Raw genomic sequence first — 56,655 nt, 5'->3', positions numbered from 1 at the left:
TGCCCATCCCAATGCTCGATCAGCGCCGTGCACGACTCCACCCAGTCGCCGCAATTGAGGTATTCCACCTCGCCCACCTTGCGAATCTCGGCATGATGAATATGCCCGCACACCACGCCATGGAAACCGCGCTTGACGCATTCGTGGGCGATGGCTTCCTCAAAGTCACTGATGAAGCTGACTGCCGTCTTGACCTTGTGTTTCAGGTACGCCGACAGCGACCAGTAGCCATAGCCGTAACGCGCCCGCCAGTGGTTGAGCCAGCGGTTCAACGTGAGGGTGAATTCGTAGGCCGAATCACCCAGGAAGGCCAGCCAGCGGTGATAACGGGTAATGACGTCGAACTGGTCGCCATGGATCACCAGCAGGCGACGGCCATCGGCGGTGACGTGCTCGGCCTGGTCCACCAGCTGGATATTGCCCAGCACCAGCTTGGAATAGCGGCGCAGGAACTCATCGTGGTTACCGGTGACGTAGATCACTTCGGTCCCCCGCTTGCTCATGGTCAACAGGCGACGGATGACGTTGGTGTGGGCCTGGGGCCAATACATGCCGCCGCGCAGTTTCCAGCCATCGATGATGTCGCCCACCAGGTAAATGCGATCGGCCTGGTAGCCCTTGAGGAAACGTGACAGGTGCTCGGCCTGGCAATCGCGGGTGCCCAGGTGTACGTCGGAGATCCACAGGGTGCGCACGCGCTGCTTGCCGTTGGACTTGGGGAACTGGGCGCTGGTCATTGGGCAGGCCTCCGTCAGGGTTTGCACAAGCTTGCTGACATGCCATGAAATGACCATGACACTCATGCAACAATGCTGTGACAACCGACCGTAGCCGCAGCCGGCAGGCTGCGCTGGCCCCTGTCTACACTGGAGATCTTCAGCGTGGAGCACGGCCAGCGCCGCCTTCGGCAGCGGCTACAGGAATAGGGATATCCCATGAATCATCGCTCTGCCCTTCTGGCGCTGCATTTCGGCGCCTTGTTTTTCGGTCTGGCCGGGGTGTTCGGGAAGTTGGCCAATGCCAGTGCGGTGGTCATCGTGCTGGGGCGAGCCGCGTTTGCGGTGGCGGCGCTGATGGTATTCCTGGGCCTGGCCCGGCGCTGGCAACGGTTGCAGGCCTCGGACTGGGGGCGTCTGCTGGGCGCCGGGGTGCTGCTGACGGCTCACTGGGTCACCTTCTTCATAGCGGTGAAAATGGCCGGGGTCGCCGTGGCCACCCTGGGTTTCGCCAGCTTTCCGGCGTTCACCGTGCTGCTTGAAGGGCTGGTGTTCCGCGAGCGTATCCGCCGCAACGAGATCCTGCTGGTGGTGTTGGTCAGCATCGGCCTGGTGCTGGTCACGCCCACCTTCGACCCGGCGAGCCAGGCCACCGGCGGCCTGCTATGGGCGATTTTCTCGGGGCTGACGTTTGCAGTGCTGTCGCTGGTCAATCGGGCCAGTGGCAATCGCGTGCCGCCGGTACAGGCGGCCCTGTGTCAGAACGCCGTGGTTGCCCTGTGCCTGCTGCCCGTGGCCTGGCCGCAGCTGCCGGCGGTCAGTGCCATGGACTGGCTGTGGATTGGCCTGTTGGGGGTGTTCTGCACGGGCCTGGCGCACAGCCTGTTCGTGGCCAGCCTTGCGGTGATCAAGGCGCGTACGGCGGCCGTGGTGTTTGCCCTGGAGCCGGTCTACGGGATTGCTTTTGCCTGGGCGATCTTCAGTGAAACGCCGACGCTGCGGATGTTGCTAGGTGGGTTGTTGATACTCGCCGCCATCATCCTGTCCACCCGCAAACCCGTAGCCGCTGCCGAAGGCTGCGCTGGCCCTGTGGCGCACTGAAGATGTGCAGTGTACTGAGGGGCCCGCGCAGCCTGGCGGCAGTGGCTACAGGGCCCAGGTGATGAGGATGACCATTTCCAGCAGCTCCAGCAGCGCGCCGGCGGTGTCGCCGGTGGTGCCGCCCAGGCGGCGGATCATCTGGCGGCGCAGGTAGTAGAAGGTCAGCAGCGTGGCGGCCAGCACCATCAGCGCTTCGCTGGCGGCCAGCATGACGCAGGCCACCGCACTGAGCAGCAATACGCCGCGCCCGGCCGCGCGCGGCAAATGATCGGCCAGCGCCTGGCCGAGGCCACCTGCACGCACATACGGGGTGCACAGGAACAACCCCAGCAACGACGCCCGGCCCAGCAAGGGCGCGATCAGCAGCACCTGGGCATGGCCGCTCTGCACCACCGCCAGCAGCGCACAGAACTTGAGCAGCAACACCAGCACCAGGGTGACCACGGCAATCGGCCCGCTACGCGGGTCCTTCATGATTTCCAGGGTGCGGGCGCGGTCACCGAAGCCGCCCAGCCAGGCATCGGCGCTGTCCGCCAGGCCGTCCAGGTGCAGGCCGCCGCTGAGCAGTACCCAAGCCGCCAGCAACAAGGCGGCATGCAGCAGTTCCGGGCTGCCAGCCAGCAGCAGGTTCAACACCCACAGCAGCGCGCCGAACAGCAGGCCCACCAGCGGGTAGCACAGCAGCGAGCGCACCATGGCCTGGGGCGGCGGCATGCCCGCCAGGCGCACGGGCAGACTGCTGAGGAATTGCAGGGCAATCCAGAACGGCAGCATGGCTCAGGCTCCTTCGTGCAGTTGACCGTCGGCCGCCACCGTCAGGGAGAACAGGCTGCCATTGCCCGCCTCCACCGACAGCAGCTGTTCACGCGGTAAACCCCGCGCACGCGCCAACAGCAGGCGCATCACGCCGCCGTGGCTGATTACCAGCAAACGCTCCCCCGCATGGGCTGCGTGCAAACGTTCGATGGCGGCCAGCACCCGGGCGCTGAAATCCAGTACGGGTTCGCCGTTAGGCGGGGTAAAGCCGTACGGGTCGGACCAGAACAGGCCTAGCCCGCGCTCGTCGGTCTTCATCAGCTCGGAGGCGCTCTGCCCTTCCCAGTCGCCGAAATGCAGTTCCTGCAGGTCCGGCGCCAGGCTCAACGGCAGGTGCAGGCTGGCCGCCAATTGCTCGGCGAACAGTCGGCAGCGCTGCAGTGGCGAGCTGATGATGCGGTCCCACGGGCCGCCTCCGACCACGGCATCGCGCATCTGCTGCCAACCGTGCTCGGTCAATGCATCGTCGAGGCTGCCGCGCAGGCCGCCACCCAATTCGGTTTCGCCGTGGCGCAACAGGTCCAGCGTCAGGCTCATTCGGCGCGATCCGCCACGGCCGCTTCGGCGAACGTCGCCATCTGCCCGTGCAGGTCACAGGCCAGGCGCAGCAACGGCACGGCCAGCGCCGCCCCGCTGGCTTCGCCCAGACGCAGGCCCAGGTCCAGCAGCGGTTGCGCGTCCAGCGCCGCCAACACATGGCGATGGCCCGGCTCGGCGCCCTTGTGGCCGAACAGCAGCCAATCGCGGCACGAAGGGTTCAGACGCGTGGCGACCAAGGCGGCGACGGTGCAGATGTAGCCGTCGACCAGCACCGCGATGCCGGCCTGGGCAGCGGCCAGATAGGCACCCACCAGCGCCACCACTTCGAAACCGCCGAAGCACAGCAGACGTTCCAACGGATCGGCCGCGAGGCCGGCATGGGTCTGCAACGCACGCTGAATGACCTGCGCCTTATGGCTCACGCCAGCCGCATCCAGGCCCGTGCCCGGGCCGGCCAGGTCGGTGATCGGGCAGTCCAGCAAGGCGCAGGCCAGGGCCGCTGCCGAGCTGGTGTTGCCGATGCCCATCTCGCCACCGATGAACAGTTGCGTGCCGGCGGCCAGCGCACGCTGCACGCTGTCGCGGCCCACTTGCAGGGCCTGCTCGCCCTGGGCGCGGGTCATCGCCGGCTCCACGGCAAAGTTGCGCGTGCCGGCGCCAACGCGCTCGTGACGCACGCCCGGCAGGTTGTCCACGGCACTGGCGGTGCCCAGGTCGACCACTTCCAGCTGCGCGCCCAACTGCCGCGCCAGCACGCTGATAGCCGCCCCGCCGTTGACGAAGTTGAGCAGCATCTGCCAGGTGACTTCCTGGGGATATGGCGACACGCCCTCGGCGACGATGCCGTGGTCACCGGCGAAGATGCTGATCCAGACCTTGTCCACCGCAGGCTTGAGGCGTTTCTGCAGACCGGCCAGCTGTACCGCCACGTCTTCCAGCGGGCCCAGGGAGCCGGCCGGCTTGGTCAGTTGGCGTTGGCGTTCCTGGGCCTGTTGCAGCACCAGGGTGTCGATGGGCTGGCACGGTTGCAGCCACCAGGAATTGCTCATGCGTCGGATCCTTTCAGGGTAAGGGGCAGGCCGGCCACGGTCAGCGTCACGCGCTGGCATCGTTCGGCCAGGGCCTGGTGCAACAAGCCCGCCTCGTCGACATAGCGACGGGTCAGTTCGCCCAGGGGCACCACGCCCAGGCCGGTCTCGTTGCTGACAAAAATGATTTCACCCGGCAGGTCGGCCAGGCAGTGCAACAGCGCCTCGCGCTCCAGCGCCAGGCGTGCGGGGTCTTCCTGCATCAGCAGGTTGGTCAGCCACAGGGTCAGGCAGTCCACCAGCAGGCAGCGATCGGCGGCGGCCTGTTCGCGCAGCACGCGCGCCAGTTCCAGTGGCTCTTCCACCAGGCCCCAGTGGGCCGGGCGGCGCTGACGGTGCAGTTGCACCCGTTCGTTCATTTCGCCGTCCAGCGGCTGGCTGGTGGCGATGTAGGTCACGGCCAGGCCGCTGTCGCTGGCACGCTGTTCGGCCAGGCGGCTCTTGCCCGAGCGGGCACCGCCCAGAATCAGTTGCAGCATGGGGCGGTGTCCTTTTGCAGCCCGCACAGTTGGCGCAGGCGATCGGTGTTCAGGTGCTTTTCGACCAGGTCGGCCAGGCGCTCGATGTCGACTTCGCGCAGGGCGTGGTAATCCACGTCCTGCACGTCTTCAAGACCGGCCCAGCGCAGCAGGGCGCTGCTGGACGTGGGGGCTTCGAACAGCCCGTGCAGATAAGTGCCCATCACCTGCCCGTCAGCGCTGATGGCGCCATCGGTGCGGCCGTCGTCCAGATGCACCAGCGGCTGCTGCAGCGCCGGGCCGCGGGTGACCCCGGCGTGAATTTCATAGCCCACCACGTCGGCCTCTTCCAGGCTCAGCCGGCCTTGAACATTGCGCAGCTGCTTTTCGCTTTCCAGGGTGGTTTCGAAATCCAGCAGGCCCAGGCCTGGGCTTGAACCGGCAGGCCCTTCCAGGCCGAGCGGGTCATGCACCTGCTTGCCAAGCATCTGCAGGCCGCCGCAGATGCCCACCAGCTTGCCCCCGTAGCGCAGGTGACGGCCGATGGCGGCTTCCCAGCCCTGGGCCCGCAGGTAGGCCAGGTCGCTGCGCACGCTCTTGGAGCCCGGCAGGATGATCAGGTCGGCCGGCGGGATGCTGTCGCCCGGGCCGATGAATTGCAGGTCTACCTGGGGGTGCAGGCGCAAGGGGTCGAAGTCGGTGTGGTTGCTGATGCGCGGCAGCACCGGCACGATCACTTTCAGCACCTGCGCGGCCTTGTCGGCCTGGCGACGGTCCAGGCCGTCCTCGGCTTCCAGGTGCAGGTCGAGCACGTAGGGCAGCACGCCGATCACCGGTTTGCCGGTGCGTGCTTCCAACCAGTCCAGACCCGGTTGCAGCAAGGCCAGGTCACCGCGAAAACGGTTGATGATGAACCCCTGCACCCGCGCCTGTTCGCTGGGCGACAGCAATTCCAGGGTGCCCACCAGGTGGGCAAAGACGCCACCGCGATTGATGTCGGCGATCAGCAGCACCGGGCAATCCACCGCCTCGGCGAAGCCCATGTTGGCGATGTCGCCGGCACGCAGGTTGATCTCGGCCGGCGAACCCGCGCCCTCCACCATCACCACCGGGTACTGCTCGCTCAAGCGCTTATGCGAAGCCAGCACGGCCTGCATGGCGATGGCCTTGTAGTCGTGATAGGCCACGGCGTTCATGGTGGTGACCGCGCGGCCGTGGATGATCACCTGGGCGCCGGTGTCGCTGTTGGGCTTGAGCAGCACCGGGTTCATGTCGGTGTGCGGCGCCAGGTACGCAGCCTGGGCCTGCACGGCCTGGGCGCGGCCAATTTCGCCGCCGTCGGCGGTGACGGCGCTGTTGAGCGCCATGTTCTGCGGCTTGAATGGCACCACGGCCACGCCCTGGCGGGTCAGCCAGCGGCACAGGGCGGTCACCAGGGTGCTCTTGCCGGCATCGGACGTGGTGCCTTGCACCATCACTGTACTCACGCGGTCTCCTTGGTGAAGGCCTGGAGCGCCTGCTCCAGGCGCAACCAGTCGGGTTCTTCCGGCGGCAGGCCGAAGCGCACGCTGCTGGTGTTGACGAACAGGCGCACCAGAATGCCGCGCTGGCCGAGGAATTCGTGCAACGCGGCGGCCTTGTCGGTGACCAGCCACTGGAACAACGCGCAGCCGCCGTGGGGCGCCAGTTCGAAGCGTGCCAGCAGGTTGGCCAGGCGCAGGCTGCTCAGCTCGCTGCGCGCGATCATCTGCTGATGGCCATCGGTGTCGAGCAGGCACGCCTGGCCGAGGATGCGCGTGGGCCCGCTCACAGCCCAGGGGCCCACTTGCTCGGCCAGCAATTGCAGGAAGCGCGGCTGCGCCAGCACGAAGCCCAGGCGCACGCCGGCCAGGCCGAAGAACTTGCCGAACGAGCGCAGCACGATCAGGCCTGGACGCTCCACGTGGGGCGCCAGGCTCTGCGCCGGGGTGTTGTCCATGAAGGCTTCGTCCACCACCAGCCAGCCGCCGCGCTGGGCCAGGCGCGCGTGCCATTCCAGCAGGCGCTCGGGGGGCAGCAGGCGGCCGGTGGGGTTGTTGGGGTTGACCACCACCAGCACGTCGAGGCTGTCGAGGAAGAAGTCCACCTCACTTTCGCTGACCTCGCGCACCAGGTGTCCGGCGCGGCGCCAGGCCTCGGCGTGCTCGGCGTAACAGGGCGACAGCACGCCGATCTTGCCGCCACGGCGCAGGCGCGGCAGCAACTGGATGGCGCACTGCGAGCCCGGCACCGGCAGCACCTGATTGACGCCGTAGTAGGCGCAGGCGGCCGCTTCCAGGCCGTCATCGGTTTCCGGCAGGCGCGCCCAGGCACGCTCGGGGATCGGCGGGATCGGCCAAGGCCAGGGCGCCAGGCCCGTGGACAGATCCAGCCAGTCGGCCAGGGGAATATCGTAGTGCTGCGCCGCCTTGCGCAGCCGTCCGCCATGCTCAAGCATAGAATTGCCCTCCCACGCACAGAATCAGCAGCCACAGCCACACGCCGCGCTGCACCAGTTGCCAGCCGCGATCGATGGACTCGGCATCGGCGGCAGGGCCTTCGCCCAGGGTCGGGCGTTCGTGCAGCTCCCCATGATAGATCGCCGGGCCGCCCAGCTCGACGCCCAGGGCGCCGGCACCGGCGGCCATCACCGGCCCGGCGTTGGGGCTGTCCCACTTCGGCGCCTGTTGGCGCCAGCAGCGCAGGGCCAGGCGGGTCTTGCCCAACAGCGCATAGGTCAGGGCCACCAGCCGTGCTGGAATATAGTTGAGCACGTCATCGATGCGCGCTGCCGCCCAGCCGAAACGTTCGAAGCGTTCGTTGCGGTAACCCCACATGGCGTCCAGGGTGTTGCTCAGGCGGTACAGCACAACGCCCGGCGCACCGGCCACGACAAACCAGAACAGCGCGGCGAACACCGCGTCGCTGCCGTTTTCCAGCACCGATTCGGTGGCAGCGCGCGCCACCGCAGTGCTGTCCAGTTCGCTGGTCTGGCGGCTGACCAGATAACCCACGCGGGTGCGCGCGGTGTCCAGGTCATCGCTGCGCAGCGCCTGGGCCACCGGCGCCACGTGCTCGCCCAGGCTGCGCAGGCCCAAGGCACAGTACAGCGCCAGGATCTCGACCACGGTGCCCAGGTACGGCAGCCACGACAGCAGCGTGGCCACCAGGGTCAGCGGGATCACGGCCAGGAACCAGGCCGTTACCCCATGGCTGCGCCAGCCCCGGCCGCCGCTGTTGAAGCGGCGTTCCAGGCGGTCGGCCAGGCGCCCGAAGGCCACCAGCGGGTGACGGCTTTTGGGCTCGCCCAGCAAGGCGTCCAGCGCCACCCCGGCGACGGTGACCAAGGCCACGCTCATGGTTTCACTCCCCAATGGTTTTCATACAGCATGTCGCTGAGCGGCTTTTCCTCGGCCCAGCCTTCCATCACCAGCATGGGCGACGGGTAGAACTCGCTGACCGGGCCCAGGCACAGCACGGCCATGGGCTTGGCGCCGGCGGGCAGGCCCAGCAGGTCGGCCAGGGCCTGGGGGTCGAACAGTGACACCCAGCCCATGCCCAGGCCTTCGGCGCGGGCGGCCAGCCACAGGTTCTGGATAGCGCAGGACAGCGACGCCAGGTCCATTTCCGGCAGGGTGCGACGACCGAAAATATGCCGCTCGCGGTCGTCCATCAGCGCCGCCACCAGCACCTCGGCGCAATCGTTGATGCCCTCGACCTTGAGTTTCATGAACTCGTCCGAACGCTCGCCCAACGCCTCGGCGGTGCTCACCCGCTCCTCTTCCACCAGCGCCTGAATGCGCCCACGCAGGGCGCGGTCACTGATGCGGATGAAGCGCCAGGGTTGCATCAGCCCGACGCTGGGCGCCTGGTGCGCGGCGTGCAGCAACCGGGTCAGCAACTGGGGGGCAACTTCGCCGCCGGCGAAATGGCGCATGTCGCGGCGTTCACCGATGGCTCGGTAGATGGCCGCGCGCTCGGCGGGGGTGTAGGCGTTGTCGTTCATCAAATGTGCGAGGCCCCTTTGGGGCAGAACAGGGCAGCGATGGCCGCCGGGTTGGACGGGAAATAGAAGTGCACGTACGAGGCGGTCAGGCGGCCAATACGGTAGACCGCTTCAGCGCCGCGGCCGCCGTTTGGGCTGGTGCCACGGGCAATCGGGGTCAGCTCGGTGCTGGTCAGCGAGTGATGGTAGGTATGCCCGCGCAGGGTGCCTTCCGGCAGTTCCACGGCTTGCAGGGCCAGGGCCGCCAGGCGTTTCTGCATCACCGCTTCACCGGGCAGCAGGCCGAGCAGATCGGCGCGCAGGCCGTCCACGTCAGTGAGGGCATCAAGCAGATACAGCATGCCGCCGCATTCGGCCAGCAGGGGCTTGTCAGCCGCATGATGGGCACGGATAGCGGCCAGCATCGGCGCATTGCCCGCCAACGCCTGATGGTGCAGTTCGGGGTAGCCGCCGGGCAGGTACAGGCTGTCGCAGGCCGGCAGTTGCTGATCATGGATGGGCGAGAAGAAGCTCAGCTCGGCGCCCATGGCACGCAGCAGGTCCAGGCTGGCGCCGTAGGTGAAGGCGAACGCTTCGTCGCGGGCCACGGCGATGCGCACGCCGGCCAGCAGCGGCTCGGCAGGCACAGGGGTCGGTACCTCGAAGGTCACCGGCGGCGGCAGGGCCACTTCGCAGCTGTCGGCCAACGCTGCAGCGGCAGCGTCCAGGCGCATGTCCAGGTCGTTGAGTTCGCTGGCCTGCACCAGGCCCAGGTGGCGGCTGGGCAGCTCGATGCCGGTTTCGCGGGACAGCGCGCCGTACCAGCGCAGGCCTTCAGTGAGGCTGCCTTCAAGCAGTTGCGCATGGCGCAAGGTGCCAACGCGGTTGGCCAGCACGCCGGCGAACGGCAGGTCGGGCTGGTAGCGCGCCAGGCCCAGGGCCAGGGCGCCGAAGGTCTGGGCCATGGCGGTGCCGTCGATCACGCCCAGCACCGGCACGCCGAAATGCCGCGCCAGGTCGGCGCTGCTCGGGGTGCCGTCGAACAGACCCATCACGCCCTCGATCAGGATCAGGTCAGCCTCCCCCGCTGCTTCCCACAGTAGCCGGCGGCTCTCTTCGGCGCCGACCATCCACAGGTCCAGCTGGTACACCGGTGCGCCGCTGGCCCGTTCCAGAATCATGGGGTCGAGAAAGTCCGGGCCGCACTTGAACACCCGCACCTTGCGCCCCTGGTTGCGGTGCAGGCGTGCAAGCGCCGCGGTGACGGTGGTCTTGCCCTGACCGGAGGCGGGTGCCGCAATCAGCACCGCCGGGCAGTGACGCGGCTGGGTCATAGTTCGATGCCCTTCTGGGCACGGATGCCGGCCTGGAACGCGTGCTTGACCATGCCCATTTCGGTGACGGTGTCGGCCAGTTCGATCAGTTCGTCCTTGGCGCCACGGCCAGTGACTACCACGTGCTGCATCGGCGGGCGCGCCTGCAGGTCGGCCATGACCTGATCCAGGTCGAGGTAGCCGTGCTTGAGGGCGATGTTCAGCTCGTCGAGCACCACCAGGCCGATGGATTCGTCGCGCAGCAACTCACGCGACACCGCCCAGGCGGCTTCGGCCGCGGCGATGTCGCGCTGGCGGTCCTGGGTTTCCCAGGTGAAGCCCTCGCCCATCACGTGGTAGCGCACCTGCTCGGGGAAGCGGCGGAAGAACAGTTCTTCGCCGGTGGCATTGCGGCCCTTGATGAACTGCACCACGCCGCACTGCATGCCGTGGCCCATGGCGCGGGCCAGCATGCCGAAGGCCGAACTGCTTTTGCCCTTGCCGTTGCCGCCCAACACCAGCAGCAACCCGCACTCGTTGGGGGAGTTGGCGATACGCTCGTCGATCACTGCCTTTTTGCGCAGCATGCGCGCCAAATGGCGTTCTTCACGTTCCTGGGATTCACTCATCGCAGCTCTCCGCTACACCTGCACACAGGCGACATCGACGAAAAGCCGCGGCCCGAACGGGCGCAGCACAGACTCGTCAATGCCGCTCTCACCCGCGCGACAGAACAAAATGGACGGCAAGCGCCAGGGCTTGCCAAGAGGGGTTCCAGGCCGGTCTCCGGGCTCATGAGCGGGGCATGCACACCCTGGCCACGCGCCTTCCCGAACCCAATCAGGCTCAGTGGCGCCATGCGCGGCCTTGACTCATTTACCGTTGCGGGGGCAGCGCCGGGCTCGCACGCCTGCGGCGCCTCACCGGCTTCCCTGTTTCACCTGGCCAGCCCACGGGCTGCCAGGCACCTGGAACACGCCGCGAAGGTTAGAGGGTTGGGGGTGGGAGGTCAATTAAAGGTGGGGCAGGCCAGCCCCCGCACATCGCGTAGCCGCAACTATTTTTGTGGGAGTGGGCTCTGCCCACGAAAAGTACACCGCGGTGCATCAGGAAGTTCGGGTGGGCCTTTTCGCGGGTAGAACCCGCTCCCACACTGCCGCCAGGCAGCGGCTACATTGAACCACCGGCCCAGCCCGGGCCTCTACAGCAGACAAGCCCAGCCTTCAGCGAGCACACGAACATGCACAAGACCCGCCTGGCCCTGATCATCCTCGCCTCTGCCAGCCTGCTGGCCTGCGGCGAGCATTCCAAGCTCAACGTCACCGACGGCATGGGCCCGCACCCGCAATTGCCAGCCCCCAACAAGACCCTGATCCCCACGGTGAACATCGCCGACGCCATCGGCTGGCCAGCCGGGGAAAAACCGCAGGCAGCCAAGGGCACTCAGGTAGCCGCCTTCGCCGATGGCCTGGACCACCCGCGCTGGCTGTATGTGCTGCCCAACGGCGACGTGCTGGTGGCCGAAACCAACGCCCCGCCCAAGCCTGATGACAGCAAGGGCATCAAGGGCTGGGTGATGAAGAAGGTCATGGGCAAGGCCGGCGCCGGTGTGCCCAGCCCGAACCGCATCACCCTGCTGCGCGATACCAACGGCGACGGGGTGGCAGACAGCCGCAGTGTGTTTATCGCCAACCTCAACTCGCCGTTCGGCATGACCCTGGTGGGCAACGACCTGTACGTGGCCGACACCGATGCCCTGCTGCGCTTTCATTACGAGACGGGCGCCACCAGCATCAGCGAGGCGGGCACCAAGGTCACCGACCTGCCGGGCGGCACGCTTAACCACCATTGGACCAAGAATGTCATCGCCAGCCCCTCGGGCAACAAGCTGTACGTGACCGTAGGCTCCAACAGCAACGTCGGCGAAAACGGCCTGGACAAGGAAGAAGGTCGCGCGGCGATCTGGGAAGTGGACCGCGCCAGCGGCCAGCACCGCATATTCGCCAGCGGCCTGCGCAACCCCAACGGCATGGCATTCGAGCCGCAAACCGGGCAGCTATGGACCTCGGTGAACGAGCGTGACGAGATAGGCAGCGACCTGGTGCCTGACTACATCACTTCAGTGAAGGACGGCGGCTTCTACGGCTGGCCCTTCAGCTACTACGGCCAGCACATCGACAACCGTGTGACGCCGCAGAACCCGGCCCTGGTGGCCAAGGCCATTGCCCCCGACTACGCCGTGGGGCCGCACACCGCGTCCATCGGCTTTACCTTCGCCAGCGCCAGCGGCGGGCTGGCGGCGCCGTTCAATCATGGCGCTTATGTGAGCCAGCATGGTTCGTGGAACCGCAAGCCACACAGTGGCTACAAGGTGATCTTCGTGCCGTTTGTGGACGGCAAGCCCAGCGGCCAGCCGGTCGATGTGCTGACCGGTTTCCTGAATGACAAGGAAGAGGCCATGGGGCGGCCGGTGGGCGTGACCGAGGATCACAAGGGCGGGGTGTTGGTGGCGGACGATGTGGGTAATACCGTGTGGCGGGTAACGGCCGCGAAGTGATCCCCGACCCTCGCGACCAGATATTGCGCCTGCCCCTGTAGCCGCTGCCGCCAGGCTGCGCTGGCCTGTGTGAACACTGCAAATGTGCAGTGAGGCACAGGGCCAGCGCAGCCTTCGGCAGCGGCTACGGGTTATGCGCCAGACTGGAAGGCTGCAGCACGCGCTTGGCATTCAGGTAGGCATGCTGCCAATACGGTTTGTTCAGGTAATCCAGCTTCACCGTACCCCCCGTCGCCGGGGCGTGCACGAAGCGGCCCTCGCCCACATAGATACCCGCATGGCTGACCTGGGAACCGCCGCCGGTGGCGAAGAAGATCAGGTCACCGGACTGCAAGGCATCCTGACTGACGTCCGGGGCGCGCATGGTGATCATTTCCCGCGTCGAGCGCGGCAAGCTGATACCCGCTGCATCACGGTACACATAGGCGATCAGGCCACTGCAATCAAAACCCGAATCCGGTGTGTTGCCACCCCAGCGATACGGCGTGCCCACCAGGCCGATGGCACGCATCAACACGTCATCGGCCAGCGGCGACATTGGCTGCTGGGGGGCTGCAACAAAAGGCTTATACACCGGCGCGGGCGCAGGCGGTGGGGTGCGGCTGGCGCAGGCGGTGAGGAGGCCTGCAACCATTAATAGCGCAAAACGAGCCATAGGCGACATAAACAGAACCATCCTGATTCAACTGCCGTGAAAGATTAGCTTTCAATCTCAAAAACGCGCAACGGCGGCACACTTTTCAGTGCGCCGCCGCTGCGGGTACCGCCCAGACTGCTTACTTGCGCGAGATCGTAGTGGTCGGCGCCATGGCCAAGGCACGCTTGGCTTCAATAAAGGTCTTGCTCCAGTACGCGTCATCGAGGCTGTCGATGCGCACGCCGCCGCTACGGTGGCTGCTGGAATGGATGAACTGGTCATCGCCCAGGTAGATGCCGGCGTGGCTGACGCGACCACGACCGCGGGTGCTGAAGAACAGCAGGTCACCGGGCTTGAGGTTGTTGCGCGCTACCAGCGGGGCTTTCACGTTGATCATGTCACGCGTGGAACGCGGCAGGGTCATGCCGGCCTCTTCGCGGAACAGGTAACCAATGAAGCCGCTGCAGTCGAAGCCCGACTCAGTCGAACCACCGGTGCGGTAGCGGGTGCCAATCAGCGATTTGCCACGTTCCAGGATGCTGTCGGCCAGCATCGGCATCTGGTAAGGCTTGCTGCTTGAGGAGGAGAAGTCGGCCAGTTCCTTTTCGGTATCCAGCTCTTCTTCCTGAAAATTGAGGGTTACAGCTTTCGCTTGCGCCTGGGACTGGGGAGTCACCGGGTTGAGTGCCTGCTGCTGCGATACTGGCGTATGAGCCGCGCAGCCAAAAAGCAGGGTCACGAGTGCGAGGGGCACGAGGGGTGCGAAGCGCTTTAGCATGGGCACGACCGTGTCTGTAGAAATTAAGAAGACGCGACTATGCCCGCTATCAAATCCATTTGCAAATTCAATCGAAAAAAATGTGACTCACCAGTTCTGGCATGACTTCTAACGCCCTACTCTCAAAAAACACGTCCATGCTGGCAGATAGCCCACTTCGCAAGGGGTTGATCTCAATGGCAAACCCACCAGCGGCGCGGGTTTCAGCGATGGGGGCGTGAATGTAGGGAAAGCTCGCCGTGGTGCCAATCACCAGCACCAGGTCGAACCCCAGCGCCAGTTGCTGATACAGTGCGTCAATCGCCCCCTGCGGCAACATTTCCTCAAAAAGCACCACAGAAGGCCGCATAACGCCATTACAGGCGTTACAGCGCGGCGGCAGTGGCTGACCAAGCACGGCGCCAAGATCGTCGCTGACAGCGCCACAGGCGCGACAAAACAGTGGCGCCAATTGCCCGTGAATTTCGATCAACCGTTCGTCGGGACTTCCTGCCTGACGGTGATAACCGTCAATATTTTGTGTGAGCACCCAGCACTCGGGCTTGGCTTTTTGCAATTGCGCGATGGCATAGTGCGCCGCATTGGGCTGCGCGCCCAGGCATGCTTCACCCAACTGCGCCAGGTACTTCCAGCACAGCGCCGGGTCGCGTTCGAGCATGGGGCCCGACAGGGCTTTTTCGATGGGCAGGCCCTCGCTGGTGACGCCGTTGTACAGGCCACCCAGGCCGCGATACGTCGGCAAACCGGAATCGGCAGACAGGCCCGCCCCGGTAATCACCAGGATGCGCCGGGCATCGCGCAGGGCAGCGCCGGCGCGGGCCAGCAGCTGCGGGTCTACCAACCCAGGGTTTCCTTGAGGAAGGGAATGGTCAGCTTGCGCTGGGCTTGCAGCGAAGCCTGGTCCAGGCGTTCCAGCAGGTCGAACAACGCGCTCATGCTGCGGGTGCCACGGGTGAGAATGAAGTGCCCGACCTCATCGGTCAGGTGCAGGCCCCTGCGTGACGCACGCAGCTGCAGGGCGCGCAGTTTGTCTTCGTCCGACAGCGGGCGCATCTGGAAGATCAGCGCCATGGTCAGCCGCGACTTGAGGTCGGGCAGCTTCACCGCCAGCTCGCGCGGCGAGTGGGAAGCGGCGATCAGCAACCGGCGACCACTGTCACGCAAGCGGTTGAACAGGTGGAACATGGCCTCTTCCCAGTCAGGCTTGCCGGCGATGACCTGCAGGTCGTCCAGGCACACCAGCTCGTACTGCTCCAGGTAATCGAGGATTTCCACGCCACGGTCGAGCAATTGTGCCAGCGGCAGGTACACCGCCGGTTCGCCCATCTGCTCAAAGCGCAGGCACGCGGCCTGCAGCAGGTGGGTACGACCCACGCCCTGCTTGCCCCACAGGTAGATCAGGCTTTCGGTCCAGCCGGCGTCGGCTTCGCACAGGCGCTCGACGTAGCCGAGTGCAGCGGCATTGGCGCCTGGATAGTAATTGATGAAGGTAGCGTCATCACGCAGACGCACACCTAAGGGCAGCTGAATCGGTTTCATGCTGGCTGACGGTTCTGGCGAACCGCAGGGGGCCTCTGTGTGAAGTTAGCAAAGTTTATACCCGTGACGCCGGGCGCACAATGCAACAGACCACAAGCAAAATCAAAGGTTTGCGATCATTTTCGTACCCACCGGCGAACCGGTGGGTGCGCAGGGCCATTACAGGTCGGGGTCTTCCTGGCCGCCGTAGATGTCCGATTCCTTATACAGATCATGGGCATGGCGCAGCAGCACCATGATCACCGCGGCCACCGGCAGGGCCAACAGCACGCCGGCAAAGCCGAACAACTCGCCGCCCGCCAGGATGGCAAAGATCACCGCCACGGGGTGCAGACCGATGCGATCGCCCACCAACATCGGCGTCAGCACCATGCCTTCCAGCAGTTGACCAACCAAAAACACCGCACCAATGCCCATCAACGGATAGATGTCGCCACCGAACTGGAACAGGCCGGTAATCATCGCCGCACTGATGCCGATGATGAAGCCCATGTACGGCACGATGGCCGCCAGGCCCGCGATCAGGCCGATCAACAGGCCCAGTTCGACGCCCACCAGCATCAGGCCGGCGGCGTAGATGATGCCCAGCGCCAGCATCACCAGCAGCTGACCGCGCACGAACGCACCTAGCACCTCATGACACTCCTTGGCCAGGGCGACGATCTTGCCCTCGCGATGGCGCGGCAACAGGCTGCGTATCTTGGCCATCATCAGGTCCCAGTCACGCAGCAGGTAGAAGCCCACCACGGGGATCAGCACCAGGTTGGTCAACCAGCCGATCAGCGCCAGGCTGGACGCCGTGGCCTGGCTCAGCACGATGCCGACGATGTCGCTGGTCTGGCCCATGTGCTCGGTGATGGCGGCCTTGATCTTGTCGAACTTCCAGAAGCCGTCTGCCAGGCCCAGTTTGGTCTGCACATAAGGCAAGGCGACGTGCTGCAACCAGTCCAGCACCTGCGGCGCCAGTTCGTACAGGCGCACGAACTGCTTGGCCAGCAAGGGCACCAGCACCAGCAGCGCAATCATGAACACCAGGGTGAACAGCGAGAACACCACGATCACGCCCCACGTGCGCGACAGGCCGACCTTTTCCAGGCGGTCCACCAGCGGGTCGGCCATGTAGGCCAGCACAATGGCCACCAGGAACGGCGAGAGGATGGGGTGCAGGAAATACACGAACAGGCACAGCAGCAACACAGCCCCTGCCCAGACCCAGCGACGCATGTCAGTCATCAAACCACCCAAGCTTATATAGAAAGAAGAAAACCACCTGTAGCCGCCGAAGGCTGCGCTGGCACTGCGCCTCGCTGAAAATCTCCAGCGCATTCAGGAGCCAGCGCAGCCTGGCGGCAGCGGCTACAGGTGTTTACCAGCGGAATCGCAGGCCGCTGGCGGGTTGCGGTGCGGGGGCTGGCGCAGCGCCCGGCGGCAGCGGCTGGGTAGCCACCACGGGCGCCGCTTCCGGCGGCATTTCGCTGAGCTTGCCCAGGGCCAGTTGCGCGCGCAGTTGGTCGCTGCTACCGCTGACCTGGTACACCACCTTGTCGCCATCGACGGATTTCAGCTTGGCATTGAACGGCTCCAGCAGACGGCCCAGGGCTGCGTAATGCTCCAAGGTCATGCCTTCGACCTGCAACGTGCTGTCGCTGGCGGCACCCCCGCCGCCGGACTTGACCACATAACGCGGGGCCAGGCGCTGGCTGACCGCCAGCAACACGGCATCGGCCAATGCGGCGGGATCATCGCCTTCCGCCTTGCCCTGCTCCGGACGGTCGCCCAAGTACAGGCGCCATTGGGCGGTCCACTTGCCGCCTTCCTGTTTCGCGTGCACCGCCAGCAGGCCGTCGGCGCCGTAGCGCTCGGACGCAGCGCGCAGCGGCGTGGCGTCACTGCCGTCCAGGGTCTTGGCGGTGCCCAGGGTCTGCTCACCCAGGTCAGCCAATGGCAGGCGCAGTGGCAGGCCGCGATGCAACGCGGCGCGGCGCAGGGGTTCGGCGGTGGGCTGGCCGTCGCCGACCAGGTTGGCACCGTCGCTGCCCTCGTTCAGCCACCAGGCCAGCACGCTGGGGCGGTTGTTGCCCCAGGTTGGCAGGCCGGCCTGGCGCAGCAGGGTGTCGGTGCTGGCAGGGTCGAAGTCCACGCGCAGGCTTTCCGGCGGGCCGGCTTCGTAGCCGTATTGGCTGATGATCTGTTGCGGGTCCTTGCGCACGGCGGCCAGCCCCGAGGCGTTGAAGGCCTTGGGGTCGCCGGTCAGGCGCAGCACCAGGGTCTCCAGGGCGCGCTGGGTGGCGGCGTCGCGCTCCTCGGGGGTCTGGCCACCCACGGTTTCGCGAACCTGGTACAGGTTTTTGACGGTTTCGGCATGGGCCGCCAGGGCACACACCGAAAGGCAGCCAGCTAGCAGATAATTACGCAGACGCATGAAAGATTCCCGACGGGCAATAAGCGGACTGAGGCTTGTGACCACAGTTTCGACCAAAACATTCCAGCCGCCCATTGAAGTTTTCGTAATGCGCCTACTATAGCGCTCTGCACGCGATTATGGATGTCACGCACCTGTAGCAGCTGCCGAAGGCGGCGTCCCACCCTGATACCGGGTCGCGGTCGGACGCCGCCTTCGGCAGCCGCTACAAGAATCGCGATTAATTTTGGGCCTGCCCGTCGGCCTGAGGATGGCCGCACAGGGGCAAGCCTGATAAAATCGCGCGCCTTCGCAGACCAACGACGGTTGGCCGATTGGAAATACCCGGCAACGGTATTTCCGGGCAGCCCATCGCTTGCGGTCGATTTTTCGAATCCCTCCCTCTAAAGGCCTGGATCATGAGCAAGCAACCCTCCCTGAGCTACAAGGACGCCGGTGTAGACATCGACGCCGGTGAAGCATTGGTCGAACGCATCAAGAGCGTCGCCAAGCGTACTGCGCGTCCTGAAGTCATGGGCGGCCTGGGCGGTTTTGGCGCCCTCTGTGAAATCCCGGCCGGCTACAAGCAGCCTGTCCTGGTCTCGGGCACCGACGGCGTGGGCACCAAGCTGCGCCTGGCCCTGAACCTGAACAAGCACGACAGCATCGGCATCGACCTGGTGGCCATGTGCGTCAACGACCTGGTGGTCTGCGGCGCAGAACCGCTGTTCTTCCTGGACTACTACGCCACCGGCAAGCTGAACGTGGACACCGCCGCCCAGGTAGTGACCGGTATCGGCGCTGGCTGCGAACTGTCGGGTTGCTCGCTGGTAGGCGGCGAAACCGCTGAAATGCCTGGCATGTACGAAGGCGAAGACTACGACCTGGCCGGCTTCTGCGTGGGCGTGGTCGAGAAGGCCGAGATCATCGACGGCTCGAAAGTGGCCACTGGCGACGCCCTGCTGGCCCTGCCATCGTCCGGCCCGCACTCCAACGGCTATTCGCTGATCCGCAAGATCATCGAAGTGTCGGGTGCCGACATCGAGAACACCCAGCTGGACGGCCAGCCGCTGACCGACCTGCTGATGGCCCCGACCCGCATCTACGTCAAGCCGTTGCTCAAGCTGATCAAGGACACGGGCGCCGTCAAGGCCATGGCCCACATCACCGGTGGCGGCCTGCTGGACAACATCCCGCGCGTACTGCCAAAAGGCGCCCAGGCCGTGGTTGACGTCGCCAGCTGGCAGCGTCCGGCCGTGTTCGACTGGCTGCAAGAGAAAGGCAACGTCGACGAGCACGAAATGCACCGCGTGTTGAACTGCGGCGTGGGCATGGTCATCTGCGTGGCCCAGGAACACGTTGACGTGGCCCTGCAAACCCTGCGTGACGCTGGCGAGCAGCCATGGGTCATCGGCCAGATCGGCGTAGCCGCCGAAGGCGCCCCACAGGTTGAGCTGAAGAACGTCAAGGCACACTGATGCACGACCAGACGCCCGCACGCTGTAACGTTGTGGTGCTGTTGTCCGGCACCGGCAGCAATCTGCAGGCCCTGATCGATAGCGTGAACCAGGGGGCCGGTGAAAACCCGGCCCGCATCCGCGCGGTGATCTCCAACCGCGCCGATGCCTACGGCCTGGAACGCGCCCGCCACGCCGGTATCGACACCGCCGTGCTGGACCACAAGGCGTTCGAAGGCCGCGAAGCCTTCGACGCCGCGCTGGTCGAACTGATCGACGGTTTCAGCCCTGATCTGGTGGTGCTGGCCGGCTTCATGCGAATCCTGAGCCCAGGCTTCGTGCGCCACTATCAAGGGCGCCTGCTCAATATCCACCCTTCCCTGTTGCCCAAGTACAAAGGCCTGCACACCCATCAGCGCGCTATCGAGGCCGGTGATGACGAGCACGGCTGCAGTGTTCATTTTGTCACCGAGGAACTCGATGGCGGGCCACTGGTCGTACAGGCAGCAATACCGGTACAGTTGGACGATACGCCGGTCACCCTGGCGCAACGGGTCCACGCCCAGGAACACCAGATTTACCCGTTGGCCGTGCGCTGGTTCGCCGAAGGGCGCTTGCGTCTTGACGCGCACGGCGCATTATTGGACGGCCAGCCCCTTGGGGCCAGCGGTCACTTGATTCGACCCTAGGAGATTTTATGCGTCGTGCCCTGCTGTTCTGCGCCGCGTTGCTGGCTTTGCCGGTACACGCTGCCGAACTCAAGCCTTTCACCGCCAGCTACACCGCCGACTGGAAGCAGCTGCCCATGAGCGGCACCGCCTCGCGCAGCCTGGAAAAGGGTGCCAATGACACCTGGACCCTGAGCTTCAAGGCCTCGATGATGATTGCCAGCCTCACCGAGGAAAGCACCCTCACCGTCGACAAGGACGCCTTGCTGCCCAAGACCTACCACTTCGAACGTGGCGGCCTGGGCAAGCCGAAGAAGACCGACCTGGACTTCGACTGGTCGCAGAAAATGGTCACCGGCACCGACCGTGGCGACGCCGTCAAGGTGCCGCTCAACCGTGGCATGCTCGACAAGTCGACTTACCAGTTGGCCCTGCAGCGTGACGTGGCCGCCGGCAAGAAAAGCATGAGCTACCAGGTGGTGGACGGCGGCGACGTCGACACCTACGACTTCCGCGTGCTGGGCACCGAAAAAGTCGAAACCAAGGCCGGCCAGGTCGAGGCCACCAAGGTTGAGCGCGTGCGCGACCCGACGCAGAACAAACGCACCACCGTGCTGTGGTTCGCCAAGGACTGGGACTACCTGCTGGTTCGCTTGCAACAGGTCGAGACTGACGGCAAGGAATACAACATCATGCTGCAGGATGGCACCGTTGACGGTCGTTCCGTAAAAGGCAGCTGATGCCTCGTGGGAGCGGGCTCTGCCCGCGAAGCAGGCACCGCGGTGTGCTTTTCGCGGGCAGAGCCCGCTCCCACGATCCCAGGCCCCAACAAAAAGCCCCGCTGTCTCACGACAGCGGGGCTTTTTGTTGGGGCTCAGGCAATCAGGCGTTTTCGCCGGCCTTGGCCTTTTCAGCAGCAGCCTTGATCAGCGCCTGCAGTTCACCATTGGCGAACATTTCGGTGATGATGTCGCTACCGCCAACCAGCTCACCCGCTACCCACAGTTGCGGGAAAGTCGGCCAGTTGGCGTATTTTGGCAGGTTGGCGCGGATTTCCGGGTTCTGCAGGATATCCACGTACGCAAACTTTTCACCGCACTGCATCACGCACTGCGACGCTTTCGACGAGAAGCCACACTGCGGGGCGTTCGGCGAGCCTTTCATGTAAAGCAGAATGGTGTTGTTGGCAATCTGCTCTTTAATCGTTTCGATGATATCCATGGAGCACCTCGGCTTAGCTTTCCGACTCATAGGTCGACACGGTGACGCATTGTAACGGAAACCCGAGCGCTACGCTCGGCCTTGCGCCAAACGTCTCGTAGCCGCAGCCGCCAGGCTGCGCTGGACCTAATGTGCGCTGTAGATCTGCAGTGGGCATGGGGCCAGCGCAGCCTGGCGGCAGCGGCTACAGGGCACAGACTTGTACCGGGAAGCCGTTGAGGGCGGCATTGCCCGACAGGCTGTCCAGCAGGCGCTCATCGGTCAGGTCATTGGCGCTGACACCCGGCAGCGCCTGGGCGATCTCCATGTGCACGCCTTGCCGCCCATGACCGAACCCATGGGGCAGGCTGACCACGCCCGGCATCATCTCCACACTGCCCTGCACTTCCACCTCGACCCCGCCCACCCTGGAGCTGACGTGCACGCGCTGGCCATCCACCAGACCGCGCCGAGCCAGGTCGTCGGGGTGCATCAGCAATTGATGCCGCGCTTTGCCCTTCACCAGCCGGTGATAGTTGTGCATCCACGAATTGTTGCTGCGTACATGCCGGCGCCCCACCATCAGCAATTCATCGGCATCAGGCACGGGCTGGGCGGCAAAGCGCCGCAAATCATCCATCAGCAACGTGGGCGCCGCCTGGATGCGCTGGGTGGGGCTTTTGAGCCGCGCGGCCAGGTTGGGCTGCAGCGGCCCTAGGTCGATGCCATGGGGATGTTCGGCCAAGGCTGCCAGGGACAAGCCCCACGGGCCGGCTTGCAAGCCACGATCGATCATCAGGGCAGGCGGCACGGTGGGCTTCAGCTCCTTTTCAGCACACGCCGCAAAGGCCTGGGCCAGGCCCACGAAGATCTCCCAGTCATGCAACGCCCCCTCGGGCTTGGGCAGGATCGCGCGGTTGAAACGGCTGACATTGCGCACTGCAAACAAATTGAAGGTGGTGTCGTAATGATCGTTTTCCAGCGCCGAGGTCGACGGCAGGATCAGGTCGGCGTAGCGCGTGGTTTCGTTGATGTACAGGTCAATGCTGAGCATGAACTCCAGCCCACCCAGCGCCTGCTCCAATTGCCTGCCGTTGGGCGTCGACAGCACCGGGTTGCCGGCCACTGTGATCAGCGCCCGCACCTGCCCCTCGCCCGGGGTGAGCATCTCCTCGGCCAGGGCCGACACGGGCAGCTCGCCGCCGTACTCCGGCAAACCGGACACCCGACTTTGCCAGGCATTGAAATGACCGCCGCCGGTGGTGGCCACCAGGTCAACGGCGGGCGTGGTGCACAGGGCGCCGCCCACCCGATCGAGGTTACCGGTCACCAGGTTGATCAACTGCACCAGCCAGTGGCACACAGTGCCGAAGGCCTGGGTAGACACCCCCATGCGCCCGTAGCACACCGCCTTGTCCGCCGCGGCAAAATCCCGTGCCAACTGGCGAATGGCCGTGGCCGCAATGCCGCACCGCCCGCTCATGGCCTCGGCAGTAAAGCCGGCAATGGCCGCACGCACCTGATCCAACCCGTCCACCGGCAAATGGCTGGCGCGCCCCAGCCCTTCCTCGAACAAGGTATTGAGCACGCCCAGCAGCAGCGCGGCATCGCCGCCCGGGCGGATGAACAGGTGTTGGTCGGCCATGGCCGCAGTTTCGGTGCGTCGCGGGTCGATCACCACCAGCTTGCCGCCGCACGCCTGCAGCGCCTTCAGGCGCTTTTCCACGTCAGGCACGGTCATGATGCTGCCGTTGGACGCCAGGGGGTTACCGCCCCAGGATCAGCATGAAGTCAGTGTGATCGATATCCGGGATGGGCAGCAGCAGGCCATGGCCGTACATCAGGAAGCTGGACAGGTGGTGGGGCAACTGGTCCACCGAGGTGGCCGAGAAGCGGTTGCGCGTCTTGAGCAGGCCCAGAAAGTAGTTGGCATGGGTCATCAGCCCATAGTTGTGCACGCTGGGGTTGCCCTGGTAGATCGCTACCGCGCTCTGCCCGTGGCGCTGCTGGATCGCCCACAAACGCGCCGCCACGGTGTCAAAGGCCTGCTGCCAGCTGATGGGCTGCCATTGATCGCCGCTGCGCAGCATGGGCTGGCGCAGGCGGTCGGGATCGTTCTGGATGTCCTGCAGGGCCACGGCCTTGGGGCAGATATGGCCGCGGCTGAAGCTGTCCTGGGGGTCGCCCTTGATGGAGGTGATGCTCAGGCGCCCGTCGTCATCAGCCTGGGTTTCGATGTTCAGGCCGCAGATGGCCTCGCACAGGTGGCACGCGCGGTGGTGCAATGTCTTGGTCATGACCGGTCTCGTCCAGACAGCGAACACTGACTATGGAACGAGAGTGCTCACTGCACCAGCACGCTTGGCGCCCTGAATCGGCCGGCATCAGGGCCACCGATGGTGGTCAGCGCACCGGCAGGCCGGGCACCGGGGCCTGCATCTGGATTTCCAGCACGGTCTCCACCTCTTCCTGGGCGATGGGCACCCCGGTCAGCTCACCGATCAGCTTCCAATGCTCATCGAGCCCGCTGCTGATGGTGGCCATGCGATCGATCATGCGCCGACCGGCGGTGGCCGTGGTCTCGTCATCGCTGCGCAGCAACTCGAACGACATCGAGGTCATCGAAGCCGTCAGGTGCGTCAGCGTGCGGGCCGTAAGGCCCAGCAGCTCGAGCAGTTGTTGTTCTCTGGAATCCATTCACCCTCTCCGCGTATCGTGCAGGATACCGTCTTGTACCCAAGGCCAACAGTGTACGAAATGGCTGCGGTGACAGCCAGCGGCATGCAAAAACCTGAGACAGGCTTAACGCTAGACAATTCCGGGGCCAATTGCCAAAAGATCCGACGCAGGTGTACAAAGCAGGGCCGGGGCGCTGAAAAACAGCCTTGGTCGACACGCACTGAAACACTGTCCGTGATCGGAATATGAAACACATATTGGCGAGACGCGACATTTAATTATAAGATCGCGTCTTCCCTAATTTCGTCGCCGCGTGCGGCTTTCGCCGCAGGCCTCTCTCGTTTTTTCAAAAGCTGGTCACGAGTGCTGCGGTACGTTGCAAAAAGGTAGTCAATGATGAGCGCAAGGCACTTTCTCTCCCTGATGGATTGCACGCCCGAAGAGCTTCTCAGCGTCATCCGTCGAGGCATCGAGCTCAAGGACCTGCGTAACCGCGGCGTGCTGTTCGAGCCCCTGAAGAACCGGGTACTGGGCATGATTTTCGAGAAATCCTCGACCCGTACCCGCCTGTCGTTCGAGGCCGGCATGATCCAGCTCGGTGGCCAGGCCATTTTCCTGTCCCCGCGCGACACCCAACTGGGCCGTGGCGAGCCGATCGGCGACTGCGCCATCGTCATGTCGAGCATGCTCGACGCGGTGATGATCCGTACCTACGCCCACAGCACCCTGACCGAATTCGCCGCCAACTCGCGCGTGCCGGTGATCAACGGCCTGTCCGATGACCTGCACCCCTGCCAGTTGCTGGCCGACATGCAGACCTATCTTGAGCATCGTGGCAGCATCCAGGGCAAGACCGTGGCCTGGATCGGCGACGGCAACAACATGTGCAACAGCTATATAGAAGCGGCCATCCAGTTCGACTTCCAGCTGCGCGTGGCCTGCCCTGAAGGCTTTGAACCCAACCCGCAGTTCCTGGCCCAGGCCGGTGACCGCGTGCAAGTGGTTCGCGACCCGAAAGAAGCCGTGGCCGGCGCGCACCTGGTCAGCACCGACGTCTGGACCTCCATGGGCCAGGAAGAAGAGACCGCACGCCGCCTGAAGCTGTTCGCCCCCTACCAGGTAACCCGCGAGCTGCTGGACCTGGCCGCCGATGACGTGCTGTTCATGCACTGCCTGCCCGCCCACCGCGGCGAGGAAATCAGCATGGACCTGCTGGATGACAAGCGCGCCGTGGCGTGGGACCAGGCGGAAAACCGCCTGCACGCGCAGAAAGCACTGCTGGAATTCCTGGTGGCCCCGGCCTACCGCCCGGCATGAGCAACCCGCTGCTGACGCTCCACCACCTGGCCTGCGGTTATCAGGGCCAGGCGGTGGTGCACAACCTTGACCTGCAGCTGCAGGCCGGCGAAATCGGTTGCCTGCTGGGCGCCTCGGGCTGTGGCAAAACCACCACCCTGCGCGCCATTGCCGGCTTCGAGGCGGTGCACGAGGGCGAAATTCGCCTGGCCGGCGATGTCATCTCCAAGGCTGGCTACACCCTGGCCCCGGAGAAACGTCGCATCGGTATGGTGTTCCAGGACTACGCCCTGTTTCCGCACCTGACCGCGGCTGAGAACGTCGCCTTCGGCATTCGTCAGCACCCGCGCCAGGCGCAGGTGGTGGACGACATGCTGGCGCTGGTGAACCTGGCCGGGCTGGGCAAGCGCTACCCCCACGAACTGTCCGGAGGACAGCAACAACGCGTGGCACTGGCCCGCGCGCTGGCCCCCGAACCGCAGTTGCTGTTGCTGGACGAGCCGTTTTCCAACCTCGATGTGGAACTGCGCCGCCGCCTGAGCCAGGAAGTGCGCGACATCCTCAAAACCCGCGGCACCAGCGCCATTCTGGTCACCCATGACCAGGAAGAAGCCTTTTCCGTCAGCGACAAGGTCGGGGTTTTTCAGAAAGGTCGCCTGGAGCAATGGGATACGCCCTACAACCTTTACCACCGTCCGCAGACGCCGTTCGTGGCCAGCTTCATTGGCCAGGGCTTCTTCCTGCGTGGCGTGGTGAAGGATGCCGGGGCGGTGCACACCGAACTGGGCGAATTGCGTGGCGAGCACGGCTATGCAGGGCTTGGCGGCAGCGCCGTGGATGTGCTGTTGCGGCCGGACAATTTCATCCATGCCCCGGATAGCCCGATCCAGGCGTGCGTGACCAGCAAGCGTTTTCAGGGTGCCGCCACCCTGTATCAATTGCAGTTGGGCAGCGGCCAGCAGGTGGAGGCGCTACTGCCTAGCCATCTGGCCTGCGAGCCTGGCCAGCACATCGGCATTCGCCTGCGCACCGACCATTTGGTGTTGTTCGCCGCCGCCTGAAGTCAGGCGCGGCCGATATCGGCGAAGGTGCCGCGGGTGTGTTCGGCCAGCAGCGCTGGCGCCAGTTCCACTTCCAGACCACGACGCCCGGCACTGACGAACATGGTCGCCAACGGCTGCGCTGACTGATCGATGAAGGTACGCAGGCGTTTCTTCTGCCCCAGCGGGCTGATGCCGCCCAGCAAGTAACCGGTAGAGCGCTGCGCGGCAGCCGGGTCAGCCATTTCGCACTTCTTCACCCCTGCCGCATGGGCCAGGCCCTTGAGGTCCAGGGTGCCGGCCACCGGCACCACCGCTACCAGCAACTCACCTTTCTCGCTGCTGGCCAGCAGCGTCTTGAACACCTGCACGGGGTTAAGTCCCAGTTTTTCTGCGGCTTCCAGGCCGTAGGACGCAGCCTTGGGATCGTGTTCGTAGCTGTGCACGTGGTGTTCGGCACGGGCTTTTTTCAGTAGGTCCAACGCCGGGGTCATGTGGGCTCCTGGGGCGGGGGAAAATGTGCGAGGTAATGTAACAGCCCGCCACTCCCTGCACATCTGTCGACGGATACCAAAGGCTAAAACCCCGGTGTGTCAGGCCATGGCACGTTGCAACAAACTGTGGGAGCGGGTTCTACCCGCGAAGCGCCGCGCGGGCGGCGCTCGATCTCGAGAACGCTGCACACATCAAGACAAGCCCTGTAGCCGCTGCCGCCAGGCTGCGCTGGCCCTTGTGACCACTAACGATCTCCAGCGAGGCGCAGGGCCAGCGCAGCCTGGCGGCAGCGGCTACGGGCCTGCGGTGGGGCTCAGAGGCGCATGTCGATGATTTTATGGGGGGCTTGAGATCGAGCGCCGCCCGCGCGGCGCATCGCGGCCAAGGCCGGCTCCTACATCTGTTTCGGGCCAGTTATGCCTGTGGCATCACCTGATTCGCCTTGTTTGCATGGCAGCAGATTTGCGTTGCCAGCACCGCTGCGCGGCCTCCAGTCAGTTTCTGAATCATGGTTCATTTTCGACCTTTGACATAATCGTTTCTTGTCTATATTTTTTCGTTTCTGAATATCGCAAACCCTAGACCAGTTTGCGCACGCAACACATCCACCGGTATGGGGTTTTACCGGCGGGTGCACAACTCGAGCGCCCTCAGGGCGCCGTACAACAACAAAAAAGGTGTCAATGATGACGACTGCTCAGCAACAACCTGCGTTGTCCGGCCAGTGCATGGCCGAGTTCCTGGGAACTGCACTCCTGATCTTCTTCGGCACCGGCTGTGTGGCGGCGCTCAAGGTAGCGGGGGCCAGCTTCGGCCTGTGGGAAATCAGCATCATCTGGGGGGTGGGCGTCAGCATGGCGATCTACCTGACCGCCGGGGTGTCCGGTGCGCATCTGAGCCCGGCCGTGAGCATCGCCCTGTGCGTGTTCGCCGGCTTCGAAAAACGCAAACTGCCGTTCTACATCCTCGCCCAGGTCGCCGGTGCATTCTGCGGCGCAGCCCTGGTGTACACGCTGTACAGCAACCTGTTCTTCGATTACGAACAAGCCCACCACATGATCCGCGGCAGCCAGGAAAGCCTGGAACTGGCCTCGGTGTTCTCCACCTACCCGCACCCTTCGCTGTCCACCGCCCAGGCGTTCCTGGTGGAAATGGTGATCACCGCGATCCTGATGGGCGTGATCATGGCCCTGGGCGATGACCAGAACGGCCTGCCCCGCGGCCCGCTGGCGCCGCTGCTGATCGGCCTGCTGATTGCCGTGATCGGCAGCTCCATGGGCCCGCTGACCGGTTTTGCGATGAACCCGGCGCGTGATTTCGGGCCCAAACTGATGACATTCTTTGCCGGATGGGGCGAAATAGCCTTTACCGGTGGGCGTGACATTCCGTATTTCCTGGTGCCGATCTTCGCCCCGATCCTGGGTGCCTGCCTCGGCGCGGCCATGTATCGCGGCCTGCTGGCCCGCCATCTGCCCGCCGCCGCACCCGCCATCGAAGCGGCCACCGACAACACCGGGAGCAAGGTACAGGCGTCCTAGACCAGCGCCGCGTCGACCTTGAAATGCACTCCCGACATTTACTTTTCTAGAAAGGCCACCGCCATGACAGACCTTCAGAACAAGAACTACATCATCGCCCTGGACCAGGGCACCACCAGTTCGCGCGCCATCATTTTTGACCGCGACGCAAACGTTGTCTGTTCTTCGCAAAGCGAATTCACCCAGCATTACCCGCAGCCGGGCTGGGTCGAACACGACCCCATGGACATCTTCGCCACCCAGAGCGCGGTGATGGTCCAGGCCCTGGCCAAGGCCGGCCTGCACCATGACCAGGTGGCCGCCATCGGCATCACCAACCAGCGCGAAACCACCGTGGTGTGGGACAAGAACACCGGCGCGCCGGTGTACAACGCCATCGTCTGGCAATGCCGCCGCAGCACCGAGATTTGCGAACAGCTCAAGCGCGACGGCCACGCCGAGTACATCCGCGAGACCACGGGCCTGGTCACCGACCCGTACTTCTCCGGCACCAAGCTCAAGTGGATCCTGGACAACGTCGAAGGCGTTCGTGAGCGCGCCCAGAAGGGCGAACTGCTGTTCGGCACCGTCGATACCTGGCTGATCTGGAAGTTCAGCGGCGGCAAGGTGCACGTCACCGACTACACCAACGCCTCGCGCACCATGCTGTTCAACATCCACACCCGCCAGTGGGATGACAAGATGCTGGACGTGCTGAGCATCCCGCGCGAAATGCTACCGGAGGTGAAGTCGTCGTCCGAAGTCTATGGCCGTACCAAAAGCGGCATCGCCATCGCCGGTATCGCCGGCGACCAGCAGGCCGCGCTGTTCGGCCAGATGTGCGTGGAGCCCGGCCAGGCCAAGAACACCTACGGCACCGGCTGCTTCCTGCTGATGAACACCGGCGACAAGGCCGTGACGTCCAAGCACGGCATGCTCACCACCATCGCCTGCGGCCCGCGTGGCGAAGTGGCCTACGCCCTGGAAGGCGCAGTGTTCAACGGTGGTTCCACCGTGCAGTGGCTGCGTGACGAGCTGAAAATCGTCAATGACGCCTACGACACCGAATACTTCGCCAACAAGGTCAAGGACAGCAACGGCGTGTACCTGGTACCGGCCTTCACTGGCCTGGGCGCCCCCTACTGGGACCCCTACGCCCGTGGCGCGCTGTTCGGCCTGACCCGCGGCGTCAAGGTGGACCACATCATCCGTGCCGCGCTGGAATCCATCGCCTACCAGACCCGCGACGTGCTGGACGCTATGCAACAGGACGCCGGCGAACGCCTCAAGTCGCTGCGTGTGGACGGCGGCGCGGTGGCAAACAACTTCCTGATGCAGTTCCAGGCCGACATCCTCGGCACCCAGGTAGAGCGCCCGCAAATGCGCGAAACCACGGCCCTTGGCGCCGCCTACCTGGCCGGTTTGGCGGTAGGTTTCTGGGCCAGCCTGGACGAGCTGCGCGGCAAGGCCGTGATCGAGCGCGAGTTCGAACCACAGCTGGACGAGGCGGCGAAAGAGAAACTGTACGCCGGCTGGCGCAAGGCGGTAGACCGCACCCGCGATTGGGAACCGCACGAAGAGGCTTGATGAATACCCCGTAGCCGCTGCCGCCAGGCTGCGCTGGCCCTAGTCCACACTGGAGATCTTCAGTGAATTCAGGGGCAAGCGCAGCCTGCGGCAGCGGCTACAGGCCTGATGAATATCTCGATACATTTGAATGGCTTACCTCTGACTGGCAGACGGGTAGACTCGTGCCATAGCTAACACGACGAAGCCAAGGTCATTGCAAAATCCTGTCGCCGTTTATATTCTTTCGAGCAACACACCCGCCATGCCTATGGCTGCTTCGGCAGCTACGCACAAATTGAGCGGGTTTTTTATTGGGCGTTTACATTGCTGAAGAGGCCCTTCGAAAAACCGCCTATCTGCGTTGCTGAACAATTGAATCTGCTCAAAAGGCGAGGCTTGCTCATTGACGATGAAAAGCACGCCGCCGAGTTTCTCGAGGCTGTCAGTTTTTTTCGATTATCCCCTTACATGCGTCCGTTTCAGCACCATACGGACGCAGCACATGAGTTCCGGTCAGGCACCCGCATGAGTTCGCTGACTCGACTCTACGACTTCGACCGTCGCTTGCGCCTGCTGGTCATGGATGCACTGGAACATATCGAGGTGGCTGCACGCGCAGCCCTCAGTAATTATATGGGCCCACATCATGGGGCTCATTGGTACATGGACCCTCGTGTATTCAGGCATGATTTTCGCCATCAGGCACTTATTGACACCATCCTGCGCAAGCAGGAAATATCTCGCCGGGACTATGAGCGCGAGTGTTCGCGTATCGACCAATCCAACACGCTGCAAACCCGCATAACGCAGCTGAAGAAGGCTCGCAGGAAAGAAAGCTATGCTCGCCACTACAGTCTGACCTACGACCAGCCTGCGCTGATGCCGGGCTGGGCAGCGATGGAGGAAATAACATTCGGGGAGCTCTCGCATCTGTTCAAGGGGCTTGCCCGAGCCGCCGATAAAAAAGCTGTCGCCCGTACATGGGTGCTGCCCGCGCCGCTCATGGAGTCCTGGTTACATACGTTGACTACGGTCCGTAACATATGCGCGCATCACGCAAGGCTCTGGAATCGAGAACTAGGCATTCGCCCCGAGCTTGCGAAAGCTGCAAGTTGCCTAGGGCCAGCGGCAATGCACAAAGCAGGCGCCCCCGCCCGCATCTTTACCATCGTGTGCATTATCACACTGCTCATTCGACGCATTCGCCCGATGGCGGGCTGGGAGGAAGCTCTGCATATCCTAATCCTCGACTTCCCCGACGTAGACCTCACCGCCATGGGGTTTCCCATGGATTGGCGCCAAGACATTTTCTGGGGAGCGGTGCGGTGCTAGCACCTGCAGCCTTCCTGCGGCATGATGGGCGAATTTGCCCCGGCAGCCGAAGGAAGCCCAATGAACCTGCCTCCACGCCAACAACAAATCCTCGAACTGGTGCGTGAACGCGGCTACGTCAGCATCGAAGAGATGGCCCAGCTGTTCGTCGTCACCCCGCAGACCATCCGCCGCGACATCAATCAGCTCGCTGAACTCAGTCTGTTGCGCCGTTACCACGGTGGCGCCGCTTATGATTCGAGCATTGAAAACACCGCGTACGCCATGCGTGCCGACCAGATGCGCGACGAGAAGCAACGCATCGCCGAAGCCATCGCCGCACAGATCCCCGATCACGCCTCGCTGTTCATCAATATCGGCACCACCACCGAATCCATCGCCCGCGCCCTGCTGAACCACAATCACCTGAAGATCATCACCAACAACCTGCACGTGGCGTCGATCCTCAGTGCCAAGGATGATTTCGAAGTGCAGTTGGCCGGCGGCACTGTGCGCCGTGACGGTGGCGTGGTAGGCCAGGCCAGTGTCGACTTCATCAACCAGTTCAAGGTGGATTTCGCCCTGGTGGGCATCAGCGGTATTGATGAGGACGGCAGCCTGCTGGACTTTGATTACCAGGAAGTGCGCGTGTCCCAGGCGATCATCGCCAATGCCCGCCAGGTGATTCTGGCGGCCGACTCCAGCAAGTTCGGGCGCAATGCCATGGTGCGCCTGGGGTCGATCAGCTTGATTGACTGCCTGGTGACGGACAGGGCGCCGGTGCCGGCGCTGCTGCAACTGCTCAATCAGCACAAGATTCGCCTGGAAGTCGTCTAACTCCCCCCGTAGCCGCTGCCGCAGGCTGCGCTGGCCCCAAGCCTCGCTGAAGATCTGCAGTGCACATCAGGGCCAGCGCAGCCTGGCGGCAGCGGCTACGCGCCTGTAAATGTTCGGTTATTTTCATTTCAAGCGCGTTCGATCAGTTTTTTCAATCGAATACGACTGGCCTGTGCCCGCCTGTTGCGCTACTATTTTCGAAAGTGAACATCAATGTTCGATTTCAATTTCGAAAAGCCGCAGGAGGCCGATATGCCCCACACCACCTTGCCCACCCCTCCCCTGTCCGAAGTCTATGATGTGGCCGTGATTGGCGGCGGTATCAATGGCGTCGGCATTGCAGCGGATGCGGCAGGTCGCGGGCTGTCGGTGTTCCTTTGCGAAAAGGACGACCTGGCCAGCCATACCTCCTCGGCCAGCAGCAAGCTGATCCACGGTGGCCTGCGCTACCTGGAACACTACGAGTTCCGCCTGGTGCGTGAAGCACTGGCCGAGCGTGAAGTGCTGCTGGCCAAGGCTCCGCACATCGTCAAGCCGATGCGCTTCGTGCTGCCCCACCGCCCGCACCTGCGCCCGGCCTGGATGATTCGTGCCGGCCTGTTCCTTTACGATCACCTGGGCAAACGCGAAAAGCTGGCGGGCTCACGCAGCCTGAAGTTCGGCGCCGACAGCGTGCTGAAGAATGAAATCACCCGCGGTTTCGAATACTCCGACTGCTGGGTGGACGACGCGCGCCTGGTGGTGCTCAACGCCCAGTCCGCCCGCGAACACGGCGCCCACCTGCACACCCGCACCCGCTGCCTGAACGCCCGGCGCATCAAAGGCCTGTGGCATGTGCACCTGGAGCGCGCCGACGGCAGCCTGTTTTCCATCCACGCCAAAGCGCTGGTCAACGCGGCCGGCCCGTGGGTGGCCAAGTTCATCCGTGACGACCTCAAGCTGGAATCGCCCTACGGCATCCGCCTGATCCAGGGCAGCCACCTGATCGTGCCCAAGCTGTACGAAGGCGAGCAGGCACACATCCTGCAAAACGAAGACCAGCGCATCGTCTTCACCATCCCGTACATGGAACGCTTCACCATCATCGGCACCACCGACCGCGAATACACCGGCGATCCGGCCAAGGTGAGCATCACCGAGGCCGAGACCGATTACCTGCTGAAGGTGGTGAACGCGCACTTCAAGAAGCAAGTACAGCGCAGCGACATCCTGCATACCTATTCGGGCGTGCGCCCGCTGTGCAACGACGAGTCCGACAACCCGTCGGCCGTGACCCGCGACTACACCCTGGCGTTGTCTGGCGGCGCCGATGATGCGCCGTTACTGTCGGTGTTCGGCGGCAAGCTGACCACCTACCGCAAGCTGGCCGAATCGGCCATGGCGCAGTTGGCACCGTTCTTCAAACACATGAAAGGCAGCTGGACCGCCAGCGCGCCACTACCGGGCGGCGAGCAGATGACCACCCCGCAGGCGCTGGCACAGAGCCTGGTGGCCAAACATGCCTGGCTGCCCGTCGAGCTGGCGCGGCGCTGGGCGATCACCTACGGCAGCCGCAGCTGGAAGCTGCTGGAGGGCGCGCAGGGCCTGGACGATCTGGGCGAATTGATTGGCTTCAACCTGTATGCCCGCGAAGTGGACTACCTGTGCCGTGAGGAATGGGCGGTGGAAGCCGTGGATATTCTGTGGCGCCGTACCAAGCTGGGGCTGTTCACCAGTGCGGCTGAGCAGCAGAAGCTGGCGGACTACCTGGCCAGAACCCTTCACACCCAAGCCGCCTGACCCGTAGCCGCTGCCGCCAGGCTGCGCGGGCCCTCGAGTGCACTGAAGATCTTCGGTGAACCAAAGGGCCAGCGCAGCCTGGCGGCAGCGGCTACGACGGAAAACCGAACGCCAGCGATGCTAGCATTCGGCCATCCGATCAATTCCCTCCGCCACACCCCCTTCATGAAAGATTAATCCCCTTGCCAATCAAGACTTTAGGCTAACGCCCAAGGCCTGGCACGACTCATGCTCTACACTTTGCATCGGAATTCAGCACCACAGAGTGCTGAACGAATGAGCCCCCAGACGGCTCCCATAAAAAAAACAAAGGTCGAGGAGACATAGATGCGCATCATTCACACCCTGTTGGGTGCAGCCATCGCTGCAACACTGATCAGCAGCCCTGCCCTGGGCGAAGAGCTGACCGGCACCCTCAAGAAGATCAAGGATTCGGGCACGATCACCCTGGGCCACCGTGACGCGTCCATTCCGTTCTCCTACATCGCCGACGCCTCGGGCAAACCGGTCGGTTATTCCCATGACATCCAGTTGAAAATTGTCGAGGCCATCAAGAAAGACCTCGACCTGCCCAACCTGACCGTCAAATACAACCTGGTCACTTCGCAAACCCGCATCCCACTGGTGCAGAACGGCACCGTCGACATCGAGTGCGGCTCCACCACCAACAACGCCGAGCGCCAGCAACAGGTGGACTTCTCGGTGGGCATCTTCGAGATCGGCACCCGCCTGCTGTCCAAGAAAGACTCGGCCTACAAGGACTTCCCGGACCTGAAGGGCAAGAACGTGGTGACCACCGCCGGCACCACCTCCGAGCGCCTGCTCAAGGCCATGAACGCCGACAAGCAAATGGGCATGAACGTGATCTCGGCCAAGGACCACGGCGAATCCTTCCAGATGCTGGAATCGGGCCGCGCCGTGGCCTTCATGATGGACGACGCCCTGCTGGCCGGCGAAATGGCCAAAGCCAAGAAGCCGGACGAGTGGGCCGTGACCGGCACCGCGCAGTCCCACGAGATCTACGGCTGCATGGTGCGCAAGGGCGACCCGGCGTTCAAGAAGGTCGTGGATGACGCCATCGTCGCCGTGTTCAAGTCCGGCGAGATCAACAGCATCTACAACAAGTGGTTCACTCAGCCGATTCCACCCAAGGGCCTGAACCTGATGTTCGCGGAAAGCGATGAGCTGAAGAACCTGATCGCCAACCCGACCGATCAGCCCGCCAAGGACTGATCCGCCCGCACCGTCTAACCTTCAATCAACCACTGGCCCGATTCAGGCCGGTGGTTGGCTGCAGGTGCCCGTGAATCACCAATCCAAGGGGAGACCCTGATGAATTACAACTGGGACTGGGGCGTGTTCTTCAAGTCCACCGGTATCGGCAACGAGATCTACCTGGACTGGTACCTGACCGGCCTGGGCTGGACCATCGGCATTGCCGTCGCCGCCTGGCTGATTGCCTTGCTGCTGGGCTCCGTGCTCGGCGTGATGCGTACCGTGCCCAACCGCTGGGTATCGGCCATCGCCACCACTTACGTGGAAATCTTCCGCAACGTGCCGCTGCTGGTGCAGCTGTTCATCTGGTACTTCGTGATCCCCGACCTGATGCCCCAGGGCTTCCAGGACTGGTTCAAGCAGGACCTCAACCCCACCACCGCCGCCTTCCTCAGCGTGGTGGTGTGCCTGGGCCTGTTCACCGCCGCACGGGTGTGCGAGCAGGTGCGCACCGGCATCCAGGCGCTGCCCAAGGGCCAGGAATCGGCCGCGCGGGCCATGGGCTTCAAGCTGCCGCAGATCTACTGGAACGTGCTGCTGCCCCAGGCCTACCGCATCATCATTCCGCCGCTGACCTCGGAATTTCTCAACGTGTTCAAGAACTCTTCGGTGGCCTCGCTGATCGGCCTGATGGAGCTGCTGGCGCAAACCAAGCAGACCGCGGAATTCTCCGCCAACCTGTTCGAGGCGTTCACCCTGGCCACGCTGATCTACTTCACCCTGAACATGAGCCTGATGCTGCTGATGCGCCTGATCGAGAAGAAAGTCTCGGTGCCCGGCCTGATTTCCGTGGGGGGCAAGTAAATGGACTTCAGTGGAATCATCCCCGCCCTGCCGGGCCTGTGGAACGGCATGCTGATGACCCTGCAACTGATGGTCATGGGCGTGATCGGCGGCCTGGTGCTGGGCACCGTGCTGGCCTTGATGCGTCTGTCGTCGAGCAGGCTGCTGTCCAACCTCGCCGGCGCCTACGTCAACTACTTCCGCTCCATCCCGTTGCTGCTGGTGATCACCTGGTTCTACCTGGCGGTGCCTTTCGTACTGCGCTGGATCACCGGCGAAGACACGCCAGTGGGCGCGTTCACCTCCTGCGTCGTGGCGTTCATGATGTTCGAGGCGGCGTACTTCTGCGAGATCGTGCGTGCCGGCGTGCAGTCCATCTCCAAGGGCCAGATGGGCGCTGCCCAAGCCCTGGGCATGACCTACGGGCAGATGATGCGCCTGATCATCCTGCCCCAGGCCTTCCGCAAGATGACCCCGCTGCTGCTGCAGCAAAGCATCATCCTGTTCCAGGACACCTCGCTGGTGTACACCGTGGGCCTGGTGGACTTCCTCAACTCGGCACGGGCCAACGGCGACATCATTGGCCAGTCCAACGAGTTCCTGCTGTTCGCCGGCTTCGTCTACTTCGTCATCAGCTTCTCCGCCTCGCTGCTGGTCAAGCGTCTGCATAAAAGGTTAGCCGTATGATTTCCATCAAGAACGTCAACAAGTGGTACGGGGACTTCCAGGTGCTGACCGATTGCAGCACCGAGGTCAAAAAAGGTGAAGTGGTGGTGGTGTGCGGGCCGTCGGGCTCGGGCAAGTCCACGCTGATCAAGTGCGTAAACGCCCTGGAGCCCTTCCAGAAGGGTGACGTGACCGTCGACGGCACCTCGATTGCCGACCCCAAGACCAACCTGCCCAAGCTGCGCTCGCGGGTGGGCATGGTGTTCCAGCATTTCGAACTGTTCCCGCACCTGACCATCACCGAGAACCTGACCATCGCGCAGATCAAGGTGCTGGGCCGCAGCAAGGAAGAAGCCACCGCCAAGGGCCTGAAACTGCTGGAGCGCGTGGGGCTGTCGGCGCACGCGCACAAGCACCCGGGGCAGTTGTCCGGCGGCCAGCAACAGCGCGTGGCCATCGCCCGGGCCTTGGCCATGGACCCGATCGTGATGCTGTTCGACGAACCCACCTCGGCGCTGGACCCGGAGATGGTCAACGAAGTGCTGGACGTGATGGTGCAACTGGCCCATGAAGGCATGACCATGATGTGCGTGACCCACGAGATGGGCTTTGCGCGCAAGGTGGCCAACCGGGTGATCTTCATGGACAAGGGCCAGATCGTCGAAGACTGCCCCAAGGAAGAGTTCTTCGGCGACGTCAGCGCGCGCTCGGAACGGGCGCAGCACTTCCTCGCTAAAATCCTGCAACACTAAAGCCACCCGGCCAGTGTCCTTTGGGCACTGGCCGCTGGCAGGCCCCAAGGCACTGTGATGAAATGCGCCCCTGATCATTCCCGCGCGACTTCGCCTGCCCTTGCCGTGAAACCCCGTCTGATTCGCCACCTGTTCCTGCCGCCCCTGATCCTGCTGCTGACCATCGGCCTGGGCTACGCCGGCTATCGCGCCAGCCTCTATGCCGGCATCCGCGGGCTGGCCGAAAGTGGCGAGCGCCAGCTGGAACTCAACGGCCGGGCGGTGGAAAGCGAGATCAACAAATACACCTTCCTGCCCAGCCTGCTGGAGCTGGAACACAGCGTCTCCGACCTGCTGGCCGACCCCGATGCCGAGGGCCGCCGCCAAGCCGTCAACGACTACCTGGAGGGCCTCAACCGCCGCAGCCACAGCAGCGCCATCTACGTGCTGGACACCACCGGCCGCGTCCAGGCCAGCAGCAACTGGCGCGACGCCAACAGCTACCTGGGCGAGGACCTGTCGTTCCGCGCCTATTTCCAGGACGCCATCCGCGGCCAGGACGGGCGCTTCTATGGCATCGGCACCACCACCGGCGAGCCTGGCTATTACCTGGCCCATGGCCTGGAAGAGCACGGCAAGATCGTCGGCGTGGCGGTGGTCAAAGTGCGCATGGAAACGCTGGAAGAGCGCTGGCAGAAGGCGCGGCTGGAGGCCTTCGTCAGCGATGAGAACGGCATCATCATCCTCTCCAGCGACCCGGCCCGACGCCTGAAATCCGTGGGCCCGCTGACACCGGAAACCAAAGAGCGCCTGGCGCGCAGCCTGCAGTACTACTGGTTCTCGCTGACCGAACTGCAGCCCCTGGAACGCGAAACCCTGGCCGATGGTGTGGAGCGCCTGAGCTTCCCTGCCGCCGGCCCCCGGCCTGGGAGCCAGCGCGAAGTCAGCTACCTGGCCCAGACCCGCGAGCTCAAGGACACACCTTGGCATTTCACCCTCCTGACGCCACTGCAGGACCTGAGGCGCGAGGCGATCATCCAGGGCGTGCTGGTGGCCGTGGCTTTCGCCCTGCTGGCGTTTTTGCTGATTGCCTGGAACGAGCGGCGCAAGGTCATCGCCACCCGCCTGGCCGCCCGCGAGGCGTTGCAGGAGGCCAACAGCCAACTGGAGCGGCGCATCGCCGAGCGTACCGAAAACCTGCGCGCCAGCAACGAACGGCTCAAGAGCCAGATCCGCGAACGCCGCCAGGCCGAAGAAACCCTGCGCCATGCCCAGGATGAACTGGTGCAGGCCGGCAAGCTGGCGGCCATCGGCCAGATGTCCACCAGCATCGCCCACGAGCTCAACCAGCCGCTGGCGGCGCTGCGCACCCTGTCCGGCAACACCGTGCGCTTTCTGGAGCGCGGTGCGCTGGACACGGCCAGCACCAACCTGGGCACCATGAACCAGTTGATCGACCGCATGGGTCGCATCACCGCCAGCCTGCGCTCGTTCGCCCGGCGTGGCGAAGACCGTGGCCGGGCCTCGTTGAGCCAGGCCGTGGACGCCACCCTGCAAGTGCTGGCGGCGCGTATCGGCGCCCAAGGCGTGACCGTTCACCGTCAGTTCAGTGAAGCGCAACTGCCCATTGGCCAGACGCGCCTGGAACAGATCCTCGGCAACCTGATGGGTAACGCCCTGGATGCCATGCAGGGTGTCACCGCCCCCGTGCTGTGGCTGGACGGCGACACCCTGGACGATGGCCGCTACCGCCTGCGGGTGCGCGACAATGGCCACGGTATCGACCCACAGACGCGCAAGCACCTGTTCGAACCTTTCTTTACCACCAAACCGGGCGAGCAAGGCCTGGGGCTGGGCCTGACCCTGTCTGCCAGCCTGGCGGCCGCCGCCGGTGGCAGCCTGGCGGCCGAGCACCCGGAGGAAGGCGGCACGGCCTTCGTGCTGACCTTGCCACCGCTCAACGCCCAACCGCCCACTTCTGCAGTCGAGCCATCATGAACACCTCGCTTACCGTTCTGATCGTCGAGGACGATCCCCATGTGCTGCTCGGGTGCCAGCAAGCCCTGAGCCTGGAAGACATCCCGTGCCAGGGCGTGGGCAGCGCCGAAGAAGCGCTGGCGCTGATCGGCGATGATTTCGCCGGCATTGTCGTCAGCGACATTCGCCTGCCGGGCATCGATGGCCTGGAGCTGCTGAACCGCCTCAAGGCCCGCGACCCGAGCCTGCCGGTGGTGCTGATCACCGGCCATGGCGATATCTCCATGGCCGTGGGCGCCATGCGCGCCGGCGCCTACGACTTCATGGAAAAGCCCTTCTCGCCCGAGCGCCTGGTGGACGTGGTGCGCCGCGCGCTGGAGCAGCGTGGCCTGGCCCGCGAGGTATCGTCGTTGCGCCGCCAGCTGGCCAGCCGCTCGACGCTTGAAGGGCGCATCATCGGCCGCTCGCCGGCCATGCAGAACCTGCGCGAACTGATCGCCAACGTCGCCGACACCTCGGCCAACGTACTGATCGAAGGCGAGACCGGCACAGGCAAGGAACTGGTCGCACGCTGCCTGCACGACTTCAGCCGGCGCCAGCCGCAGCCCTTCGTGGCGCTGAACTGTGGTGGCCTGCCGGAGAACCTGTTCGAAAGCGAGATCTTCGGCCACGAGGCCAACGCCTTCACCGGCGCCGGCAAGCGCCGCATCGGCAAGATCGAACACGCCAACGGCGGCACGCTGTTCCTCGACGAAGTGGAAAGCATGCCGCTGAACCTGCAGATCAAACTGCTGCGCGTGTTGCAGGAGCGCACCCTGGAGCGCCTGGGTTCCAACCAGAGCATCGAGGTGGATTGCCGGGTGATCGCCGCCACCAAGGCCGACCTGGACGAGCTGAGCCGCAGCAACGGTTTCCGCAGCGACCTGTACTACCGCCTCAACGTGGTCACCCTGGAACTGCCGCCCCTGCGCGAGCGCCGCGAAGACATCCTGCAACTGTTCGAGCACTTCCTGGAGCTGTCGGCGCTGCGCTTCGACCGCGAGATACCCGAACTGGACAGCCAGACCCTGTCACGGCTGATGAGCCACGACTGGCCGGGCAACGTGCGCGAACTGCGCAACGTCGCCGAACGCTATGCGCTGGGCCTGCCCGCCTTCAAGAAAAGCGGCGCCCAGGCAGCGCCCGGGGTGGGCTTTGCCGAAGCGGTGGAAGCCTTCGAGCGCAACCTGCTCAGCGATGCGCTGGCGCGGCACAACGGCAACCTGAGCCAGGCCAGTCTGGACTTGGGCATGGCCAAGACCACGCTGTTCGACAAAGTGAAGAAGTATGGGCTGAGTTAGGGGGGGGCGCCCTTCCCGAGCTTCGCCCGGTCCCACAGACCAGAAAAGTTTCCCCTGTGGGACCGGGCGAAGCTCGGGAAAGCCCCAACACAAATCCGCCCCTGTGACAGCGTGTATAGTCAGATTATCCATTACACTATAAATTATAGTCAGATAGATATTCGAGGATAATCGATGAGCCTTTCACGCCCGATCTTCCAACGCGCTTTGCTGGCGCAGTCCCTGGCCCGCGATGTGGCAGGCGAGTCCTTCGTCGATTACAGCTCCGGACTGTTCCTGGCAGCCCCCCGCAGAACCGGCAAAAGCACCTTCCTCAACAATGACTTCATTCCCGAATGCGAGCGGCGCGGCTGGCTTGCCGTGTACGTAGACTTGTGGGCTGACCGTGACACCGACCCGGCCGAGTTGATATCGGGCGCCATCGGCACCGCGTTGGGCCTGTTCGAAAACTCGCTGAGCAAAGCGGCGAAAAAAGCCGGCATCGAAAAAATCAGCCTGTTGCGCACCCTCAGTTGGGACTTCAGCAAGCCGCGACTGCCTGCTGGTACCACCCTGGCAAAAGCACTGGAGGTGCTGCACAGCGTTGCCGGGAAAATGATCGTGCTGATCATCGATGAAGCCCAACATGCGCTGAACAGCGAAAGCGGCCTCAACGCCATGTTTGCCCTCAAGGCGGCGCGGGACCATCTGAATCGCGGTCGTGGGCCAGATGGCGTACGGCTGGTGTTCACCGGTTCCAGCCGAGACAAACTGGCCAACCTGGTGCTCAAGAGCAAGCAACCGTTCTTCGGTGCGAACATTACGGCATTCCCATTGCTGGGCCATGATTTCGTCGAGTTCGTCACCGACCTCTGGAACCAACGCCTGGCCGCCACCAATCAGTTCAATGTCGAAGATCTGGAGTACGCCTTCCAGCTCGTCGGTCGCCGGCCGGAGATGCTCAATCAGCTGTTGACCGAGGTCAGTGTGGGGCGAGGCGAAGCCAGCAACCTGGGTGAACTGCTACGCACTGGGGCGCTCAACCACCAGGCAGGCATCTGGAGCGACTACGAAAGTGCCTGCAATGACCTGTCAGCGTTGCAACGGGCAGTGCTGAACGTGATCGCCGAACGCACGATCAGCAAGCAACCGTTCGCACCGTTCTCCGAGCAGACCTTTGCACAGGTCAATCGCACGCTTGAACTGGCCCACGCGACCCCTAACGCCTCCACCCCAAATGTCCAGAAGGCCCTGGACGCCCTGCGCGATAAAGAGCTGGTCTGGAAAGCCAACCGCGGCGAATACGCACTGGAAGATTCCGCCATGGCAGAGTGGCTGACGCGCGCGGGCGTCTCAGGATAGCGGCGAATTCAGAACTTATACGCCACCGCCGTCTGCACCTCCCCCTGATTCACATGCCCACGCTGGCTGACAATGCTGCTGTCCGCCGCCGAGCCTTCCAGGTGTATCCAGTTGACGTTGGCCAGCAATGACCAATGCGGCGCCAGGGGGAATTGCGCGCCCTGGCTCAGGGTCCAGTTCTGCAAGCCGCCGCTGGCGCGGTAGGCGCTGATGCCGCTGGCCTGGGCTTCGTTGGTATCGACGCCAAAATAGGTCTGGTTCATGCGCTGGTCGGCGAAATGCGCCACCAACTCGGTGGCGCCGAACACGCCGCCGCCCAACGGGTAATCCAGCTCGGTGCCCAAACGGCCCAAGGTACCGCCTTGGCCATGACCACCCCCCTCGGCGCGGCCGGCCTGGGCGTAGACGCGCCAGTACTCCACCGGGCTGTACTGCACGAACCCGCCCACCTCGGCCATGTCCGGCACATCGCGCAAGCCGCGCAGGCGGTCGTTGCCGTTGCGCCCTTCCACCAGGTTGGCCATGGGCCCGGCGCTCCAGCCGTTGCCGGTCTTCAGCGCCGCCCAGGTCAGGCCTTCGTCCGAATCCAGGCCAATACTGCCCCAGGTCAGGTCCAGGTAGGGCATGGGTTTGGTTTCGTAATGGCTGCCGGTGGGGTCGCTGGGCTGGTAGGACAGGCCTACGCCGGCATCCCCGGTCAAGGGTGTGGCCCAGACACCACCGGACAGGCAGGCCAGCAGCAGCGCCAGCAGCCAATTGATTCGTGACATTGCAATTCTCGCGACGTTTTTCGTACGCGCATGAACGCGCACGCGGGGGCCGCCACGCAAGCACTCATGTTGTTTGTAGCAACCTACAAAAATTGTAGCTTCGCCCTTACAAAACCCCGACACAGCCCGCAGAACAAGGGCCTCAGCCAGTTGGCACGCTCCCTGCTCTACCCCTGGCCAAGCGCAAAGTGCGCTGCTGACCCATAGGTAACTGCAGATGATGCACTGGCATATCGTGTGTGACTTCGACGGGACCATCACCCCGAGCGATGTCATCGACAACATCCTGGATCGCTTCGCCGATCCGCGCTGGGAAGCCATCGAAGCGCAATGGCTGGCCGGTGAAATCGGCTCGCGTGAATGCCTGAGCCAACAACTGGCCCTGGTCAAGGCCCAGCCGGCACAGCTGCTGGAATACTTCGACAGCGTCACCATCGACCCGGGCTTTGCGCCCTTCGTGGAGCTGGTACTGGAACGTGGCGCCAGCCTGGCCGTCGTCAGCGACGGCCTGGAGCAGGCCATTGCCCGCATCCTGGCGCGCAATGGCGCGCCGCTGCTGCCGATCATCGCCAACCAGTTGCGCCAGGTCGACGCCGACAGCTGGCGCATCGTGTTCCCCCACGCCAGCGACGCCTGCCGCGCCGCCTCGGGCAACTGCAAATGCAAGTCCTCGCCCAGCAGCAAACGCATCCTGGTGATTGGCGACGGCAAGTCCGACATGTGCGTGGCCGGCACCGCCGACTTCGTTTTCGCCAAGGGCAGCCTGGCCGACCACTGCGAACGCAATGGCATCGCCCACGCCCGCTTCGATTCCTTCGCGCAGCTGCCAGCCCTGCTGGCCGCCCTGCCGCAGTACACCGGCAACACCGTTGCACACCTCAATTCAGAACAGCAGGAACTCTTCCACCATGTCTAACACCCCACGCATTACCAGCGAAGAAGATCAGATCCTCCTGGACAAGGAATCGCGCTACTGCTCGTTCGGTGACACCGTTCACTACATCGAGCCACCGCGCATCTTCAGCCGCTGCGAAGGTTCCTACGTCTACGACACCAACGACCAGGCCTACCTGGACCTGCAGATGTGGTACTCGGCGGTCAACTTCGGCTACGCCAACCCACGCCTGAACAACGCCCTGAAACAGCAGATCGACACCCTGCCGCAAATCGCCAGCCAGTACCTGCACAAAGGCAAGATCGAGCTGTCGGAAATGATCGCGGTGGATGCCAAGAAGAAATTCGGCATGGACGGTCGCGTGCACTTCAACGTGGGCGGTTCGCAGTCCATCGAAGACTCGCTGAAAGTGGTGCGCAACGCCTCAAACGGCAAAAGCCTGATGTTTGCCTTCGAAGGCGGCTACCACGGCCGTACCCTGGGCGCCTCGTCGATTACCTCGAGCTACCGCTACCGTCGCCGCTACGGCCACTTCGGCGAGCGCGCGCAGTTCATCCCGTTCCCGTACCACTTCCGCGGCCCCAAAGGCATGACCAAGGAAGAGTACGGCAGCTACTGCGTGAAGCAGTTCGCCCGCCTGTTCGAAACCGAATACAACGGTGTGTGGGACCCGAAAACCCAGCAGTGCGAATACGCCGCCTTCTACGTCGAGCCTATCCAGGGCACCGGCGGCTACGTGATCCCGCCGATGAACTTCTACAGCGAGCTCAAGCAGGTCCTGGACCAGCACGGCATCCTGATGGTGGTCGACGAAATCCAGATGGGCTTCTACCGTACCGGCAAGCTGTGGTCCATCGAGCACTTCGACGTCAAACCCGACGTGCTGGTGTTCGGCAAGGCGCTGACCAACGGCCTCAACCCACTGGGCGGCATCTGGGCCCGTGAAGAGCTGATCAACCCGGGCATCTTCCCGCCAGGCTCTACCCACTCCACCTTCGCCTCCAACCCGCTGGGCACCGCCGTGGGCCTGGAAATGTTCAAAATGACCAGCGAAGTGGACTACGGCGCCATGGTCATGGCCAAGGGCAAGTACTTCCTGGCCGGCCTCGAAGACCTGAAGAAGCGCTACAAGATCGTCGGCGACGTCGACGGCCTGGGCCTGGCCCTGCGCATGGAAATCTGCGGCGAAGACGGCTTCACCCCGGACAAGGCCAAGCTCGACGAAATGGTCGAGGAAGGCATGAAGGGCGACATCGAGATCGACGGCCGCCGCCTGGGCCTGATCCTCGACGTGGGCGGTTACTACAAGAACGTGATCACCCTGGCGCCGTCGCTGGAAATCAGCTACCCGGAAATCGACCTGGCCATCGCCCTGCTCGACCGCCTGCTGCACCGGGTTACCCAGAAGTGAGTGCCGCGCAGATCGATATGGGTGTTGGCGACGCCAGCTTCGTGCTCGGCAACGGCCCGGTGGCCGTGCTGCTGATCCACGGGCTGACCGGCACCCCCACCGAACTGCGCAAGGTAGCCCAGGGGCTGGCCAAGAGTGGGTACACGGTTTACGTGCCCACCCTGGCTGGCCATTGCGGGGACAACGCCGATCTGCAAGCCACCACATGGCGCGACTGGTACGCCAGCGCGCTGAGCACCTTCGAGGGTATCCGCAAGGTGCACGAGAAAGTGTTCGTCGGTGGCCTGTCGATGGGCGCGGTCCTGTCGATGCACCTGGCCGCCCAGCGGCCAGGTGAGGTGGCAGGGTTGCTGCTGTACTCGACCACCTTGCGCTATGACGGCTGGAACATGCCCTGGGTAGCGCGCATGACGCACATCTTCATGGCCATTCCGTTTGGCGTGCACATTTGCCGGTTCAACGAAAAATCGCCCTACGGGATCAAGAACCCGCGGTTGCGTGCCATCGTCGAAAAGCAGATGAAAGCCGGCGAGAGTGCCAACGCGGGGCTGCTGACCATGTCGGGCATCAGCGTGCGCGAACTGCATCGCCTGGTGGCCGAAGTGAAACGCGGCATGCCGGGTATCAAGGCGCCGGCGCTGGTGCTGCACTCCAGTGAAGACGACATCACCAGCCGCTGGAACGCCGACTACATCGAGGCGCACCTCGGCGGCCCGGTGACCAAGATCCTGCTCGACGACTGCTATCACATGATCACCGTGGACCTGCAGTACCCCAAGGTGATCAACCTGAGTGCAGCGTTCATCCAGCTTCACGCGCCAGGCCTTGCCCAGGCATCCTGATTCAGGGCTACATGCTAATCTGCGCAAAATCGTGGGAGCGGGCTCTGCCCGCGAAGCGGACGCTGCGGTGTCTCAGGCACTACGCGGCGTTCTTTTCGCGGGTAGAACCCGCTCCCACGTGTAGCTCCCAGCCATAGCGAGTATCGATGAGCCCGCCTGCCCCCACACCCCCGGTTTTCCGCCCCTCGCGCTGGAACCTGCAACGCAAGCTGATCCTGGCGTTCTGGCTGGTCAGCGTGGTGCCGACCATGATCGCCGCCGAGCTGGCCGCCACCACCCTGGCGGGGATCTTCGACAGCAACGTGCGTGTCTGGCTGCAGGAATCGACCAAGATCGTCGAGGACGAACTCAGCGAAATCCTGCGCGACAACACCCGCGTCGCCCAACTGTTCCTGCAATACGCCCCCGCTGACCAGCCCACCCTGCCGGCCACCGCGCGCCAGGGCAAGCTGATCAGCGACATCGCCGACGCCATGGGCATCGACGTGGTGGCGCTGATTCGCACCCGCGACCACAAGGTGGTGTTCTCCACGGCGGCCGACGACATCGTTTCGCAAATCAGCCTGGCCCCCGACGCCATGCTACAGACCATCCACAACGCCAACACCCGCGTCGGCACCGTGGTCTCGGTATTCCCCACCCAGCAGAACGGCGAGGACTACCAACTGCTGGTGGCCACCTTTCTGGATGCCAGCTTCCTGACCAGCGTGGCCGACGTGCATTCGCTGGACCTGCGCCTGTACCTGTCCAACGGCCAGGAATTCTCCGAAGTGTTTTCCAGTCAGCGCTTCGAAGATCACCCCGCCGTGGTGCCCCATCGCCTGGAACAGATGCTGCGCGATACGCGCGAGCCTACCGAGCAGTTCACCAGCCGCTACAGCGGCCTGTTCCGCCCGTTGCTCAATGAAAAGGGGCAACTGCAAGGCATCGTCTTCAGCGGCCTGCTGCGTCACAGCAGCCTGCTGGGCCTGGTCAACCAGCGCAATCTGTTCACGCTGATCTTCCTGCTGGGGTCGGCGCTGTCCCTGGGCGTGGGCGTGCTGGTGACCCGGCGCCTGACCCGGCCCATGCGCGCCCTGTCCGAAGGCGTGCGCGCCGTGACAGCCGGCGACTACAGCCAGCAGGTGGAAGTATTGGGCAGCGACGAGTTGGCCGAACTGGGCATGACCTTCAACCACATGACCCAAGGCCTGCAGGCCCTGCAACACCTGGAAGCGCAGATGCGCCGTCGCGACCGCCTGCACACCCTGGGCGAGGTCGCCATGGGCCTGGCCCACGAGATCCGCAACCCGCTGGGCATCATCAAGACCGCCACGCAACTGCTGCACCGCCGCGCCGCCTTGCCTGAAGCCGACATGCGCCACCTGGAGTACGTGATTTCGGAAGTCACCCGCATCAACGAACTGATCACCGAATTCCTCGACTTCGCCAAACCCAGCCCGCCGATCCGCACGGTGATGCCCGCACGCGACTTGCTCGAAGACACTCTGGGCTTCTGTGCCCCGGAACTGGCAACCCACAATATCCACGCCCGCATCGACGACCAGGCCCCCGGTGCCACACTGTACGCCGACAGCCGCCAGCTCAAGCAGGCGTGCCTGAACCTGGTGCTCAATGCCATCGACGCCATGCCCGACGGCGGTCACCTGACCCTGGGCATCACCCTGGCAGGCAGTGACACTCGCTTGAGCATCGAGGACGATGGCCAAGGCATCCCGGCCGATATCAAGGAGCGCATCTTCAACCCGTTCGTCACCACCAAGGCTTCGGGTACCGGCCTTGGCCTTGCAAAAGTATTCTCGATCATGGAAAACCATGACGGCCGCGTGGAGTGCCTCAGCGCCCCCGGCCAGGGCGCCACGTTCAATCTGTATATCCCGGCACGCGAAGGAGAGCCCTCTTGAGCCACACCGTTCTAGTCGTCGATGACGAACCCAAGCTGTGCGATCTGCTGGTGTCAGCGCTCAGCCAGGGCGAGGTGCAGGTGCGCAGTGCCGGCAATGGGCTGTTGGCCCTGGAGATCATGGAGCGTGAGAGCATCGACCTGGTGATCAGCGACTGGCGCATGCCCGGCATGGACGGCCCGCAGTTGCTGGCGGAGATCAAGCAACGCTTCCCCCAGGTGCCGGTGATCGTCATGACCGCCTACTCCACGGTGAAGAATGCCGTGCAGTCCATGCGCAATGGCGCCTTCGATTACATTGCCAAGCCGTTCGATATCGACGAGCTGGACATCACCGTGCACAAGGCGCTGCAGTTCCGCGATATCTTGCGTGACAACGCGCGCATGCGGGCCGAGTTGGACCACCAGCATCAGTTCGATAGCCTGGTGGGCGAAAGCCCGTCCTTCCGCCGTGTGTTGCAGGCCATCGAGTCGGTGCGCGAAAGCAGCGCCACTATCCTGTTGACCGGCGAGAGCGGCACCGGCAAGGAAATGGTTGCCCGCGCCATCCACCAGCACGGCAACCGTGCCGACCAGCCGTTTGTGGCCGTGAACTGCGCGGCCATCCCCGAGGGGTTGCTGGAAAGCGAAATGTTCGGCCACCGCAAGGGCGCCTTCACCGGCGCGGTCAGCGACCGCATTGGTCGTTTCCAACAGGCCGACAAGGGCACGCTGTTTCTCGACGAGGTGGGGGACATGCCGCTGGCGTTGCAGGCCAAAATCCTGCGCGCCCTGCAAGAACGCCTGATCGAGCCGGTGGGCGACACCCGCGAGCGCAAGGTGGACGTGCGCGTGATCGCCGCCACCCACAAGAACCTGGTGGAGGCCGTGGCGCAGAAAGAGTTTCGCGAAGACCTGTATTACCGCCTCAACGTGTTCCCCATCCCCCTGCCCGCGCTGCGCGAACGCAGTGAAGACATCCCGGGCTTGGCGCACCACTTCGCGGGCCTGCTGGGGGCCGAGGCCGGCAAGCGCATCACCGGCTTCAGCGCCCAGGCAATGCAGTCGATGCTCAACTATCCGTGGCCGGGGAACATTCGCGAACTGCAGAACTGCGTGGAACGGGCGACCATCGTGGCCCAGGGGACGCTGATCGAGCAGCAGGATTTGCCGGCGTATCTGTTTGAGCCCGCTGTGGGGCAGAGCGATGAGGTGGTGCCTGGCGGTGTGCCTAATGACTTGGATGGCAAGTTGGCCGAAGTCGAGAAAGCCTGGATTCTGGCGGCCTTGCAGCAGACCCATGGTGTGCAGGCTGCGGCGGCGCAGTTGATGGGGATCAGTGAGCGCAGCTTGTGGTATCGGTTGAAGAAGCTGGCGATTCAGGTCAGCAAGTTTGCCCGGTGATTTTGTGGGCATGCTACTGGCCTCATCGCGAGCAAGCTTTGCTCCCACAGTGGTGTGGCTCACATCGGTGTTTGCCACACCACTGTGGGAGCAAAGCTTGCTCGCGATGAGGCCCGCAGCTACAACCCCGCCACCGGGGCATCGTGCATTTTCTGCGCATCCAGATATGGCAACACCGCCCCCAGCAACGGCGCCTTGAACGCCTCCTGAAAGCGATGCGCCAACCCCGGAATCAAGCGCAATTCACTGCCGCGAATATGCGCCGCCAGATGCACCCCATGCATCACCGGCAACAACGGGTCCGCCGTGCCATGCACCACCAGCGTCGGCACCCGCAGGCTGTCGAGCAAGGTCACGCGGCTGGGCTCGGCCAGGATCGCCAGGATCTGGCGTTTGACGCCCTCGGGGTTGAACGCCCGGTCGTAGGACAGCGCCGCCTGGTGCAACAGCACCTGCCGGTCATCCACCACGTCCGGGCTGCCCAGGGCGGCCAGCAGATCGGCTTGCTGCTCGATCGCCACTTCCCGGTTGGGCGCCCCGCGCCGCGCCAGCAGTTGCAGCAGTGCCGGGCTGGGCATGGGCAGGCCGGGGTCGCCGGAACTGCTCATGATCAGGGTCAGGCTCTCTACCCGCTGCGGCGCCATGGCCGCCATGTGCTGGGCGATCATGCCACCCATGCTCGCGCCCAACAGGTGGAAGCGGCCAATGTGCAGGTTGTCCATCAGGCCCAGGCCGTCGCCGGCCATGTCGGTCAGGCTGTAGGGCGCCGACACCGGCAGGCCCAGCTTGAAGCGCAGCACTTCGAAGGTCAGGTTGGCGCTGTCAGGCGCCTGCGCCCAAGTGGACAGGCCGACATCGCGGTTGTCATAGCGAATAATCCGGAAGCCCTGCTGACACAGCGCCACCACCACCTCGTCCGGCCAGTGGATCAGTTGCCCGCCCAGGCCCATGACCAGCAGCAGTGCCGGATCGCTGTCGCGCCCAATGCTTTGATAGGCCAGGTTGACGTCCTTGAGCGGTGCATGTTGCACCGGGACATTCACGTCGCACGTCGAAGCCGCATAAGAAGAGAGGCTGCACAACAGTGCCGCCAGAAAAACGATTGCCCGCATGAAAAACACCAAAAACGCAGATCCCCAGTAGAGCGCGAGTTTGATGAACTTCAGGCAGGCGCGCTGCCACAGTTCAGTGACAGTTTGATGAACGTCGCCCAGCGGTCATCAGCTGGTGATCGGGCACGGGCGACCGACGGTGCGCAAATCCGGCAGCAGGCCACCCAGGTCGGCCAGCCAGCGGGCGCCGACCAGCCACAGGTTGTCGCCAAAGCGGCGGCGGGCCGGTTGCAATTGCGCCTGAACGGCCTCCAGCTCGCAGCTCCACAGGTCGCTGCCATCGCTGGCCACGCCCAGGGACAGCACCTTGTAGCTGGGTACGCGGTCCAGCACGGCAGTCAATTGCTCGGGCGCGCCAGCCAGGTCAACGTGCAGGCCGTCCACCGGCAGGTGCGCGGCCAGGCCCAGGTTGTCCTGCAAGGCACCGCCGTAGGTAGCCAGCAGTTTCTTCAACGGCGAATACTGGAGGATGTGGTAGGCGCGTTCGAAGGCGCTTTTCCAGGCCTGGGGCAGCTCGTGGGTAAGGATCGGTTCGTCGATCTGCACCCACTCCACGCCCAGACGGGCCAGGCGCTGGAAGATTTCGCCGTACACCGGCAGCAGGATCTCGAGGCGCGACAGGGCGCGCACATCGGCGCCGTTGGCCTGGTCCAGCCACAGGTAGCTCAACGGCCCCATCAGCACCGGCCTCGGCATTTCGCCACGCGCCAGGGTCTGTTCGACCTCGTCCAGCAGGCGTTGGGTGTAGAACGAAAGGTCTTGAGGGATGGTGGCCATGGGGGTTGCTCCGGTTTCGATGGCGCTATTATCGACATCCGCTGCAACATGAGACAAACTCAATATATTCGTGTTGATCACAAAGTTTGCTCATAGAGACCGTCATGCTCGAGATCCGTCACCTGAAAACCCTGGCTGCCCTGCGCGAGGCTGACAGCCTGGTGGAAGCCGCCGAACGCCTGCACCTGACCCAGTCGGCGCTGTCGCATCAGTTCAAGGAGTTGGAAGAACGCCTGGGCCTGCCGCTGTTCATGCGCAAGACCAAGCCCATCCGCTTCACCAGCGCCGGCCTGCGCCTGCTGCAACTGGCTGACGCCACCCTGCCGCTGCTGCGCGGCGCCGAGCGTGACATCGCGCGGCTGGCCGGCGGCACGGCCGGGCGCCTGCACATGGCCATCGAGTGCCACAGCTGCTTCCAATGGCTGATGCCCACCATCGACCAGTTCCGCGACGCCTGGCCGGAAGTGGAGCTGGACCTGGCCTCGGGCTTCGCCTTCGCGCCGCTGCCGGCCCTGGCCCGTGGCGACCTGGACCTGGTGGTGACCAGCGACCCGCTGGAACTGCCGGGCATCACCTACGTGCCGCTGTTCACCTACGAAGCCATGCTGGCGGTGGCCAACCAGCACGCGCTGGCGAGCAAGCCGTACATCGTGCCCGATGACCTGATCAGCGAAACCCTGATCACCTACCCGGTGGAGCGTGACCGCCTGGACATCTTCACCCGCTTCCTGGAACCGGCCGACGTGGAGCCGGCGCAAGTGCGCACCTCGGAGCTGACGGTGATGATGATGCAACTGGTGGCCAGCGGCCGTGGCGTGTGCGGCATGCCGCACTGGGCGCTGCATGAATACAGCTCGCGCGGGTATGTGAAGGGCAAGCGCCTGGGCGAGAAAGGTCTGTTTGCCACGCTGTACGCGGCGGTGCGTGCGGACATGCTGGATGCGCCGTACATGCGCGATTTCCTGTTGACGGCCAAGGACACCTCGTTTTCGACGCTGGATGGGGTCAGCGCGGTTCGCTGATCTCCTGTAGCCGCTGCCGAAGGCTGCGCTGGCCCGTGTAAACCCTGGAGCGCTCCAGCGAGGCACAGGGCCAGCGCAGCCTGCGGCAGCGGCTACAGGTCACAGGGCGGCGTAGATCGGCAGGATGTGATCACGGGTCAAGGGCGCCAATTCCAGGTGCCCATGGCTGTCCCCATCCACCCACACCGCCTCTTCAATCTCGGCCGCAATATTCACCGCCTCGGCAACGTCCACCCGAAACAACTCGCACTTCACCTCGAACCCCGGCTCATTGGCCGCCGGCGCACTGAACGCGCCCAGGTACTGAGCCTGCGCGGTATCGATCTGCACGCCCAACTCCTCGTCCAGCTCGCGCGCCAAGGCATGCACCGGCTGCTCGCCCGGCTCGATCTTGCCGCCCGGCTGCATGAAAGCCAGGGTGTTGCGCTTGCGCACCAGCAGGGTCTTGCCATCGGGGCCGATCAGCAGGGCGGCGGCGATGTGGATGGTACGGTTCATGGCAATCCCCAAAAAAGCGCGGAGTATACCGTTGTGGGACCGGGCGAAGCTCGGGAAACAGACGCCGCGGTGAGTCGACGGGGCCCTTCCCGAGCTTCGCCCGGTCCCACATGGAGACGTTGCAACTTGCGGCGGTGTGGGGCATCAATAGTGAATGAACGGTTTCCACCCCGCCACGCGCGCCTGGTTCCAGCACACCTTTCCGGCCGTGACCCCGGCCCAGGCCCGCGCGTGGCCGTTGATCAAGGCCGGCGAGTCGCTGCTGGTGGCCGCACCCACTGGTTCGGGCAAGACCCTGACCGCGTTCCTGGCGGTGATCGATGACCTGATCCACCTGGGCAGCGATTTGCCCGAGCAGACCCTGGTGGTCTACGTCTCGCCGCTCAAGGCGCTGTCCAACGATATCCAGATCAACCTGCAGCACCCGCTGGCCGGCATCAGCGCACAGCTGGACGCCATGGGCCTGCCCCCGGTGCCGATCCGCACCGCCGTGCGCACCGGCGACACGCCGCAGAAAGAACGCGCGGCGATGCGCAAGCAGGCGCCGCACATTCTGGTCAGCACCCCGGAATCGCTGTACGTGCTGCTGGGTTCGGCGTCCGGGCGCAAGATGCTGGGCAGCGTCACCACGGTGATCGTCGACGAGATCCACGCCGTGGCCGCCAGCAAGCGCGGCAGCCACCTGGCCTTGAGCCTGGAACGCCTGCAAGCGCTGTGCGGCGTGCCGTTGCGGCGCATTGGCCTGTCAGCCACCCAGCAACCCATCGAGCGTGTGGCGCGGTTTCTGGTGGGCCACGCCCGGCCCTGCGCCATTGTCGACATCGGCCACGCCCGGCCGCGCGACCTGGCCATCGAGGTGCCGCCCGTGCCCCTCGGCGCAGTCATGGCCAATGACGTGTGGATGCTGGTCTACGATCGCCTCGCCGAGTTGAGTCGCCAGCACCGCACCACGCTGATTTTCGTCAACACCCGGCGCCTGGCCGAGCGCCTGGCCCGCCACCTCAGCGACCGCCTGGGCCGCGAGGCCGTGGCGGCGCACCACGGCAGCCTGGCCAAGGAACAGCGGCTGGACGCCGAGCAGCGGCTCAAGCGCGGCGACCTGCGGGTGCTGGTGGCGACGGCGTCGCTGGAACTGGGCCTGGACATTGGCGATGTTGAGCTGGTGTGCCAGATCGCTTCGCCGCGCTCGATCTCGGCATTTCTGCAGCGGGTCGGCCGCTCCGGCCACCAGGTCGGCGGCACGCCCAAGGGTCGGCTGTTCGCCACCTCGCTGGACGACCTGATCGAATGCACCGCCCTGCTGGACTGCGTACGTCGTGGCGAGCTGGACACCCTGCACATCCCCGTGGCGCCGCTGGACGTGCTGGCCCAGCAGATCATCGCCGAGGTCAGCTGCCAGGAATGGCACGAAGATGCGCTGCTGGCGCTGATGCGTCAGGCCATGCCGTACCAGCACGTGGACCGCGCCCACTATCAAGCGCTGCTGAGCATGCTCGCCGAGGGCTACAGCGGCCGCCAGGGCGTGCGCGCCGCCTACCTGCACCGCGACGCCGTGAGCGGCACCCTGCGCGGTCGCCGTGGTGCGCAACTGACGGCCGTGACCAGCGGCGGCACCATCCCGGACAACGCCGATTACAGCGTCATTCTCGAGCCTCAAGGCTTCAACGTGGGCAGCGTCAATGAAGACTTCGCCGTGGAAAGCATCGCCGGCGATATCTTCCAGCTGGGCAACACCTCGTACCGCATCATTCGCATCGAGACGGGGCGCGTGCGAGTGGAGGATGCCCAGGGCCAGCCGCCGAACATCCCGTTCTGGCTGGGCGAAGCACCGGGGCGCAGCGACGAATTGTCCTTCGCCGTGGCGCGCCTGCAAGGCCATATCGACCAGCAGCTGAACCTGCACGATGGGCAGTTGCCGCCGCTGGTGGCCGAGCTGCAAACCGAGCTGGGCCTGGGCGCCGACAGTGCCGAACAGTTGGCCGATTACCTGGCCCGCACCCGCAACGCCCTGGGCGCCTTGCCGTCGCGCGATACGCTGATCATGGAGCGCTTCTTCGACGAATCCGGCGGCACGCAACTGATCATCCACACGCCTTTCGGCAGCCGCGTCAACCGCGCCTGGGGCCTGGCGCTGCGCAAGCGCTTTTGCCGCACCTTCAATTTCGAATTGCAGGCGGCGGCCAGCGAAGACGCCATTGTGCTGTCGCTGTCCACCAGCCACAGCTTCGAACTGGACGAGGTGTGGCGCTACCTCAACAGCAACAGCGCCGAACACCTGCTGATCCAGGCCGTGCTCGACGCGCCGCTGTTCGGCGTGCGCTGGCGCTGGACCACTGGCGTGGCCCTGGCCCTGCCGCGCTATACCGGCGGGCGCAAGGTGGCGCCGCAGGTGCAGCGGATGAAAAGCGAAGACCTGATCGCCACGGTGTTCCCCGACCAGATCGCCTGCCTGGAAAACATCGTCGGCGAGCGCGAAATCCCCGACCACCCGCTGGTGGAACAGACCCTCGACGACTGCCTGCACGAGGCCATGGACAGCGAGGCCTGGCTGGCGCTGTTGCGGCGCATGGAGCAGGGCCAGGTGCGCCTGATCAGCCGCGACCTGCCGGCGCCTTCGCCGCTGGCCGCAGCGATTCTCAACGCCCGCCCCTACGCCTTCCTCGACGATGCACCGCTGGAAGAGCGGCGCACCCAGGCCGTGCTCAACCGGCGCTGGCGCGAGCCCCAGGCCGCCGATGATATGGGCGCCCTGGACGCCCAGGCCATTGAAGCGGTGGCCGCCGAAGCCTGGCCTGCGCCCCAGGGCGTGGATGAAATGCAGGAAGCGCTGATGCAACTGGCGGCGATCAACAGCCGCGAAGCCGGCAGCCAGGCGCAGTGGCAGTGCTGGCTGCAGACCCTGGCGGCCAACGGCCGGGCCACTTTGATGGACGTGGGTAACGGCCAGTTGCTGTGGCTGAGCGTGGAGCGGCTGACACTGATGCAGACGCTCTACCCGACGGCCGCCTGTGTGCCGCCACTCACGCCATTGCCCGGCCATGACACGGCATGGGAGAGCGACGCCGCCTGCCAGGAACTGCTGCGTGCACGCCTCAGCGGTTTTGCGCCGCTGCGGCTGGGCGAAATCGCCGGCCCGCTGAATCTGCCGCTGCCCATGGTCGAGCAAGCCCTGGCCCACCTGGAAGGCCAGGGCTATTTGCTGCGCGGTCAATTCCGTCCCGGCCTGCGTGAAAGCCAGTGGTGCGAGCGGCACCTGCTGGCGCGCATCCACCGTTACACCATCAAGCGCCTGCGTCGCGAGATCGAGCCAGTCAGCCTGCAGGACTTCATGCGTTTCCTGTTGCACTGGCAGCACCTGGACAGCGAAACACGTTTGCAGGGCCAGGCCGCCCTGGCGCAGATCCTCGACCAGCTGGAGGGCTACAGCGCTCCTGCGGCCGCCTGGGAAAGTGATCTGCTGCCCGGCCGTCTGCGCGACTACAGCGGGCAATGGCTGGACGACGCCTGCCGCACCGGCAAGACCCTGTGGACGCGCCTGGCCGCCAGCGGCAAGCCCCTGACCGCCACGCTGCGTGGCACGCCCATCGTGCTGCTGCCCCGGGCGCGGGCCAACCTGTGGCGCGGCCTTGCACTCGCCGTGAGCATCGATGAACTATCACCACGGGCGCGCAAGGTACACGAGGTGCTGAGCCAACAGGGCGCGCTGTTCTTCGACGAACTGAGCAGCGACGCCCACCTGCTGCGCACCGAACTGGAAACGGCCCTGCAGGAGTTGGTGTCCGCAGGCCTGGTCAGCGCCGACAGTTTTGCCGGCCTGCGCGCGCTGATCACCCCCGCCAGCAAGCGCCAGGCCCGCAGCCCGCGACGCGGGCGCGGGGCGTTCATCGGCGGCATGGACGATGCCGGGCGCTGGGCATTGCTGCGCCCTGCTACCGCGCAGGAAAGCGACCCACTGGAAGAGGTGGCCTTGACCTTGCTGCGTCGCTACGGCGTGGTGTTCTGGCGGCTGCTGGAACGTGAGGCCGACTGGCTGCCCAGCTGGCGCGAACTGTTGCGCACCTACCATCGCCTGGAGGCTCGCGGCGAGGTGCGGGGCGGCCGGTTTGTCAGTGGCCTGGCCGGTGAGCAGTTTGC

General features: G+C 64.4%; 49 protein-coding genes, 2 pseudogenes and 1 riboswitch (2 of these 52 only partly in view). Of the genes and pseudogenes, 26 read left to right on the top strand and 25 right to left on the bottom strand.

Features of this window, described 5'->3' with window-relative positions:
• On the bottom strand, positions 1-737 hold the 5' portion of the coding sequence (locus tag ACZ9GA_RS03865; RefSeq protein ID WP_457356952.1) for a UDP-2,3-diacylglucosamine diphosphatase. 79 nt of this gene lie to the left of the window's left edge; 737 of the gene's 816 nt are visible here — the first part of the coding sequence; it begins with the start codon at positions 735-737; its stop codon lies off the left edge, out of view.
• A gap of 198 nt (positions 738-935) precedes the next feature.
• Between ACZ9GA_RS03865 and ACZ9GA_RS03860 the strand changes: the two genes are divergently transcribed.
• A complete protein-coding gene (locus ACZ9GA_RS03860; protein ID WP_457356953.1) occupies positions 936-1,817 on the top strand; it encodes a DMT family transporter in 882 nt (293 codons plus the stop codon).
• A 45-nt stretch (positions 1,818-1,862) separates the two neighbouring features.
• On the opposite strand, the gene ACZ9GA_RS03855 is transcribed toward ACZ9GA_RS03860, so the two are convergent.
• From ACZ9GA_RS03855 to cobO, 10 genes are read right to left on the bottom strand one after another with little or no spacing between them, the layout of a single operon-like run.
• Positions 1,863-2,591, bottom strand: coding sequence for an adenosylcobinamide-GDP ribazoletransferase (locus tag ACZ9GA_RS03855; protein ID WP_457356954.1), 729 nt, complete (start codon positions 2,589-2,591; stop codon positions 1,863-1,865).
• Between the two features lie 3 nt (positions 2,592-2,594).
• Entirely contained in the window at positions 2,595-3,170 is a 576-nt protein-coding gene (cobC, locus tag ACZ9GA_RS03850) for an alpha-ribazole phosphatase family protein (protein WP_457356955.1), read from the bottom strand.
• Positions 3,167-4,222 carry a nicotinate-nucleotide--dimethylbenzimidazole phosphoribosyltransferase gene (gene cobT, locus ACZ9GA_RS03845; protein WP_457356957.1) on the bottom strand — a complete coding sequence of 352 codons (1,056 nt, stop codon included), beginning with the start codon at positions 4,220-4,222 and terminating at the stop codon, positions 3,167-3,169. Before cobT ends, cobC begins: the two co-directional genes overlap by 4 nt.
• The gene (gene cobU, locus ACZ9GA_RS03840) at positions 4,219-4,740 is read right to left on the bottom strand and encodes a bifunctional adenosylcobinamide kinase/adenosylcobinamide-phosphate guanylyltransferase (RefSeq protein WP_457356959.1); all 522 of its coding nucleotides are present in this window, start codon (positions 4,738-4,740) and stop codon (positions 4,219-4,221) included. The genes cobT and cobU overlap by 4 nt, the downstream gene beginning before the upstream one ends.
• Positions 4,728-6,194, bottom strand: coding sequence for a cobyric acid synthase (locus tag ACZ9GA_RS03835; RefSeq protein WP_457363581.1), 1,467 nt, complete (start codon positions 6,192-6,194; stop codon positions 4,728-4,730). The genes cobU and ACZ9GA_RS03835 overlap by 13 nt, the downstream gene beginning before the upstream one ends.
• Before the next feature lie 8 nt (positions 6,195-6,202).
• Entirely contained in the window at positions 6,203-7,195 is a 993-nt protein-coding gene (gene cobD / locus ACZ9GA_RS03830; RefSeq protein ID WP_457356961.1) for a threonine-phosphate decarboxylase CobD, read from the bottom strand.
• Positions 7,188-8,096 carry an adenosylcobinamide-phosphate synthase CbiB gene (gene cbiB / locus ACZ9GA_RS03825; protein ID WP_457356963.1) on the bottom strand — a complete coding sequence of 303 codons (909 nt, stop codon included), beginning with the start codon at positions 8,094-8,096 and terminating at the stop codon, positions 7,188-7,190. The genes cobD and cbiB overlap by 8 nt, the downstream gene beginning before the upstream one ends.
• Complete coding sequence (gene bluB, locus ACZ9GA_RS03820; protein ID WP_457356964.1) at positions 8,093-8,743, bottom strand: 5,6-dimethylbenzimidazole synthase; 651 nt, start codon at positions 8,741-8,743, stop codon at positions 8,093-8,095. Before bluB ends, cbiB begins: the two co-directional genes overlap by 4 nt.
• Positions 8,743-10,056, bottom strand: a complete 1,314-nt coding sequence (locus tag ACZ9GA_RS03815; protein ID WP_457356965.1) for a cobyrinate a,c-diamide synthase — start codon at positions 10,054-10,056, stop codon at positions 8,743-8,745. Before ACZ9GA_RS03815 ends, bluB begins: the two co-directional genes overlap by 1 nt.
• The gene (cobO, locus tag ACZ9GA_RS03810; protein ID WP_457356967.1) at positions 10,053-10,664 is read right to left on the bottom strand and encodes a cob(I)yrinic acid a,c-diamide adenosyltransferase; all 612 of its coding nucleotides are present in this window, start codon (positions 10,662-10,664) and stop codon (positions 10,053-10,055) included. Before cobO ends, ACZ9GA_RS03815 begins: the two co-directional genes overlap by 4 nt.
• A gap of 131 nt (positions 10,665-10,795) precedes the next feature.
• Positions 10,796-11,022, bottom strand: a riboswitch (cobalamin riboswitch).
• Between the two features lie 253 nt (positions 11,023-11,275).
• Between cobO and ACZ9GA_RS03805 the strand changes: the two genes are divergently transcribed.
• Positions 11,276-12,592: a PQQ-dependent sugar dehydrogenase gene (locus ACZ9GA_RS03805; RefSeq protein WP_457356969.1), complete on the top strand. Its 1,317-nt coding sequence runs from the start codon at positions 11,276-11,278 to the stop codon at positions 12,590-12,592.
• 124 nt (positions 12,593-12,716) lie between these two features.
• Here the strand turns inward: ACZ9GA_RS03805 and ACZ9GA_RS03800 are convergent, their stop codons facing one another.
• The 6 genes from ACZ9GA_RS03800 to ACZ9GA_RS03775 form a co-directional block, all read right to left on the bottom strand.
• Positions 12,717-13,256, bottom strand: coding sequence for a C40 family peptidase (locus tag ACZ9GA_RS03800; RefSeq protein WP_457356971.1), 540 nt, complete (start codon positions 13,254-13,256; stop codon positions 12,717-12,719).
• Positions 13,257-13,368: 112 nt separating this feature from the next.
• On the bottom strand, positions 13,369-14,007 hold the full coding sequence (locus ACZ9GA_RS03795) for a C40 family peptidase (protein ID WP_027978706.1): 639 nt from the start codon (positions 14,005-14,007) through the stop codon (positions 13,369-13,371).
• 67 nt (positions 14,008-14,074) lie between these two features.
• Positions 14,075-14,848, bottom strand: a complete 774-nt coding sequence (locus ACZ9GA_RS03790; protein ID WP_457356973.1) for an NAD-dependent deacylase — start codon at positions 14,846-14,848, stop codon at positions 14,075-14,077.
• Positions 14,842-15,546, bottom strand: coding sequence for a DnaA regulatory inactivator Hda (gene hda / locus ACZ9GA_RS03785; protein ID WP_027978708.1), 705 nt, complete (start codon positions 15,544-15,546; stop codon positions 14,842-14,844). Before hda ends, ACZ9GA_RS03790 begins: the two co-directional genes overlap by 7 nt.
• Positions 15,547-15,705: 159 nt before the next feature.
• Positions 15,706-16,779: an AI-2E family transporter gene (locus ACZ9GA_RS03780; RefSeq protein ID WP_457356975.1), complete on the bottom strand. Its 1,074-nt coding sequence runs from the start codon at positions 16,777-16,779 to the stop codon at positions 15,706-15,708.
• 133 nt (positions 16,780-16,912) lie between these two features.
• Positions 16,913-17,968, bottom strand: a complete 1,056-nt coding sequence (locus ACZ9GA_RS03775; RefSeq protein ID WP_457356977.1) for a DUF2066 domain-containing protein — start codon at positions 17,966-17,968, stop codon at positions 16,913-16,915.
• Positions 17,969-18,366: 398 nt separating this feature from the next.
• Here ACZ9GA_RS03775 and purM point away from each other — a divergent pair, with 398 nt between their 5' ends.
• From purM to ACZ9GA_RS03760, 3 genes are read left to right on the top strand one after another with little or no spacing between them, the layout of a single operon-like run.
• The gene (gene purM / locus ACZ9GA_RS03770; protein WP_027978711.1) at positions 18,367-19,425 is read left to right on the top strand and encodes a phosphoribosylformylglycinamidine cyclo-ligase; all 1,059 of its coding nucleotides are present in this window, start codon (positions 18,367-18,369) and stop codon (positions 19,423-19,425) included.
• Complete coding sequence (gene purN / locus ACZ9GA_RS03765) at positions 19,425-20,093, top strand: phosphoribosylglycinamide formyltransferase (protein WP_457356979.1); 669 nt, start codon at positions 19,425-19,427, stop codon at positions 20,091-20,093. The genes purM and purN overlap by 1 nt, the downstream gene beginning before the upstream one ends.
• An 8-nt stretch (positions 20,094-20,101) precedes the next feature.
• On the top strand, positions 20,102-20,812 hold the full coding sequence (locus ACZ9GA_RS03760) for a DUF3108 domain-containing protein (protein ID WP_457356981.1): 711 nt from the start codon (positions 20,102-20,104) through the stop codon (positions 20,810-20,812).
• A 142-nt stretch (positions 20,813-20,954) separates the two neighbouring features.
• On the opposite strand, the gene grxD is transcribed toward ACZ9GA_RS03760, so the two are convergent.
• From grxD to ACZ9GA_RS03745, 3 genes and pseudogenes are all read right to left on the bottom strand, one after another.
• Entirely contained in the window at positions 20,955-21,293 is a 339-nt protein-coding gene (gene grxD / locus ACZ9GA_RS03755; protein ID WP_457356983.1) for a Grx4 family monothiol glutaredoxin, read from the bottom strand.
• 184 nt (positions 21,294-21,477) lie between these two features.
• Positions 21,478-23,569 (bottom strand): annotated as a pseudogene (locus ACZ9GA_RS03750) (molybdopterin oxidoreductase family protein).
• A 106-nt stretch (positions 23,570-23,675) separates the two neighbouring features.
• The gene (locus ACZ9GA_RS03745) at positions 23,676-23,969 is read right to left on the bottom strand and encodes a hypothetical protein (protein ID WP_457356987.1); all 294 of its coding nucleotides are present in this window, start codon (positions 23,967-23,969) and stop codon (positions 23,676-23,678) included.
• Between the two features lie 378 nt (positions 23,970-24,347).
• Between ACZ9GA_RS03745 and argF the strand changes: the two genes are divergently transcribed.
• Both argF and ACZ9GA_RS03735 read left to right on the top strand, forming a co-directional pair.
• Positions 24,348-25,268: an ornithine carbamoyltransferase gene (gene argF / locus ACZ9GA_RS03740; RefSeq protein WP_027978717.1), complete on the top strand. Its 921-nt coding sequence runs from the start codon at positions 24,348-24,350 to the stop codon at positions 25,266-25,268.
• The gene (locus tag ACZ9GA_RS03735; RefSeq protein ID WP_457356989.1) at positions 25,265-26,308 is read left to right on the top strand and encodes an ABC transporter ATP-binding protein; all 1,044 of its coding nucleotides are present in this window, start codon (positions 25,265-25,267) and stop codon (positions 26,306-26,308) included. Before argF ends, ACZ9GA_RS03735 begins: the two co-directional genes overlap by 4 nt.
• A gap of 2 nt (positions 26,309-26,310) precedes the next feature.
• On the opposite strand, the gene ybaK is transcribed toward ACZ9GA_RS03735, so the two are convergent.
• A complete protein-coding gene (gene ybaK / locus ACZ9GA_RS03730) occupies positions 26,311-26,781 on the bottom strand; it encodes a Cys-tRNA(Pro) deacylase (protein WP_457356990.1) in 471 nt (156 codons plus the stop codon).
• 687 nt (positions 26,782-27,468) lie between these two features.
• On the opposite strand from ybaK, the gene ACZ9GA_RS03725 reads away from it, so the two are divergent.
• The 12 genes from ACZ9GA_RS03725 (at position 27,469) to ACZ9GA_RS03670 (ending at position 41,908) form a co-directional block, all read left to right on the top strand.
• Positions 27,469-28,320, top strand: a complete 852-nt coding sequence (locus ACZ9GA_RS03725) for an MIP/aquaporin family protein (protein ID WP_457356992.1) — start codon at positions 27,469-27,471, stop codon at positions 28,318-28,320.
• Between the two features lie 63 nt (positions 28,321-28,383).
• Entirely contained in the window at positions 28,384-29,886 is a 1,503-nt protein-coding gene (glpK, locus tag ACZ9GA_RS03720; protein ID WP_457356994.1) for a glycerol kinase GlpK, read from the top strand.
• A gap of 378 nt (positions 29,887-30,264) precedes the next feature.
• Positions 30,265-31,200: an Abi family protein gene (locus ACZ9GA_RS03715; protein ID WP_457356996.1), complete on the top strand. Its 936-nt coding sequence runs from the start codon at positions 30,265-30,267 to the stop codon at positions 31,198-31,200.
• A 60-nt stretch (positions 31,201-31,260) separates the two neighbouring features.
• Positions 31,261-32,016: a DeoR/GlpR family transcriptional regulator gene (locus ACZ9GA_RS03710; RefSeq protein ID WP_457356998.1), complete on the top strand. Its 756-nt coding sequence runs from the start codon at positions 31,261-31,263 to the stop codon at positions 32,014-32,016.
• 252 nt (positions 32,017-32,268) lie between these two features.
• Entirely contained in the window at positions 32,269-33,795 is a 1,527-nt protein-coding gene (gene glpD / locus ACZ9GA_RS03705) for a glycerol-3-phosphate dehydrogenase (RefSeq protein ID WP_457363582.1), read from the top strand.
• A gap of 327 nt (positions 33,796-34,122) precedes the next feature.
• Complete coding sequence (locus ACZ9GA_RS03700; RefSeq protein WP_457357000.1) at positions 34,123-35,028, top strand: glutamate/aspartate ABC transporter substrate-binding protein; 906 nt, start codon at positions 34,123-34,125, stop codon at positions 35,026-35,028.
• 99 nt (positions 35,029-35,127) lie between these two features.
• Positions 35,128-35,874: an amino acid ABC transporter permease gene (locus tag ACZ9GA_RS03695; RefSeq protein WP_457357002.1), complete on the top strand. Its 747-nt coding sequence runs from the start codon at positions 35,128-35,130 to the stop codon at positions 35,872-35,874.
• Positions 35,875-36,540, top strand: a complete 666-nt coding sequence (locus ACZ9GA_RS03690) for an ABC transporter permease subunit (protein WP_457357004.1) — start codon at positions 35,875-35,877, stop codon at positions 36,538-36,540.
• The gene (locus ACZ9GA_RS03685; protein WP_455923798.1) at positions 36,537-37,271 is read left to right on the top strand and encodes an amino acid ABC transporter ATP-binding protein; all 735 of its coding nucleotides are present in this window, start codon (positions 36,537-36,539) and stop codon (positions 37,269-37,271) included. The genes ACZ9GA_RS03690 and ACZ9GA_RS03685 overlap by 4 nt, the downstream gene beginning before the upstream one ends.
• A 57-nt stretch (positions 37,272-37,328) precedes the next feature.
• Complete coding sequence (gene aauS, locus ACZ9GA_RS03680) at positions 37,329-39,248, top strand: two-component sensor histidine kinase AauS (RefSeq protein WP_457357006.1); 1,920 nt, start codon at positions 37,329-37,331, stop codon at positions 39,246-39,248.
• The gene (aauR, locus tag ACZ9GA_RS03675) at positions 39,245-40,567 is read left to right on the top strand and encodes a two-component response regulator AauR (RefSeq protein WP_457357007.1); all 1,323 of its coding nucleotides are present in this window, start codon (positions 39,245-39,247) and stop codon (positions 40,565-40,567) included. The genes aauS and aauR overlap by 4 nt, the downstream gene beginning before the upstream one ends.
• 174 nt (positions 40,568-40,741) lie before the next feature.
• Entirely contained in the window at positions 40,742-41,908 is a 1,167-nt protein-coding gene (locus ACZ9GA_RS03670) for an ATP-binding protein (RefSeq protein WP_457357009.1), read from the top strand.
• 8 nt (positions 41,909-41,916) lie between these two features.
• On the opposite strand, the gene ACZ9GA_RS03665 is transcribed toward ACZ9GA_RS03670, so the two are convergent.
• On the bottom strand, positions 41,917-42,678 hold the full coding sequence (locus ACZ9GA_RS03665; RefSeq protein WP_457357011.1) for a MipA/OmpV family protein: 762 nt from the start codon (positions 42,676-42,678) through the stop codon (positions 41,917-41,919).
• A 217-nt stretch (positions 42,679-42,895) separates the two neighbouring features.
• On the opposite strand from ACZ9GA_RS03665, the gene ACZ9GA_RS03660 reads away from it, so the two are divergent.
• From ACZ9GA_RS03660 to ACZ9GA_RS03640, 5 genes are all read left to right on the top strand, one after another.
• Positions 42,896-43,594 (top strand): MtnX-like HAD-IB family phosphatase, encoded by a 699-nt coding sequence (locus ACZ9GA_RS03660; protein ID WP_457357013.1) that lies wholly within the window; start codon positions 42,896-42,898, stop codon positions 43,592-43,594.
• Positions 43,587-44,984, top strand: coding sequence for an aspartate aminotransferase family protein (locus ACZ9GA_RS03655; RefSeq protein ID WP_457357015.1), 1,398 nt, complete (start codon positions 43,587-43,589; stop codon positions 44,982-44,984). The genes ACZ9GA_RS03660 and ACZ9GA_RS03655 overlap by 8 nt, the downstream gene beginning before the upstream one ends.
• A 17-nt stretch (positions 44,985-45,001) precedes the next feature.
• Positions 45,002-45,826 carry an alpha/beta hydrolase gene (locus ACZ9GA_RS03650; protein ID WP_457363583.1) on the top strand — a complete coding sequence of 275 codons (825 nt, stop codon included), beginning with the start codon at positions 45,002-45,004 and terminating at the stop codon, positions 45,824-45,826.
• Positions 45,827-45,972: 146 nt separating this feature from the next.
• Entirely contained in the window at positions 45,973-47,730 is a 1,758-nt protein-coding gene (locus tag ACZ9GA_RS03645) for a sensor histidine kinase (RefSeq protein WP_457357017.1), read from the top strand.
• Complete coding sequence (locus tag ACZ9GA_RS03640) at positions 47,727-49,112, top strand: sigma-54-dependent transcriptional regulator (RefSeq protein ID WP_457357019.1); 1,386 nt, start codon at positions 47,727-47,729, stop codon at positions 49,110-49,112. The genes ACZ9GA_RS03645 and ACZ9GA_RS03640 overlap by 4 nt, the downstream gene beginning before the upstream one ends.
• A gap of 119 nt (positions 49,113-49,231) precedes the next feature.
• Here ACZ9GA_RS03640 and ACZ9GA_RS03635 read toward each other — a convergent pair whose 3' ends face one another.
• Together ACZ9GA_RS03635 and ACZ9GA_RS03630 are read right to left on the bottom strand one after the other, a co-directional pair.
• On the bottom strand, positions 49,232-50,224 hold the full coding sequence (locus ACZ9GA_RS03635; protein WP_457357021.1) for an alpha/beta fold hydrolase: 993 nt from the start codon (positions 50,222-50,224) through the stop codon (positions 49,232-49,234).
• A 192-nt stretch (positions 50,225-50,416) separates the two neighbouring features.
• Positions 50,417-51,004 (bottom strand): annotated as a pseudogene (locus tag ACZ9GA_RS03630) (uroporphyrinogen decarboxylase/cobalamine-independent methonine synthase family protein); the annotation flags it as partial.
• Between the two features lie 101 nt (positions 51,005-51,105).
• On the opposite strand from ACZ9GA_RS03630, the gene metR reads away from it, so the two are divergent.
• Complete coding sequence (gene metR, locus ACZ9GA_RS03625) at positions 51,106-52,023, top strand: transcriptional regulator MetR (protein ID WP_027978739.1); 918 nt, start codon at positions 51,106-51,108, stop codon at positions 52,021-52,023.
• A 99-nt stretch (positions 52,024-52,122) separates the two neighbouring features.
• Here the strand turns inward: metR and ACZ9GA_RS03620 are convergent, their stop codons facing one another.
• Positions 52,123-52,521: an NUDIX hydrolase gene (locus ACZ9GA_RS03620; protein WP_457357023.1), complete on the bottom strand. Its 399-nt coding sequence runs from the start codon at positions 52,519-52,521 to the stop codon at positions 52,123-52,125.
• 154 nt (positions 52,522-52,675) lie between these two features.
• Here ACZ9GA_RS03620 and ACZ9GA_RS03615 point away from each other — a divergent pair, with 154 nt between their 5' ends.
• Positions 52,676-56,655, top strand: the 5' portion of a protein-coding gene (locus ACZ9GA_RS03615; RefSeq protein WP_457357025.1) for a DEAD/DEAH box helicase. Its footprint extends 250 nt past the window's final position; only the first 3,980 of its 4,230 coding nucleotides appear in the window; the start codon lies at positions 52,676-52,678; the stop codon falls past the right edge of the window.

The organism is Pseudomonas sp. TE3644 (assembly GCF_056278815.1).
This window is presented reverse-complemented; position numbering and strand designations above follow the sequence as displayed.

Coding starts and splice junctions, on each gene's coding strand:
- ACZ9GA_RS03860 (WP_457356953.1), top strand. CDS start 936: ATGAATCATCGCTCTGCCCTTCTGGCGCTGCATTTCGGCGCCTTGTTT.
- ACZ9GA_RS03855 (WP_457356954.1), bottom strand. CDS start 2,591: ATGCTGCCGTTCTGGATTGCCCTGCAATTCCTCAGCAGTCTGCCCGTG.
- cobC (WP_457356955.1), bottom strand. CDS start 3,170: ATGAGCCTGACGCTGGACCTGTTGCGCCACGGCGAAACCGAATTGGGT.
- cobT (WP_457356957.1), bottom strand. CDS start 4,222: ATGAGCAATTCCTGGTGGCTGCAACCGTGCCAGCCCATCGACACCCTG.
- cobU (WP_457356959.1), bottom strand. CDS start 4,740: ATGCTGCAACTGATTCTGGGCGGTGCCCGCTCGGGCAAGAGCCGCCTG.
- ACZ9GA_RS03835 (WP_457363581.1), bottom strand. CDS start 6,194: ATGGTGCAAGGCACCACGTCCGATGCCGGCAAGAGCACCCTGGTGACC.
- cobD (WP_457356961.1), bottom strand. CDS start 7,195: ATGCTTGAGCATGGCGGACGGCTGCGCAAGGCGGCGCAGCACTACGAT.
- cbiB (WP_457356963.1), bottom strand. CDS start 8,096: ATGAGCGTGGCCTTGGTCACCGTCGCCGGGGTGGCGCTGGACGCCTTG.
- bluB (WP_457356964.1), bottom strand. CDS start 8,743: ATGAACGACAACGCCTACACCCCCGCCGAGCGCGCGGCCATCTACCGA.
- ACZ9GA_RS03815 (WP_457356965.1), bottom strand. CDS start 10,056: ATGACCCAGCCGCGTCACTGCCCGGCGGTGCTGATTGCGGCACCCGCC.
- cobO (WP_457356967.1), bottom strand. CDS start 10,664: ATGAGTGAATCCCAGGAACGTGAAGAACGCCATTTGGCGCGCATGCTG.
- ACZ9GA_RS03805 (WP_457356969.1), top strand. CDS start 11,276: ATGCACAAGACCCGCCTGGCCCTGATCATCCTCGCCTCTGCCAGCCTG.
- ACZ9GA_RS03800 (WP_457356971.1), bottom strand. CDS start 13,256: ATGTCGCCTATGGCTCGTTTTGCGCTATTAATGGTTGCAGGCCTCCTC.
- ACZ9GA_RS03795 (WP_027978706.1), bottom strand. CDS start 14,007: ATGCTAAAGCGCTTCGCACCCCTCGTGCCCCTCGCACTCGTGACCCTG.
- hda (WP_027978708.1), bottom strand. CDS start 15,546: ATGAAACCGATTCAGCTGCCCTTAGGTGTGCGTCTGCGTGATGACGCT.
- ACZ9GA_RS03780 (WP_457356975.1), bottom strand. CDS start 16,779: ATGACTGACATGCGTCGCTGGGTCTGGGCAGGGGCTGTGTTGCTGCTG.
- ACZ9GA_RS03775 (WP_457356977.1), bottom strand. CDS start 17,968: ATGCGTCTGCGTAATTATCTGCTAGCTGGCTGCCTTTCGGTGTGTGCC.
- purM (WP_027978711.1), top strand. CDS start 18,367: ATGAGCAAGCAACCCTCCCTGAGCTACAAGGACGCCGGTGTAGACATC.
- purN (WP_457356979.1), top strand. CDS start 19,425: ATGCACGACCAGACGCCCGCACGCTGTAACGTTGTGGTGCTGTTGTCC.
- ACZ9GA_RS03760 (WP_457356981.1), top strand. CDS start 20,102: ATGCGTCGTGCCCTGCTGTTCTGCGCCGCGTTGCTGGCTTTGCCGGTA.
- grxD (WP_457356983.1), bottom strand. CDS start 21,293: ATGGATATCATCGAAACGATTAAAGAGCAGATTGCCAACAACACCATT.
- ACZ9GA_RS03745 (WP_457356987.1), bottom strand. CDS start 23,969: ATGGATTCCAGAGAACAACAACTGCTCGAGCTGCTGGGCCTTACGGCC.
- argF (WP_027978717.1), top strand. CDS start 24,348: ATGAGCGCAAGGCACTTTCTCTCCCTGATGGATTGCACGCCCGAAGAG.
- ACZ9GA_RS03735 (WP_457356989.1), top strand. CDS start 25,265: ATGAGCAACCCGCTGCTGACGCTCCACCACCTGGCCTGCGGTTATCAG.
- ybaK (WP_457356990.1), bottom strand. CDS start 26,781: ATGACCCCGGCGTTGGACCTACTGAAAAAAGCCCGTGCCGAACACCAC.
- ACZ9GA_RS03725 (WP_457356992.1), top strand. CDS start 27,469: ATGACGACTGCTCAGCAACAACCTGCGTTGTCCGGCCAGTGCATGGCC.
- glpK (WP_457356994.1), top strand. CDS start 28,384: ATGACAGACCTTCAGAACAAGAACTACATCATCGCCCTGGACCAGGGC.
- ACZ9GA_RS03710 (WP_457356998.1), top strand. CDS start 31,261: ATGAACCTGCCTCCACGCCAACAACAAATCCTCGAACTGGTGCGTGAA.
- glpD (WP_457363582.1), top strand. CDS start 32,269: ATGCCCCACACCACCTTGCCCACCCCTCCCCTGTCCGAAGTCTATGAT.
- ACZ9GA_RS03700 (WP_457357000.1), top strand. CDS start 34,123: ATGCGCATCATTCACACCCTGTTGGGTGCAGCCATCGCTGCAACACTG.
- ACZ9GA_RS03695 (WP_457357002.1), top strand. CDS start 35,128: ATGAATTACAACTGGGACTGGGGCGTGTTCTTCAAGTCCACCGGTATC.
- ACZ9GA_RS03690 (WP_457357004.1), top strand. CDS start 35,875: ATGGACTTCAGTGGAATCATCCCCGCCCTGCCGGGCCTGTGGAACGGC.
- ACZ9GA_RS03685 (WP_455923798.1), top strand. CDS start 36,537: ATGATTTCCATCAAGAACGTCAACAAGTGGTACGGGGACTTCCAGGTG.
- aauS (WP_457357006.1), top strand. CDS start 37,329: ATGAAATGCGCCCCTGATCATTCCCGCGCGACTTCGCCTGCCCTTGCC.
- aauR (WP_457357007.1), top strand. CDS start 39,245: ATGAACACCTCGCTTACCGTTCTGATCGTCGAGGACGATCCCCATGTG.
- ACZ9GA_RS03670 (WP_457357009.1), top strand. CDS start 40,742: ATGAGCCTTTCACGCCCGATCTTCCAACGCGCTTTGCTGGCGCAGTCC.
- ACZ9GA_RS03665 (WP_457357011.1), bottom strand. CDS start 42,678: ATGTCACGAATCAATTGGCTGCTGGCGCTGCTGCTGGCCTGCCTGTCC.
- ACZ9GA_RS03660 (WP_457357013.1), top strand. CDS start 42,896: ATGATGCACTGGCATATCGTGTGTGACTTCGACGGGACCATCACCCCG.
- ACZ9GA_RS03655 (WP_457357015.1), top strand. CDS start 43,587: ATGTCTAACACCCCACGCATTACCAGCGAAGAAGATCAGATCCTCCTG.
- ACZ9GA_RS03650 (WP_457363583.1), top strand. CDS start 45,002: ATGGGTGTTGGCGACGCCAGCTTCGTGCTCGGCAACGGCCCGGTGGCC.
- ACZ9GA_RS03645 (WP_457357017.1), top strand. CDS start 45,973: ATGAGCCCGCCTGCCCCCACACCCCCGGTTTTCCGCCCCTCGCGCTGG.
- ACZ9GA_RS03635 (WP_457357021.1), bottom strand. CDS start 50,224: ATGCGGGCAATCGTTTTTCTGGCGGCACTGTTGTGCAGCCTCTCTTCT.
- metR (WP_027978739.1), top strand. CDS start 51,106: ATGCTCGAGATCCGTCACCTGAAAACCCTGGCTGCCCTGCGCGAGGCT.
- ACZ9GA_RS03620 (WP_457357023.1), bottom strand. CDS start 52,521: ATGAACCGTACCATCCACATCGCCGCCGCCCTGCTGATCGGCCCCGAT.